Here is a 57,671-nt window from a genome sequence, read left to right on the forward strand (position 1 = left end):
ACGCTGTTCACCAGTCGCGACACCTCGCGGATCTCGATGCGGTCGAGATCACCGTGCCCGCGCAGCAGTCCCTCGTCGATCGGTGCGTCCGGGTCCAGCCAGCGGTCCCAGTCGGCGGCACTGATGGTCAGCGGCATCCGGTCGTGGATATCGGCAAGCTGCGCGGCCGAGTCGGTCGTGATGATGGTGCAGCTGAGCAGCGGTGGCATGTCCCGCGCCGCGTCCTTCGGCCGCCAGGTGGACCACAGCCCGGCCATGAAGAGCGGCTCACCGTCGGCGGCGTACATGTAGTACGGCGTCTTGGCGGGCTTCTTGGCGCCCTCGACGATTCCGGGCTTCCACTCGTACCAGCCGTCCATCGGGATCAGACAGCGCTTGTTCTTGGCCGAGCCGCGGAACGCCGGCGAGGTGGTGACCGTCTCGGCACGGGCGTTGATCAGCAGCGGTCCCTTCTTCAGGTCGGGACCGCCATCCTCGCCGGTCTTCGACCATGGCGGGATCAGTCCCCAGCGCATCGAGCGGATCCGCCTGCTGGACTCGTCCTCGGGTTCGTCCTGGGGTTCGTCCTGGGGCGAGCGAAGCGACGGGGAAGTATGGCCGTGGCGCTTGACCACGGAGCTGATGGTGGTGGTCGGAGCCACGTTGAAGTTGGGCCCGCCCTGGCCTTCGGCCGTCACGGTGGTTTCGTCCAAGGCCTTGATTTTCTCGGCCAGCAACGCCGGGTCGGTGGTCACCGCAAATCGCCCACACATACCAGGCAGGATAGAGGCCGTGAGCAACTGGCCGGCACCGACGACCACCACCCCCGTGAACGCCACCGTCGAGGTGCCCGGGTCCAAATCGCTGACCAACCGCGCGTTGGTGCTGGCCGCGCTGGCAGGAGCATCGACCATCGCCGGTGCGCTGCGCAGCCGCGATACCGACCTGATGATCGACGCCCTGCGCGCCCTGGGCGTGCGGGTCAGCGGCGCGGGCACCGACCTGACCGTCGAGGGCGCCGTCGCCCCCGCCGCGGACACCCGCATCGACTGTGGGCTGGCAGGCACGGTCCTACGCTTCCTGCCCGCGGTCGCGGCGCAGGGCGGCGAGACGGTCGTCTTCGACGGTGACGAACAGGCCAGGGCCCGCCCGATCGCGCCGCTGTTGGATGCGCTGCGCGGCCTCGGCGTCGACATCGAGGGCGATGGATTGCCGTTCCGGGTGCGCGGCCACGGCGCGGTGTCCGGTGGCGAGGTCCGCATCGACGCATCGGCCTCCTCCCAGTTCGTCTCTGGTCTGCTGTTGTCCGGTGCCGGTTTCACCGACGGGCTGACCGTGGTGCACACCGGCGACTCGGTGCCCTCGGCCCCGCACATCTCGATGACGGTGTCGATGCTGCGCAGCGCCGGGGTGAGCGTCGACGACAGCATCGCCAACCGATGGCGTGTCGAACCGGGCACGGTGGCCGCCATGGACTGGGTGATCGAGCCCGATCTGTCCAACTCCGTGCCGTTCCTGGCCGCGGCCGCCGTCACCGCGGGCACCGTGCGCATCACCCGCTGGCCCGCGGCGAGCATCCAGCCGGCCGGCGATATCCTCGATCTGCTGGCGCGGGTGAATGTGACCGCAGTACATCATGATTCGTACCTTGAAGCGCGCGGCGCCGCGCAGTTCGGCGGTATCGACATCGACTTGCACGATATCGGCGAGCTGGCCCCTGCGGTGGCCGCACTGGCAACCCTGGCCGCCCCGGGATCGGTGTCCACGCTGCGCGGGATCGCCCATCTGCGCGGGCACGAGACCGACCGACTGGCGGCGTTGCGCACCGAGATCACCAACCTGGGCGGTGACTGCATCGAGACCGACGACGGCCTGCGGATCACCGCGGTGCCGATGCACGGCGGGGTGTGGCGGTCCTACGCCGATCACCGGATGGCCACGGCCGGGGCGATCATCGGGTTGCGGGTGCCGGGCGTCGAGGTCGAGGACATCGCCACCACGGCCAAGACCCTGCCCGACTTCCCGGGGATGTGGGCGGCGATGTTGGGCCCGATGTGAAGTCGCGCGAGTACGACGAGTCCGATGTCCGGGTCCGCCCGGGCAAGGGTTCGCGTCCGCGCACCAAGACCCGTCCCGAACACGCCGACGCCGAGGACGCCATGGTCGTCACCGTCGACCGTGGGCGATGGGGTTGCGCGCTCGGTGGCGACCCGCACCGTAACGTCACCGCGATGCGGGCCCGTGAACTCGGCCGGACGCCGATCGTCGTCGGTGACGAGGTCGGCATCGTCGGTGACGTGTCCGGTCGACCGGACACGCTGGCCCGCATCATCCGTCGCGCTGAGCGGCGAACGGTGTTGCGGCGCACGGCCGATGACACCGACCCGACCGAGCGGGTGGTGGTGGCCAATGCCGATCAACTGCTGATCGTGGTGGCGCTGGCCGACCCGCCGCCGCGCACCGGGTTCGTCGACCGCGCCCTGATCGCGGCATTCACCGGCGGACTGATCCCGATCCTGTGTCTGACCAAGTCCGATCTGGCCTCTCCCGTGGAGTTCGCAGCCCAGTTCGCCGATCTGGATCTGCAGGTGGTGACGGCGGGCCGGGACGATCCGCTGGATGTGGTGGCACCGCTGTTGGCGGGCAAGGTGACGGTGCTGCTCGGGCATTCCGGGGTCGGCAAGTCCACGCTGGTGAATCGTCTTGTGCCCGATGCGGACCGGGCCACGGGGTCGGTGACCGGCGTCGGCAAGGGGCGGCACACGTCCACCCAGTCGGTTGCCCTGCCGCTGCGGGAATCGGGATGGGTGATCGACACACCGGGTATCCGGTCGTTCGGCCTTGCCCACATCAAACCCGATGACGTCGTTGCGTCCTTCTCGGATCTCGCTGCGGCCGTGGATGATTGCCCCCGCGGCTGCGGACACCTCGGGCCTCCCGCCGACCCCGAGTGCGCGTTGGACGCGCTGACCGGTCCGGCGGCGGCGCGGGTGGCCGCGGCGCGTCGACTGCTGGTCACCCTTGGCGAAGCGGGGTACTGAACACCACGAGCGTGCGTGAACGCAGAACCGCGAGCGGCGTGTCTTGGTGCAGACACGCACGCTCGCGGTTGTGGGTGAGCTCAGGCGGCGGCTTTGTGCTTGCGACGCCATCCACCGCCGCGAACCGCGGCGATCGCGGACTTCAGACCACGACGCTTGCCGGTGGCCGGATCGATACCGCCGAAACCGTCGAGTTCCTCGAACATCCGCTCGCTACGGGTCTCCGGCGCGTTGTCCCGGGTGTCCTTGAGGTACTTGTCCGGCAGCGACAGCTTGGCGATGGTGCGCCAAGCCTTGCCGTACTGCACCAGGAACGGTCCGGTGGTGTAGGGCAGATCGTACTTCTCGCACAACGCCCGCACCTTGATCGAGATGTCGTAGTAGCGGTTGCTCGGCAGATCGGGGAACAGGTGATGTTCGATCTGGTGGCACAGGTTGCCGCTCATGAAGCGCAGCACCGGGCCGTTGTCGAAGTTCGCGCTGCCCAGCATCTGGCGCAGGTACCACTGGCCGCGGGTCTCGCCGACCATGTCGGTCTTGGTGAACTTCTCGGCGCCGTCGGGGAAATGCCCGCAGAAGATCACCGCGTTGGCCCATACGTTGCGGATGATGTTGGCCAAGAAGTTGGCCCGCATCGTCGACTTGAAGGTCGCACCGGGAGACAGCGAGGTCAGCGCGGGCCACATCACGTAGTCCTTGGCGATCTGATGACCGGCCTTGACCCCGAATTCCTTCATCCGAACCACGGTCGCGGCACGGTCGTCGCGGCCCTTGAAGATCTTGCCGATCTCCAAGTGCTGCAAGCCGACTCCCCACTCGAACAGCGACATCAGGGCCGTGTTGAAGAGCAGGTTGAAGACGTTCATCGGTTGCCACTTGGCATCCCTGGTGACGCGGATGAGGCCGTAGCCCACATCGTCGTCCATGCCGAGGATGTTGGTGTACTTGTGATGCATGAAGTTGTGAGTGAACCGCCAGTGCTTGGACACCCCGCCCATGTCCCACTCCCACGAGGAGGAGTGGATCTCGGGATCGTTCATCCAGTCCCACTGGCCGTGCATGACGTTGTGGCCGATCTCCATGTTCTCGATGATCTTGGCCACGCCGAGGGTCGATGCCCCTGCCCACCAGAAGGATCGCTTGGAGCTGGCTGCCAGCAGCAGCCGGCCTGCGAGATCCAGGCCCCGCTGGAAGGCGATGGTCCGGCGGATATAGCGGGCGTCGTCGGCGCCACGCGAGTCTTCGATGTCTTGGCGGATCGCGTCCAGTTCTGCACCCAGCGCTTCGATATCCGCCTCGGTGAGATGCGCGAATTCCGGTACGTCGGTTACTGCCATGGTCGTTCGGCCCTCCTTCCGGTTACTACGGTAGCGTAACCTACGGCACCGTAGGTTACTAGTCAGTAAAAGCTATGCGTCCAATGTGCAGTTGCCGGATGCCGCGGAGACGCAGGTCTGCACCCGCGAGCCCGGCTCATGCTCCACACCGGTGCGCAGATCGCGGACATGCCCGTCGACCAGGCCGACAACACAGGACTGGCAGATGCCCATCCGACAGCCGAACGGCATCTGGATGCCCGCGCCTTCGCCGGCTTCCATCAACGAGGTGGCGGCATCGGCGGTCACCGTCTTGCCACTGCGCTCGAAGGTGACCGTTCCGCCGGTGCCGTGCGGCGCCGCCCGCGAGACGGCGAACCGCTCCAGGTGCAGATCATCGGCGATCCCGGCCTCGGTCCACACGCGCTCGGCATCGTCGAGCATCGCCTCCGGACCGCATGCCCAGGCCTGCCGGTCCCGCCAATCCGGTACTACCTCGTCGAGGCGGGTCAGATCGAGCCGACCCTGCGTCCGAGTGGTGCGCACCTGCATCCGGTAGCCCGGATGGGCATCGTGCAGCTCCTTGAGCTCACCGGCGAACATGACATCGGCCTCGGTGGGTGCCGAGTGCACGTGCACGATATCGGTGATCTGGTCGTGGCGGACCAGCGTGCGCAGCATCGACATGACCGGGGTGATACCCGAGCCCGCCGTCAGGAACAACACCTTGGCCGGGGCCGGATCCGGCATGACGAAATTGCCCTGCGGGGCGGCCAGCCGCACGATGGTGCCCGGTGCGACACCGCCGACCAGGTGGGTCGACAGGAAGCCCTCGGGCATCGCCTTGACCGTGATGGTGATGGTGCGCGGACCGCGCGAGCCCAGACCCGCCTGCCGGTCGCCGCGCACCGGCGCCGAGGTCAGCGAGTAGGACCGCCAGCGCCACCGACCGTCGACCAGCAGACCGATGCCGATGTACTGCCCCGGCGCATAGTCGAAGGAGAACCCCCACCCCGGCTTGATCACCAGCGTGGCCGAATCCACGGTCTCGCGACGGACCTCGACGACGCGGCCGCGAAGCTCGCGGGCCGACCACAGCGGGTTGGCCAGCTTCAGATAGTCGTCGGGCAGCAACGGGGTGGTGATGCGGCCGGCGATGGTCCGCAGGGCATGCCAGCCGCGATGACGGTCCGCGCCGGCGATCGTCGGGCGGACGGTATCGGCCACTTTGGCCGAGACCTTGATTTCATTCTTGGCCACTGCCTGTTGCTCCTCACGTGCGGCTAACCTACGGTACCGTAAGTTACGCGCCCGTACAGAACTTTGCAGACCGGAAACCGTCGCTGGAGAGCGATCTGCGTCACAGCAGTTCGAGCAGGAACGGCAACTCCTGCGGCGCGTACCAGGCGAGGTCGTGATCCTGGGCATCCCCGACCGCCAGCTCCGCATCCTCGTCACCGAGATCGGCCTCGTCGATCACCTCGATGGCCTTGAGCACCGCCGGCTCGGCCGCGGCATTGTCCACATACGCTGCGATGATGTGGTCGATCGCGACCGGACCGGCCAACCGGACCACGGCATCGTCGAGATCGGGCCGGACCGTCGCACCCTCGACATCGGCGACCAGCACCGCCCGCCGCGGCGGTCCGGCGCCCTCGCCCTGTTCACCGGCCAGCAACCGCATCGAGGCCAGGGCGGCGTCGGCCAGGGCCACTTCGGCCAGCTCGTCGTCGTCACCCTCGGAATAGGCCTCGCGCAGCGCCGGTGTGACCGCGAACGCGGTGCCGCTGCGGGCATGGATCAGCCGGTCGGCGACCAGCTGCGTCAGCATCGACAGGGTCGCCGGAATGTAGACACGCACCTGCCGAGACTAGCGCTCTGAGCCATCCTCCGACGCCGCCGCCGTCTCGGCCTGCTGGTCCGACTCGGCCGGTTCCTCCCCGGCATCGGGATCCTTCTGGACGGCGAGGACGAAATCGTCGCCGTGCTGGGTCACGCCCGCGATCACCGCCGAGTGCACCGCTTCGACCGCGTACTGGCGGCGCACCATCAGCGGATCTTGGCGCAGATCCTTCACCAGTGCGACGGCAAGCCCGATCATCACGACCACGAACGGCAAGGCCGCGATGATAGTGATCGACTGCAGCCCGTTGAGCGCGTCCGAGCCGCCGGCCAGCAGCATCACCGCGGCCACTGCACCGGTCGCGACGCCCCAGAAGATCACGGTCTTACGGCTCGGCTCGATGGTGCCGCGTTCGGACAGTGATCCCATCACGATGGACGCCGCATCGGCACCGGAGACGAAGAAGATCGCCACCAGCACCATGACCACCACACCGGCGATCCCGGCAAATGGGTAATCGCTGAGCAGCCCGAACAGCTGCGCCTCCTGGCTGCCCTCACCGGCGAGGTCGTTACCTGCGCGCTGGGAGTCGATCGCGGCGCCACCGAAGATGCAGAACCACACCAGCGACACCATGCTGGGGACGAGCAGGACACCGGTGACGAACTGCCGGATGGTGCGGCCCCGCGAGATCCGCGCGATGAACATCCCGACGAACGGGGTCCAGGAGATCCACCACGCCCAGTAGAAGATCGTCCACGAGCCGAGCCAGGCGTCGGTCTCGGCGCCCTCGGCTCCGGTGCGGGCGGCCATCATCGCCAGATCCTGGAAATAGCTGCCGATGGAGGTGGGGATCAGGTTCAGGATGAAGATCGTCGGCCCGACGATGAACACGAACAGGGCGAGCGCCAGCGCCAGCACCATGTTGATGTTGGACAACCACTGGATGCCGCGAGCCACACCGGACACCGCCGAGAGCACGAAGGCACAGGTCAGGATCGCGATGATGCCGATCAAGATGGCGTTACCGGTCTCCCCGATACCCGCCACGATCTGCAGACCGCTGCGAATCTGCAGCGCGCCGAGACCGAGCGAGGCGGCCGACCCGAACAACGTCGCGAAGATCGCGAGCATGTCGATGACCTTGCCCAGTCCCCCGTTGGCCCGGTCTCCGATCAACGGCTCGAAGGCCGCGCTGATCAGCTGGAAGCGGCCCTTGCGGTAGACCCCATAGGCGATCGCCAGACCGACGACGGCGTAGATGGCCCAGGGATGCAGGGTCCAGTGGAACAGCGTGGTGGCCATCGCATGTTGCACGGCCTCCGCATTGCCCTCGGGACCGGTCCCCGGCGGCGGGTCCACCAGGTGGGACAGCGGTTCGGCGACGCCGAAGAACATCAATCCGATACCCATGCCGGCGCTGAACATCATCGCCACCCAGGACACCGTGCGGAACTCGGGCTCCTCGTCGTCACGGCCCAACGGGATGTTGCCGAAACGGCCCACCGCGATCCAGAGCACGAAGATGACGAAACCCGAGGCGGTCAGGGTGAACAGCCACCCGGCATTGTGCAGAACCCATCCCAGCGCACCACCGGAAGCCTCCGACAAACCAGCGGTATCGACGAAGCCCCACGCCAGGAAAGCGACCGCGATGATGGCGGTGACGCCGAAAACGATCCAATCGAGGCTGCGCTTGTTGGTCAGGGCGTCCTCGTCGATCGGGACGTCGAGGACCGGGTGGGGAATCACATCGGACTTGGCAAGTTTCGTATCGTGGCTATCGGTATCAGGCATGGTTGATCCATCAGATACCGAGCGGGGCAACTTCGTCAACTCCGCTAACGACCGGCCTCAAGGAGCTCGTCGAGGGATTCGCGCAGCAGCAGCGGCAGCACATCGACATCGCTCATGGCGTCCCGATCGGCGTTGATTCCGAAGTAGAGCATGCCGTTGTACGAGGTCACAGCGATGGCGAGAACTTGGTTGGCCAGCAGCGGCGCGACAGCATAGGTCTCGAGCAGTTTCGCGCCCGCGATGTACATCTGCCGCTGCGCGCCGGGCACATTGGTGATCAGCAAATTGAACTGCCGGGCCGAGAAGCTGGTGGCGACCCGGATGCCCATCGCGTGCAGTGTCGGCGGGGCGAAGCCAGACAGCGTCACGATGGTGCGGGCGTCCACCAGACTGGCGGCGCTGGAATGCGATTCGGTGGCGTGCGCGATCTGCGAGAGCCGCACCACCGCGTTGCCCTCGCCGACCGGCAGATCGACCAGGAACGGCGACACCTCGCTGATCGCCTGACCGGGCCCGTCCGAGTCGATCTCCCCGTCGGGATACACCGAGTTGGGCGCCATGGCACGCACTGTCGAGGTGGCATTCACCGGCTCACCGCGCGAGAGCAACCAATTGCGCAACGCCCCGGTGACCACCGCGAGCACCACGTCGTTGACATCGCAGTCGTACCGGGCGCGCAGATCGCGGTAATCCTCCAACGCGTGCGCGGCGACCGCCAGTCGCCGGTTGCGCGAGACCGTGGTGTTCAGCGGGCTACTCGGCGCCGTGCCGCGCGCGACGGTGCGGGCCACCTCGGCCACCCGGCGGCCGACATCGACAAGGGCCCCGACGTTGGTGATCGTCTCCTGGACCGAGGACCGCAGCGCCGCGGCCTGGGCCGTCGGCCGGGTGATCCACTCCCCCATCGCGCCGACGAGCAGCTGCCCACCGCTGGGCTCCCGGGCCGGTATCCAGATGTCCTCACCGAATTCGGGCGCTTTCGGCGTGCGGTCGGCGATGACGTGGCCGATCTCCAACGCCGACATGCCGTTGACCAGCGCCTGGTGCGATTTGGTGTAGATCGCGATCCGGTTGCGGGCCAACCCCTCGATCAGATACATCTCCCAGAGCGGACGTGAGGCGTCCAGTGGCCGGGAACCGATCCGGGCGATCAGGTCGTGGAGCTGGGCATCGCTGCCCGGCGAAGGTAGTGCCGAGCGCCGGATGTGGTAGGTGATGTCGAAATCGTCATCATCGATCCAGACCGGCCTGGCGAGTCCGAACGGCACCGCCCGCACCTTCTGCCGGTACCGCGGGATCTGGGGTAGCCGCTGCTCCACGGTGGCCAGCAGCGTCTCATAGCCGAGCCCACCGCGTGGCTTGCGCACGATCGACAACGATCCGACATACATCGGCGTGGAACTGTTCTCCAGGCCGAAGAACGCCGCGTCCGATGCCGACAACCTGGTCACCATCGCGACGCGGACCCCCCTTGCTTGATGTCACCGCCACCGTAGCGGCACGGCGCGCATCTGCGCATCGCGGGTATTCGGCCGCGGGTTCGCCGACGGGCGGCCGATTTGCCGCGCGGTGGGGCGCGCACCGCGTGGGATCATCAATATGCCTGTCCCCTCCAGCAATTGCCGTATCCGACCCTGCCCGCTGGAGTACGTGTGACATCCATCCCGCAGCACCGCCCACACCCGGTGGTCACCACGCCGATCATCGACTGTGAGCCGCCGCCGCACGGCGGGCCGCACCATCGTCCGCCCACGATCGGCACGCCACGGCGTCGGACGCCGCGCCAACTCAGTCCGCCCGCGATCACCGGGGAGAGACCCGCGCCGACCGCGGCCGCGGTCTTCACCGACGCGGCGCTGCGCCGGGTGCTGGAGGTGCTCGATCGACGCAGGCCGACCAGCCAGTTGCGCGGCCTGCTGACCCCGACGTTGATCGATACCGTGGGCTCACTGGCACGGTCGCCACAGACCGGCCCGACCGCGATACTGCGACGAATCCGGCTGCGCAGCATCGTCATCGAGACCGACACGGCGGTGACGGCGGCCGAGGTGTTCGCGACCTACACCCGGGGGCGCCGGGTGCGTGCCATCGCGGCACGGGTCGAGATCGTCGCAGGCCGCTGGCAGCTGGTCGCGTTGCAGGTCGGGTGAATGCCTAGCGCTTCTTGCCGCGGCGCGCCGCCTCGCGACGCTCCTTGCGGGTTCCGCCGCCTGCCGGCCTGTTCGTACCGCCGCCGGACCGCTTGACCTCGGCCGAGCCGTCCTCGGCGGGGCCGGTGTAGGTCAGCGGCGGCGCGGAGCCGTCGTTGATTCCCTTGGCCTGCACGCCCGCCGGGCGTTCCTTGGTGGCGACCTGCCCCTGCTGGCCCGCCCCCTGCTGCGCGGCCGCGGCGGCGAACTCGGCCAGCCCGGTGGACATCGGCTGTACCACCGGTGCGGTCTGCGGCGCTGCCTCGACCGCCACGTTGAACAGGAAGCCGACCGACTCCTCCTTGAGACCCTCGAGCATGGCGACGAACATGTCGTATCCCTCGCGCTGGTACTCGACCAGCGGGTCGCGCTGGGCCATCGCGCGCAGCCCGATGCCCTCCTTGAGGTAGTCCATCTCGTAGAGATGTTCACGCCACTTGCGGTCGATCACGTTGAGCAGCACGTTGCGCTCCAGCTGCCGCATCGCACCCTCGCCGCCGATGGCGTCGATCTGCGCCTCCCGCTCGGCGTAGGCCCGCTCGGCATCCTTGATCAGCGCGTCCAGCAGTTCCTCGCGGGTCAGCTCGCCGGGCTCGCCGATGGCATCGGAATCGATCAGGTCGTGGTGGTCGATGCTCACCGGGTACAGCGTCTTGAGCGCCTCCCACAGCTTCTCCAGATCCCAGTCCTCGGAGTAGCCCTCGGCCGTCGCACCGTCGACATAGGCCGTGATGACGTCGACCATCATGTCGTGCGCCTGCTGTTGCAGGTTCTCGCCCTCCAGGATCATCCGGCGCTCGTCGTAGATGACCGTGCGCTGCCGGTTCATCACCTCGTCGTACTTGAGGACGTTCTTGCGGACCTCGAAGTTCTGCTGCTCCACCTGGGTCTGCGCGCTCTTGATCGCGCGGGTGACCATCTTGGCCTCGATCGGCACGTCCTCGGGCAGGTTCAGCCTGGTGAGCAGGGTCTCCAGCGTCGCACCGTTGAAGCGGCGCATCAACTCATCACCCAGCGACAGGTAGAACCGCGACTCGCCCGGATCACCCTGACGACCGGAACGACCGCGCAGCTGGTTGTCGATGCGGCGCGACTCGTGGCGCTCGGTGCCCAGCACGTAGAGGCCACCGGCGGCGCGCACCTCGTCGGCCTCGCCCTTGGCCTCCGCCTTGATGGCGTTGACGGTGGACTCCCAGGCGGCCTCGTACTCCTCGGGTGTCTCCACCGGGTCCAGGCCCTGATCCTTGAGCCGTTTGTCGGCGAGGAACTCGACGTTGCCGCCGAGCACGATGTCGGTACCGCGGCCTGCCATGTTGGTGGCCACGGTGATGGCGCCACGGCGGCCGGCCTCGGCGATGATGTTCGCCTCTTGCTCGTGGTACTTGGCATTGAGGACGTTGTGCGGCACCTTGCGCTTGGTGAACTGCCGCGACAGGTACTCCGAGCGCTCCACGGAGGTGGTGCCGATCAGGACCGGCTGGCCCTTCTCGTAGCGCTCCACCACATCGTCGACGACGGCGATGTACTTGGCCTCTTCGGTCTTGTAGATCAGGTCGGATTGGTCCTCGCGGATCATCGGCCGGTTGGTCGGGATGGAGACGACGCCCAGCTTGTAGATCTCGTGCAGCTCGGAGGCCTCGGTCTGGGCGGTACCGGTCATACCGGAGAGCTTCTTGTAGAGGCGGAAGTAGTTCTGCAGCGTGATGGTGGCCAGGGTCTGGTTCTCGGCCTTGATCTCGACGCGTTCCTTGGCCTCGATGGCCTGGTGCATGCCCTCGTTGTAGCGCCGGCCCACCAGCACGCGGCCGGTGAACTCGTCGACGATGATGACCTCGCCGTCGCGGACGATGTAGTCCTTGTCGCGCAGGAAGAGCTCCTTGGCCTTCAACGCGTTGTTCAGATAGCTGACCAGCGGTGAGTTGGCCGCCTCGTAGAGGTTCTCGATACCCAACTGGTCCTCGACGAACTCGACACCGATCTCGTGCACACCGATGGTGCGCTTGCGCAGGTCGACCTCGTAGTGGACGTCCTTCTCCATCAGCGGGGCCAGCCGGGCGAACTCGGAGTACCAGTTGGAGGCGCCGTCGGCCGGACCCGAGATGATCAGCGGGGTGCGGGCCTCGTCGATCAGGATGGAGTCGACCTCGTCGACGATGGCGAAGTGATGGCCGCGCTGCACCATCTCCTGCACGGAGTGGGCCATGTTGTCGCGCAGGTAGTCGAAGCCGAACTCGTTGTTGGTGCCGTAGGTGATGTCGGCTGCGTAGGCGGCCCGGCGCTGGTCCGGGGTCAGCCCGGACAGGATGACGCCGACCTCCAGGCCCAGGAAGCGGTGGATACGGCCCATCTGTTCGCTATCGCGTTTGGCCAGGTAATCGTTGACCGTGACGATGTGGGTGCCCTTGCCGGTCAGGGCGTTGAGGTAGGCGGGCATCACGCCGGTCAGGGTCTTGCCCTCACCGGTCTTCATCTCGGCGACGTTGCCGAAGTGCAGCGCCGCACCGCCCATCAGCTGGACGATGAACGGTTTCTGACCGAGCACCCGCCAGGCCGCCTCGCGGGCCACCGCGAACGCCTCGGGCAGCAGGTCGTCGACGTCTTCACCACCGTCGATGCGTTTGCGGAACTCGTCGGTCTTGGCCCGCAGTTCGGCGTCGGAGAGCTTCTCGACGTCCTCGGACAGGGTGTCCACATAGTCGGCCACCTTCTTGAGGCGTTTGACCATGCGGCCTTCACCGAGCCGGAGCAACTTATCGAGCACGCTATTTCCCCTGTGGGTTGACGAATCTGGACGGCCCATGGGCCCGTTCCATCGTAGGCGACCGTTCTGGCAGCCCCCTTAAAAGCGTCCCCGGTGTCGGCACGAGTGTCGACCGGTGCCTGCCCGAACATGCAACGAGCCCCCGGCCGGATCGGCCGGGGGCTCGTGCGGACAGCTGGTCAGACCGGTCGGATCAGGCCAGTCGGATCAATCCGTAGTCGTAGGCGTGCCTGCGGTAGACCACCGTCGGCCGGTCCGACTCCTTGTCGTGGAAGAGGAAGAAATCATGGCCGACGAGTTCCATCTCGTAGAGCGCGTCATCGACGCTCATCGGGGTGGACTCGTGGGTCTTGGTGCGCACGATGCGGCCGGGCTCGTGGAAATCGGCAGGATCGATGGAGAACGGGTCCGCGGCCGCGGGCGCCTCCTCGGCCGGCAGCATCGCGGTGGCCTCGTGCAGGGATACCGGCGTCTTGTCGCCGTAGTGGATCTTGCGGCGGTCCTTCGTCCGGCGCAGCCGTGCCTCGAGTTTGTTGGCAGCCGACTCCAGCGCGGCATAGAAGCTGTCGGCACACGCCTCGCCGCGCACCACCGGTCCGCGACCGCGCGCGGTGATCTCGACGTGCTGGCAGTTCTTCCGCTGACGGCGATTGCGTTCGTGATCGAGCTCGACATCGAAAAGGTAGATGGTCTTGTCGAAACGTTCGAGCCGAGCCAGCTTCTCCGCGACGTAGACGCGGAAGTGCTCAGGTACCTCGACATTTCGGCCCTTGACCACGACCTCGGCGTTCATCGCCGGCGCGTCAGGGGTGTCGTTGCGGTCGTCCATGACCATGGTCGAGTGCTCAGATTGCACGGAATTCGTTGACATACTTGACAACTCATTTCTGTCGGCAGTCGCACGCAGAACGCGTGCCGGATTGTCACAAATACGCCGACGAGAATCGAGCATGCCGCGCGCCCGCCGGCGTCAGGTGTCGAGTTACCACCTCCCACCACAGTCGGGCAGTCCCGATACCGCACGGGCGCCCGTTTTCGGGTGCCGCCGTGAGGTGTTCACGGGTTGTTGGCATCGACCGTAGTCCGAGTTCACCTGACTGTGCCACCTATTTCGCAGACCTGTTTTCAGTTCTTCATCTGCGGGCAACGACGACCCGTGAGAATCACGCGCCGGCCAAGGTCAGAACTGCCTGTACAGCAACGCCGGCACCGCGCAATGCCCGCACCGATTCGCGCGCTGTGGCACCGGTGGTGACGACATCGTCGACGAGGATCACCGTGCCGACCACCGGGCGTGTCACTCGGACCCGACCTGCGAGGTTGCGCTGACGTTCGGAACTGGACAGCCCGACGGAGTCCTTGGCGAAGCCCGTCAGGCGCAACGCTCGGGTCACCGTGACGCCGGGGAGGTCGGTGGCCGCGGCCGCGGCCACCCGTGCCACCGGGTCCCCGCCGCGCCGGCGTGCGGACAACGCTCGGGTGGGTGCGGTGACGATGGTCAGCGGGGTCTCGATGAGCCCCCAGCTCAGCAGGCGGCACAGGCCGATGCGCAGGGTCTGACCCAGCGGTGCCACCAGGTCGGCCCGGCCGTGTTCCTTGACCGCGATGATCGCGTTGCGGCGTGCGCCGGCATAGCGACCCAACGCCAGCACCGGCACACCGGGATCGAGGCGGGGCGTGACCACCAGTGGCTGGGCGGCGCGGGCGCGCAGTTCGGCGGCACACGCCGCGCACCAGCGCGTCGACGGCGCACCGCACCCGCCGCATTCCAGCGGCAGCATCAGATCCAGCACACCCACAAGTGTCGGCGCGGGGTCCGACAATCTGGGTCCGACAATCTGGGTCCGACAGCCTGGGATGTCTAGCCGGGCAGTACGGGCACCGCGCCGGTGACCATCAGCGGCCCGACCTCCGACCAGGTCAGATCGTTGTCGGCCGCCGATCCGGACAGCTGCAGGATCCCCCTGCGGTCGGCCACGTAGACCGTGGACGGATTGGCCGCGACCACCGACATCGGCACCGCCAGGTTGCCGTTGGGCCCGTCGGAGTTCACGCCGTCGAGATTCACATAGGACACCGGGTGCGCGTCGTCGGTGCGGGTGACGACGATATCGTCACCGGTCCGCCAGGACAGCGATACCGCGGTGTCACCGAGCCCGAAGCCCAGCCGGCGCGGATACGTCAGCGCGTATCCCCCACCCGGGGTCTGTTCCACCCCGGCCAGGATCACCTGCCCGTTGATCACCATGGCCGCGCGGGTGCCGTCACGGGAGAGCTGCAGTTCGGCGATGGCGCCGGGGAACTTGGTCGCCACGGCGGTGGAATCGACCGGGATGCGCGCGGGCTGGCCGGACGCGGCCTCCTGCAGGACCCGTACGACGTTGACACCGTCGACGACGACCCAGATGGCCTCGTCCAGCGACCAGGTCGGTCGGGTCAACGAACGGCCGTCGAGCGCCTGCGCGGCATCTCCACCGACCGGTCCGATCCACAGCGAGGACGCCATGTCGGGAGCATCGCGGCGCAGCACCACCACCGAGGCCACCTGCTGGCCGCTGCGCGAGAGGGCCGCGGCGGTCTGGTCGCGCAGCTGCCCGAACGGCCCCGGCACCCGCGGCGCGCGTTGGCCGTCGAGGTACACCAGTGACCCGCCGACCAGCGCGTGCAGACCGGCGCCCGCACCATCGGCCGCGCCGGGGTCGCTGGCCGCGACATCGGCGGTGTCCCAGCCCTGGGCGAACCGGTCGTCCAGCGCCGCGCCGTCGGCGTTGATGACGTAGGGACCGTTGATACCGGCCCGCGCCAGCGTCCAGATGATCTGCGCGGCAAGCAGTTGGCGGGTGTGCGGATCGGTGGTGGAGACATTTTCCAGATCGATGCGCGCGCCGCCGTAACCGCGGCCCACCCCGGTCTTGCTGCCGTCGGCCCGGGTGACCGGCCCGCGCAACCGCAGCGGGGCGGCCAGCAGATTGCGCACCGTATGCGCCATCTCGGGTCGCGGCCCGGTGATCATCTTCGACATCAGTTCGGTGGCAAGCTGATCGGAGTCCGACACCGCGACGTAGCGCGGGTCGGGCACCACCGTGTTGCCGGTGGGGTCGGTGAAATACAGCGTATTGCGGCGGTAGGTCTGCTGGAACTGCTGCCAGTCCAGGAAGACCCCGTTGGGCAGCTTGTCGATGCGCCAGCCGCCGGGTGTCTGCACCAGCTCGATGGGTCCGGGATCGGGTAGCGCGCCCTCGGCGGTCTCGAACACCCCGACGTCGGAAAGCGATCCGAGGATATCGGCCGCCATGGTGACCGACACCCGGTCCGGTCGCCGTGTCTCGGTGAACACCACACCGTCGATCAGTAGCGCGCTGCCGGCGTCATCCCAACCGCGCGAGGCGGATTCGGTGAGGAACTGCCGGGCGGCCAGGTGCCGATTGGCGGGATCGGCGGTGGCCTTGAGGAATTCGCGGAGCAGCACATCGGGCTCCATACCGGGCGACGGTGTCGGCAACCGTGGCGGCGCCGGACGGTCGACGGTGCCGATGGCCTGCGGCGCAGACGAACTCGGCACCCCGGCGCAACCCGATGCCAGCAGCGCGGCAGTGATCAGCATGCTCAGGACCGCCAGGACGCGTCTCATACGCCCTCCGATTCGCGATCGCGCCTGCCCCGCTCGGCGGAGCTGTCCTTGGTCCGTGCCGCGACGTTGACCGGTTTGAGCGGCAGCGGGCTCGTGGTCACCTTGTGCCCGCGCACCAGCGGCAGTGTCAGCCGGAAGCAGGCACCGTTGCCTGGCTCGCCCCAGGCCTCCAGTCGGCCCTGGTGCAGCCGAGCGTCCTCGATGCTGATGGCGAGCCCCAGGCCGGTGCCCCCGGAGCGGCGTACCCGCGACGGGTCCGAACGCCAGAAGCGACTGAACACCAGCTTCTCTTCGCCGGGGCGCAGCCCGACCCCGTGATCGCGGACGGTGACGGCGACGGTGTCCTCGTCGGCGGCCATCCGGATCTCCACGGGCTTGCGCTCGGCGTGGTCGATGGCATTGGCGATGAGGTTTCGCAGGATGCGCTCGACCCGGCGGGGATCGACCTCGGCGATGACCCCGTCGGCGGGCATGTCGACGTCCAGCTGCACGGCGGCGTCGGCCGCCAGGTGCCCGACGTTGTCCAATGCGCTCTGCACGGTGGAGCGCAGATCGACTGCCTCGACCGCCAGTTCGGCCACCCCGGCATCGTGGCGGGAGATCTCCAGCAGGTCGGCCAGCAGCGTCTCGAACCGGTCCAATTCGTTGACCATCAGCTCGGTGGACCGCCGCAACGCGGGGTCCAGCTCATCGCTGTGATCGTGGATCAGGTCGGCGGCCATCCGGACCGTCGTGAGCGGGGTGCGCAACTCATGGCTGACGTCGGAGGTGAAGCGGCGCTGCAGATTACCGAACTCTTCGAGCTGGGTGATCTGGCGTGACAGGCTTTCGGCCATATCGTTGAAGGAGACCGCCAGCCGGGCCATGTCGTCCTCACCGCGCACCGGCATCCGCTCGGTCAGATGACCTTCGGCGAACCGCTCGGCGATGCGTGAGGCCGACCGCACCGGCAACACGATCTGCCGGGCGACCAACAGCGCGATGGCGGCCAGTAATCCGAGCAGCACGATGCCGCCGGTGGCCATGGTGCCGCGCACCAGGGCGATGGTCGATTCCTCGTTGCTCAGCGGGAAGATCAGATAGAGCTCGAGGTTGGTGACCGTCGAGCGAGCCGAGGCGCCGGGACTGCCGACGATGAGAGCGGGCCCGGAGAACCCGTCGGTGTGCACACCCGCGTACTGATAGCTGACCTGGCCCGCCTGGACGAAATCCCGCAGTGCGGTGGGAATCTGCTGAACGGGTCCGGCCGCGGTGGCCGCGCGCGGGCCGTCACCGGGGACGACGAGTACCGCGTCGTAGGCGCCGGCGAGCCCGGGTCCCGCATCGGCCTTGCGATCGATCAGGGTGTTTCGGGCCAGCTGCAGGCTGCTGTCCAGCGACCGGGTTTCCTCACCGCTGACGATGCCGCTCACGGTGTCGCGGGCGCGCTCGATCTCCTCGGTCGCCGCCCGCACCTTGACTTCCAGGATGCGGTCGGTGATCTGGCTGGTGAGCACGAAGCCCAGGACCATGATGACGGCCAGGGACAACCCCAGCGTCAACGAGACCACCCGCAGCTGCAGGGACCGGCGCCAGGCGAAACTGACGGCCCGGCCGAGCGCACCCAGCCCGCGCCACACCGGGGACGGCCCCCGAAATCGGCTGCGGACCCGACGCCTGGAGCCGAAGATCACGAATACTGCCGTTCGGTCATCACGGCGGCGGTGCCGTCAATGATCACGACGGCGGTGCCGTCAATGATCACGACGGCGGTGCCGTCAATGATCACGGCGGGCCGGCCTTGTATCCCACCCCTCGAACGGTCAGCACCACCTGCGGATTTTCCGGGTCGGTCTCGACCTTGGCCCGCAGCCGCTGCACATGCACGTTGACGAGTCTGGTGTCGGCGGGATGCCGGTAGCCCCAGACCTGTTCGAGCAGCACATCACGGGTGAACACCTGGCGCGGTTTGCGGGCCAGCGCCACCAACAGGTCGAACTCCAGCGGCGTCAGCGAGATCTGCTCACCGTTGCGGGTGACCTTGTGGGCCGGCACGTCGATGTCGATATCGGCGATCGACAGCATCTCGGCGGGCTCATCGTCGTTGCGGCGCAGGCGCGCCCGCACGCGGGCCACCAGCTCCTTGGGCTTGAACGGCTTCATGACGTAGTCATCGGCGCCGGACTCCAGACCCAGCACCACGTCCACGGTGTCGGTCTTGGCCGTCAGCATCACGATCGGCACGCCCGAGTCCGAGCGCAGCACCCGGCAGACGTCGATACCGTTCATGCCGGGCAGCATCAGATCCAGCAGAACCAGATCGGGACGCAGCTCGCGCACAGCGGTGAGCGCCTGGCTGCCGTCGCCGATGACGGCCGTGTCGAAACCCTCGTTGCGCAGGACGATGGTGAGCATCTCGGCCAGTGACGGGTCGTCGTCGACGACCAGGATCCGTTGCCTCATGGTGACCATGGTGTCACCACAAGGCGACAAAACCGGGGTGCCACGCGGGGTGCTGCGCGGTGAACCTCAGGCCGTCGACATGCCCGCCGCCAGTGCCGCCGCGTCGACGTCGGGTCCCACGACCACCCACCGCCCGCCCCAGTCCGCGGCGGCCAACTGGGCGTACACCGCGCCGGTGCGCCGTTGCAGACCGCCGTCGCGCTCGTAGGCGTCACGCGCACGGTCGGTCTCCTTCGCCGCCCGGCTGACGGCACGCTCGGCGGCCAGCTCTACCGGAACATCGAGCAGCACTTGATAATCCGGGGCGGGCAGGGCGAAGCGCCCGTATTCCAGGTCGCCGACCCACTCGACCACGTCACCGTCGCCACCCTGATGGAGCCGGGCGGCACTGTAGGCGGCGTTGGAGGCGACATAGCGGTCAAGGATCAGCACATCGCGTTCGGCGAGCAGTCCCTGGATGTCGGCGGCCGCCCCCGAGCGGTCCAGCGCGAACAACATCGCCATCGCATAAACCGATTCGGCGAGATCACCATGTCCGCCGTGCAGTGCCTCGGCGGCCAGATCGGCATGGATCGACACGCCGTAGCGCGGGAACGCCAGGGTGGTCACGGACTTGCCTTCGGCCTCGAACGCCGCGCGCAGACCCTCGGTCAACGTCCGCTTGCCTGCCCCGTCGAGGCCCTCGATCACGATGAGCACGCGGCGAGCGTAGCCGACGCGCTACCCGCCGAACACCCATCCGAGGATCGTCAGCCCCACCATCGCGAACAACAGCAATGCGGGCACGACGGTGGTGAGCCAGGTCGCGCCGAGCACCGCGACCACCAGCCCGCAGGCGCCCGCCAGGGTGAGGAAGATCAACCGCAACGCCACGATGACGTGGCGGGCCGCCGCCGCCCGCAAGACCGCCGACGGGACCATCCGAAGTGTCCAGCACACCGCCGCAATCGGCGCCGCGGCCAGGATTGCGGTGAAAACCCTTGCCAGAACCGTCGATTGACCTTGGTCGTGCAGCGTGAAGATGGCGACCATCGCCGCGGCCAGCAGGACCGTGGACGCCGTCGCCATCCGCAGCACGCGGGTGATGGCCAGCGCGATGTTGCCCAGCGCCGTCTGCGCCAGTCCGGGATCACACCGCATGGCCTGCAGCAGACCACGCAACGCGGCGGTGTTGGTGCCCCACCGCAACCGGCTGACCGCCAGATTGTGGATGGCCAGCCCATGCCCGGGATCGATCCGTAGCGCCTGGAGGTAGTCCGGTTCGGCGGCGGCCAATCCGGTCACCTTCTGTTGTAGGTCACCACGCAGCACCCAGGCATCCGCCGAGGCCGGGGACAGCCGCAGCGCCTGGTCGACGACGGCCAACGCTTCGGCGTGCCGACCGGCCTCCCGCAGCAGGCTGGCATAGGCGTATTGGGCCAGCGGCGAATCGGGGTAAGCGGCGGCGGTCTGCCACGCCAGCGTCAGCGCCTCCTGCACCCGGCCCTGACCGTAGAGCGTCAACGCCTGTGTCCCCCTGGTGGCGATATCGTCAGCCACTGATCCCCCACGGTGTCGCCGATTCCGGTGTCCGCACGACCTTAGAACTGGCCACAGTTGGGTCTGGTCGGCACCCCGTTGAAGCGGTCGGCAATCCACTGCATCGCGGGCTCACCGTCGACGAGCATCGGCAGCGCGTGGTTGACGACGGCCTTGTTGAGGAAAGGCGGTTGCTCGTTGGTGCGGAACTCGACATCGGCCCCCTTGGCACACCAGTCCTTGCCGAGTTGGACCGATGGCGCATACGGCACCAGCGGATCGAACCGGTTGTGGTTGATCATCACGGGCGCATCGGGTTTCAGCGTGCCCAGCTTCTGCAGGTCGAGCAGCCCGCGGAACTGGGGGTCGGTCAGCAGGACGTCGATCGGGCCGTTGAAGTAGGGCTGCAGATGCCGGAACATGAACTTGGTCAGCGTCTCGGGGACGCACTGGTCTCTGGTCTTGTCCACGAAGTCCATCCCGCGCGGGGTGAGCAGTCCGCGAATCTTGCCCGCCACCTCCGGGTAGGTCTGGAACACGCTGTTGAGCGCGTAGCCGATCACCCCCACCAGCGCGCTGCCATCGGCGAACGGGATCAGCGCGGCCAGGTCGGCCGGTGGCGCTCCGGCATAGGTGCCCACGATGTCGAGTTCGGGGGCGTAGGCCGAGGCGAGTTCGGCAGCCGAGGCCGCCGCGCCGCCACCCTGGGAGTAACCCCAGAACGCCACGGGACCGTCAGGGGGCAGCGAGGTGTCGGGCAGTGCCTGCGCCGCGCGCGCCGCGTCGAGCATCGCCTGTCCCTGGGACAGCCGGTTGACGTAGGTGTGGGTGACCCCGATGGTGCCGAGGCCCTCGTAATCGGTCATCACGATGGCGAAGCCACGCGCGACCATGGTCGCCACGAACATCTCCTCGTAGTTGAAGGTCAAGTCCAGATACGGCGACCAGTGAATGCCCTGGTTGAACCCGCGCGACGGTGCGCACTGGTCCCCCTGGCCCTGGGTGCCGGGGCCGTAGACGATCAGCGGCCGCGGACCCCGGCCGGGCCACGGCGCCCACGGCTCGAAATAGGTACCGGTCACCACATCCGGGTTGCCGCGCCCGTCGGTGCTGCGGTACATGATGCGGGTGCCATTGGCCATGATGTGGCCGAGCTGGCCTGACGGCTCGAGCACCAGCCGGGACGGTTCGGTGCGCACGAGCGCACCCGGCGGCACATCCGGCAACGGATTCGGTGGCGTGTAGAAGGCGGTGTATTCGTCTTCGTTGTAATACGGATACCAGTCGTCGGCATGAGCCAATCCGCTTGTCAGACAACCGATGACAAATCCGAAAGACATCACGACGAACAGCGCCCCGGCCCGAATCACTACCGGACAGTAACAAAGAGGTCGCCGATTGAACACGGATTCGTTACGTTTCGTCCGACGGCCAAGGTGTAACGCCGACCGGCGCGCGCGACGGCCGCGGATCACCCCGGACAGCAGGACGCCGCGACGGCACATGCGGCCGTCGCGGCGTCTACTGCTACTCAGTTGGGTCGAGCGATCAGTACCGGTAGTGCTCCGGCTTGTACGGACCCTCGACGTCGACGCCGATGTACTCGGCCTGATCCTTGCTGAGCTTGGTCAGCGTGCCGCCGAGTGCCTCGACGTGGATCTTGGCGACCTTCTCGTCGAGGTGCTTGGCCAGGCGGTAGACCTCGTTGTCGTACTCGTCGTTCTTGGTCCACAGCTCGATCTGCGCGATGACCTGGTTGGAGAAGCTGTTGCTCATCACGAACGAAGGGTGCCCGGTGGCGTTGCCCAGGTTGAGCAGGCGGCCCTCGCTCAGCACGATGATCGACTTGCCCGACTCACCGAAGGTCCACTCGTCCACCTGCGGCTTGATGTTGATGCGGGTGGCACCCGAGCGCTCCAGGGCGGCCATGTCGATCTCGTTGTCGAAGTGGCCGATGTTGCCGAGGATCGAGTGATCCTTCATCGCCTTCATGTGGTCGAGGGTGATGATGTCCTTGTTACCGGTCGAGGTGATGACGATGTCGGCATCGCCGATCGCCTGCTCGACGGTCACCACGTCATAACCGTCCATCAGCGCCTGCAGGGCGTTGATCGGGTCGATCTCGGTGACCTGGACGCGGGCGCCCTGACCGGCCAGCGACTCCGCGCAGCCCTTGCCGACATCGCCGTAACCGCAGATCAGCACCTTCTTGCCGCCGATGAGGGCGTCGGTGCCGCGGTTGATGCCGTCGACCAGCGAGTGGCGGGTGCCGTACTTGTTGTCGAACTTGCTCTTGGTGACCGAGTCGTTGACGTTGATGGCCGGGAAGGCCAGTTCACCTGCGGCGGCGAACTGGTACAGCCGCAGCACGCCGGTGGTGGTCTCCTCGGTGACACCCTGGACCGACTCGGCGATCTTGGTCCACTTGTCCTTCTCGGTCTCGAAGCGCTCACGCAGCACCCCGAGGAAGACCTTCCATTCGGCCGAGTCGTCCTCTTCGGCGGGCGGGACGACGCCGGCCTTCTCGTACTGTGCGCCGCGCAGCACCATCATGGTGGCGTCGCCACCATCGTCGAGGATCATGTTGGCCGGCTCGTTGGGCCAGGTGAGCATCTGCTCGGCGGCCCACCAGTACTCCTCCAGCGTCTCGCCCTTCCAGGCGAAGACCGGGGTGCCCTTGGGCTCTTCGACGGTGCCGTGCGGGCCGACGACGATCGCGGCGGCGGCATGGTCCTGGGTGGAGAAGATGTTGCAGCTCGCCCATCGCACTTCGGCACCGAGCGCAACCAGCGTCTCGATCAGCACGGCGGTCTGCACGGTCATGTGCAGCGAACCCGAGATGCGCGCGCCCTTGAGCGGCTGCACGTCGTGGTACTCGCGGCGCAGTTCCATCAGACCGGGCATCTCGTGCTCGGCCAGACGGATCTCCTTGCGGCCGAATTCGGCGAGCGAAAGGTCGGCGACCTTGTAGTCGATGCCGTTGCGGACATCGGCGGTCAACGCAGTCATAAGTGGTCAGAGCCCCTTTTGTGTCGTTCGTCATCACTGGAGGCAGGCCTGCACGATACGGCGCGGGCCATGCCGAAACCCGTAGCCTGCGGGCTCGCGGGACAGGGCCAACGCATCATCGATGGCGCTCTGCCAGCTACGGGGTATCGCCTTACACCGTAGCCGAAAACGCCGCTGGCCAACCCCGTCCCCCGTCGGCGGATATGCCGACGGTCTCCGACGCGGTTTCGGCGCATCCGCGCCGGGGTACCAAGCGGCTCGCGTTCAGCACAGAGCGGGAGGTCGACCATGCGTGCTCACCCGGCCTCCCACGACGACGGCACCGTACGCCGGTCGCTGATATCGCTGGCCGTGCTGAACTTCTTCCTCGCCGACGCCCGCGACGGCCTCGGCCCGTTCCTCGACGCCTTTCTCGCCACCCGCGGCTGGTCGTCGGTGGCGCTCGGCGCGATCGCCACCACGGGCGGATTGATCGGGCTGGTGGTCACACCGCTGTTCGGGGCGCTGGTCGACGGATCCCGGCGCAAACGCGCGCTGGTCGCCGGTCCGGTGATCGTGGTGACGGCGGTCGCGTTGCTGACCCTGATCGCCCCGACCGGACCGATCGTGTGGGTGGGCCAGGTCGGCACGGCGGTCGTCGGCGCCGTCATCGGTCCGGCGATGATGGGCCTGACCTTGGGGTTGGTCGGCGAACGGGTCTTCGGCAGCCAGGTCGCCCGCAACGAATTCTGGAACCACGTCGGCAACGTGGCGTCGTTGACCGCGGTCTTCGTCCTGGTCTCGCTCTACGGGGATCGGGCGATCATCGGGCTGATGCTGGTGACCGCCGCCGGAGCTGTGTTGGCCGCGTTCTGCGTGTCGGCGTCCGATATCGACCATGACACCGCGCGCGGCCTCGCCGATGGCGATGGCGATGGCGATGGCGATGGCGATGGCGATACCGCCGGGGAACGTCCGTCGGGCCTGCGAACTCTTGTCGCGACACCCGGGCTGGTGGTGCTGGCGCTGGTGCTGTTGATGTTCCACTTCGGCAATGCGCCGATGAGCCGGTTGATCGCCCAGGACTTCGCCATCGAACTGGACACCCCGTTTCGCACCACGGCCATCATCACCGGGGTTGCCCAGGTGTCGATGATCGCCGCCGCGGTCGCGGCACCGGCGGCGATCCGGCGTTTCGGGTTGTCCACGGTGCTGCTCATCGGCCTGTGCGCGCTGCCGGTCCGCGGACTGATCGCCGGCACCGTTCCCGGTTTCTGGACGATCTTCCCGGTGCAGATGCTCGACGGGGTCGGCGCCGGCCTGGTCGGCATCGTCACCCCGGTCGCCGTGGAGCGACTGTTGGCGGGCACCGGGCGTTTCAACGTCGGTTTCGCCGCGGTGATGACGGTCCAGGGTGTGGGGGCATCGCTGAGCAATGTGATCGCCGGCGCCGTGGTGTCCGCGCGCGGCTACCACGCCTCACACCTGTTGAGCGGGTTGATCGCGGTGACCGCGATCGCGCTGTTCCTGCGTTACCGCAGACTCATCGTGCGGCCGGACCGCGAGAGCCTCGACGGTGTCACTGCGGTCCCGGGTCGATGACGCCGTAGCGCTCGGCGAACGGGGACATCAGGCGGGCCAGATCGCGAGCGACATCATGATCGGCCTCCGGCGGCATCGACACGTAGCTCATCGCCAGCCTGACGATCGCGCGGGCGAGCACCCCGGCATCCTCGTCGGTGGCCTTGATCCAGCTGTTCTGGAAGGTGGAGGTCAGCCGCTGCGAGCAGCGGCTGATGATGGGCCCGCTGTCGGTCGTGATGATCTGCAGCAGGTCGGGTTTGGCCTCGCCATTGAGCAAGGAGATGACCAGCGGATCGGACGCGGACTCGACGAAGAAGGCCCGGAAGCCCTCCAGGAACGCCTCGTACACCTGCCCGATGTTGTTCGCGATGGCCGCGTCGACGGCGTTGACCAGGCGGTCGGCCAGCCGCAGGGCGTACCCCTGCGCCAAGCCCTGCCGTGAGCCGAACTCGTTGTAGATGGTCTGTCTGCTGATGCCCGCGGCCCGCGCCACATCGGTGAGCGTGATCGAGGACCAGTCGCGCACCAGCAGCATCTCGCGCATGCCGTCGAGGATCGAATCGCGCAGCAGCACCCGCGATGCCTCCGCATACGGCACGCGGGTGGCGCCGGACCGCGGTGCGTTCATGACCGCGACCCTATAACTTTCGCGCCGATTCGTTGCGACCGTCACGGCCGGGCGATCTCCACCATGTCGAAATCGGACTTGGCCGCACCGCAGTCGGGGCAACTCCAGTCCTCGGGGATGTCCTCCCAGCGGGTGCCCGGCGCGATGCCGTCCTCGGGCCAGCCCTTGGCCTCGTCGTACTCGAATCCGCATTGCACGCAGACGAACAGTTTGTAGTCCATGTCATTCCTTCCGTCGTGTCGATGGTCCCAGTCGGTCTCAGATTGCTTCGAAATCGAGCTTCTCGCGGACCGCACAGTCCGGGCAGGTCCAGTCGTCGGGTACTGCGTCCCAGTTGGTGCCTGCCGGAAAGCCTTCGCGCGGGGCGCCTTTGGACTCGTCGTAGACGAAATCACAGCCGGGGCAACGGTAGGCGGCCACGCTCAGGCCCCCCGCTCGTCGCCGGCCCCGTACTTGGCGAGCACCTTGTCCCGCATCCGCGGATGGATGTTGGCCCGGGTGATGTCACCGTCGTAATGGGCCAGCACCCGGTGATCCATCACCTTGCGCCACAGCGGCGGGAAGTAGGTCAGCCCGATCATCGAGGCGTACCCGCTGGGCAGGTTCGGCGCGCCGTCCATGCTGCGCAGCGTCTGGTAGCGCCGGGTGGGGTTGGCGTGGTGATCGCTGTGCCGCTGCAGGTGATAGAGGAACAGGTTGGTCACGATGTGATCGGAGTTCCAGCTGTGCGACGGGGCGCACCGTTCGTAGCGGCCGGACTCCAGCTTCTGCCGCAGCAGACCGTAGTGCTCCAGGTAGTTGACGGTCTCCAGCAGGGCGAAGCCGTAGATCGCCGAGATCAGGATGTACGGGATCAACCCGAGACCGAAGATCGCCAGCAGGGCGCCATAGAACACCACCGACATCGCCCAGGCGTTGAGCACATCGTTCGACCAATGCCAGGTCGACTTCCCGGCGCGCTCCAGCCGTTTGGCCTCCAACTCCCAGGACGACTTGAGGCTGCCCCACACGCTGCGCGGCAGGAACTCCCAGAAGGTCTCTCCGAACCGCGCCGAGGCCGGATCCTCCGGGGTCGCGACGCGCACGTGGTGACCGCGGTTGTGCTCGATGTAGAAATGCCCATATCCGGTCTGCGCCAGGGTGATCTTGGACAGCCAGCGCTCCAGCGAGTCCTTCTTGTGGCCCATCTCGTGCGCGGTGTTGATACCGACGCCGCCGAGCACACCCACCGAGAGGGCGAGCCCGATCTTCGCCGGCCAGCCGAGGCCACCGTCGAAGCCGAGCCAGCTCAGGTCCGTCGAGGTGAACAGGTACGCCCCGAAGATGACGCTGGCGTACTGGCAGGGAATGTAGGCATAGGTGCAGTACCGGTAGTACTTGTCGTTCTCGAGGCGTTCCATGACGTCATCGGGCGGGTTCTGCCCGTCCGGGCCGAAGAAGCGGTCCAGGATCGGCAACAGTCCGTAGACCAGCAGCGGGCCGACCCAGAACGGGACCTGCGCCGCACCATGCCAGCCGATGTTGTTGAAGGCCCAGACCAGCGGCAGCATCACGAACAGTGCCGTCGGCGCAATCAACCCCATCAGCCACAGGTACCGCTTGCGGTCACGCCATTCGGTCGCGGGAACATCCACGGCCCCGTGGTCGATCTGCGATGTCATCTGCCCTACCCCTCTGTGAGGACTGTCACGTGCAGACTTGACTATAGATCGTTGTTTGTCTGATGTCTAGACAAATTGCATCGATTTGTACACAGCGGTAGGGCTGCGGAGCCACGATCGGCAGGCAGCCGCCGTTTCGGGCATGCCGATGACGACTCACACCTATGGTTTGGTCACCGATGGATTGGTCACCGATGGATTGATCGCCGGCGGGTCGATCACCGACCCCCGGACGGGACAGACGCGCTGACGCGTCAGATGCCGACGGTCACCCGGAACAACCGGGCCGGCTCGTCGGCGGACAGCCGCACCGGGCCGTCGTCGGCGGCGACCCAGGCCGAGGCGCCGCGGGACAGCGTGACGGCCTTGGCGTTGTCGTTGGAGTCGTCGGCGCCCTTGTCCTCGTGGGCCTCGGCGTGCACGCGCACGGTGCCGTCGATGCACAACAGGATCTGCGGGCCCTCGTGATCGGCAGGCACGTCGACCTCGACGCCCAACCGGTCACCGTCCAACTGCAACACCGAGACCGCGAACTCGGTGGCCGGGGTGTCATAGACCAGTTCCACGCCACCGTGCTCGAGCCGCGGCAGGATCGGCGCATCGTCGGTGGGCGTGAAATCCAGTACCCGGAGCAGTTCGGGCACGTCGACGTGCTTGGGTGTCAGACCGCCGCGTAATACGTTGTCGGAGTTGGCCATCACCTCGAACCCGATACCGTGCAGGTAGGCGTGAAGGTTACCGGCGGGAAGATAGATCGCTTCCCCCTCGGCCAACGTGATCCGGTTCAGCAGCATCGCCGCCAGCACCCCGGCGTCACCGGGATACCGCTCACCGAGTTCCAGGATCGTCTTGGCCTCGGCATGAAAGTCGGTCGCACCGGAACGCAGGTAGTTGATGGCCCCGTCGAGCACCGAGGGTACGAGCACGTCGAGATCGGGCTGCGGGAACGTGATCCAGGTGGTGAACAGTGCGCGCAGACCGTCGGCGTCGGACTGGTCGGTGAGCAGGGTGATGAAGGGATCCAGCGCGGGCACCTCAAGGGCGCGCATGAATTCGGCGGTCCTGGCGGCCGGGCGGAAGCCGGCCAGCGCCTCGAACGTCCCCAGCGCGATGATGAGCTCGGGCTTGTGGCTGCGGTCGCGGTAATTACGGGTCGGCGCGTTGACCGGGATGCCCAGGTGATTCTCCAGCTCGAAGCCCTGGACGGCCTGCTGGGCGCTCGGATGCGCCTGCAACGAGAGTGGCTCGTCGGCGGCGAGCACCTTGGCCAAGAACGGCAGTGCGTCACCGAACCGCGCCCGGGCACGGCTGCCGAGCTGACCCTCCGGGTCTGCGGTGATCATCTCCAACAGCGAACGCTCACCGGCGGCCGTCGCACAGTGCGCGGGATCACCAGGATGGGCACCCAGCCACAGCTCGGCCTCGGGATTCGCTGTCGGACTTGGTCTTCCGGTGAACTCGGCGATCGCGGTCCGCGATCCCCAGGCATACTTCCGGATGGCTCCACGGAGCAGGTTCACGCTGTCAACCTCGCGCCAATCGCAGGTACACGGCCGTCATCTCCAACCGCACCGCCACCATCGCCAGTTGCTGCTCGGGACGGCTGCCGACGCCCGACGGCGCGGCGTCGGGCACATCGTCGGCGCTGACGACGTCGAGATCGGGGTAGCCCTCGGTCCGGGCGACCACGGCCGGACGCTGCGCATCGGAGGTCAGCACGAGCGTGCGCACCCGCGACGGCAGCGGACCGTCGAGCTCCTCGTCGTGGAACAGCGCCGTCTCGTAGTCCACGGGGGCGGCGTTGAGGCGGGCCAGCGCGCCGAGGGCATCGGTCAACCCGACCGCGGCGACCACCTGACTCGCCACCTTCAGCAACACCGCCGCACTGTGCTGGGCCAGGGCCACCGTCGCCGCACTGTCACCGGCCAACACGACCTCACGTCCGGTCAGCCGCTCGGCCAACGTCTTGGCCGGGTTGGTGAACAGCTCGCGGCCGGCGCTGTTACGCAACGCCTCGGCGTCGAGTTCGTCGGCGAGGGCGTCGATGTCGACCCGCAACCCGCGGTCGAGCACCGCCAGGATCGCCACTCCGGCAGCCAGATAACGGGTCGACGAGAATTCTTCGGGCACCGCCAGCCGCGGCGCCAGCACGGCGGCCCGGCCCGCGGTCGCCTCGCGCAGTGGGCCCTCGTACGGGGCCACCAGCACCACCCGCGCACCCCGTCGCACACCTGTGGCCGCGGCCGAAACCAGCGCCGGGTCACCGGCGTCGGCGCGGCGAGTGCGGCCGCGAGCATCGTGCCCGCCGCACGTGCCGGGCCGCCGTCGGCCACCCAGATCAGGGTGCGCGCAAGACCGTCGGCACGCACCTGCTCGAGTGCGCCCTCGCCCACCGCGGCCGCCATGGCGCGCACCTGCGCGCCGGCCATCGCGGCCGCCCGCAACAATCCGTCCCGGTCGGCAGCCAGCAGTCCCTCGACATCGTCGAGGTCAATGGTGGCGGCCCGGGCGGTCATGGCGCGGGCTCACTGGCCTGCAGCCGACCACCGTCGTCGGTCTGCGCCGAAATCAGCGCAGCCACCTCATCCACCACCTCGGCCACCTCGTCGGTGGTGCGCGCCTCCACGTTGAGCCGCAACAACGGCTCGGTGTTGGAGGTGCGCAGGTTGAACCAGCGCCCCGCACCGAGATCCACCGTCACCCCGTCCAGATGATCGAGGGATTGAGTGCGGCTTCCGAACGCGGTCAGGACGGCGTCGACCGTGGCCGGAGCGTCGGTGACGGTGAAGTTGATCTCCCCGGAGGCCTCGTAGCGCTGATAGTCGGCCATCAGCTCCGAGAGCGGACGTTGCTGCTCCCCGAGCGCGGCCAGCACGTGCAGCGCGGCGAGCATGCCCGAATCGGCACCCCAGAAGTCACGGAAGTAGTAGTGCGCGGAATGCTCGCCGCCGAAGATGGCGCCGGTCTCGGCCATCAGCGCCTTGATGTAGGAGTGGCCGACGCGCGAACGCACCGCCGTCCCACCGCGTTCGATGATCAGTTCGGGCACCGCGCGCGAAGTGATGAGATTGTGGATGACCGTGGCGCCGATCTCGCGGCCCAGTTCCCGGCCGGCCACCAACGCGGTGACCGCCGAGGGCGACACCGGCCTGCCCAGCTCGTCGACGACGAAACAGCGATCGGCATCACCGTCGAACGCCAACCCGATATCGGCGCGGGTGTCCAGCACATGCTTCTGCAGGTCCACCAGGTTGGCCGGGTCCAGCGGATTGGCCTCGTGGTTGGGAAACGTTCCGTCGAGCTCGAAATACAGCGGCAGCACGGTGATCCCGGGGATCGACTCGAGCACGGCCGGGGTCGTGTGCCCGCCCATGCCGTTGCCCGCGTCGACGGCCACCCGCAGCGGACGCAGCTCGGCGAGATCCACCAGTGAGCGCAAGAAGTCGCCGTACTCGGCCAGCACGTCGCGGTCAGTGATGGTTCCGGTGGCGCCGTCGTGGGCGGGTACACCGTCGATCACCTCTTGGGCGACGGTGGCCAAGCCGGTTTCGCGGCCCACCGGCTTCGCCCCCGCACGGCACAACTTGATGCCGTTATAGGCGGCCGGATTGTGACTGGCGGTGAACATCGCACCGGGACAGTCCAGCAGGCCGGAAGCGAAGTAGAGCTGATCGGTCGAAGCCAGCCCGATCCGGACCACGTCGAGGCCCTGGGCGATCACCCCCTCGGCGAACGCGTCCGACAGCGCGGGCGAACTGGCGCGCATATCGTGCCCGATCACCACCGTGTCCACCGAGCGATTGCCCTCGTCGCGGACCAGCCGGGCGAACGCGCCGCCGACATCGCGGACGAATCCCTCGTCGATCTGTTCTCCGACCAGACCTCGCACGTCGTAGGCCTTGATGACGGCGTGGACAGCCTCAGCGGGCCGAGACATGGCTCTCCTCGCTCTCTCGGTCGACGGGGGAATCTCTGAAGGGACAGCTCTGCAAGCCAGCCTAGTGGCTCGCCCTGCGTGCCGCGGCGGGTCCCGCCTCAGTGACCGCGGCACGGACCCCTCCAGCCGACCCTGACCGGGCTATTCCGACGGCGGATCCGGCAGAACCCGCAGATGGCCGCGTCGACGACCGTTGGGTTCGGGCCGACGGACCGGCGGCGCCATCAACGCGCCTCCGGGCATACCGGTCGTGGGATCGGAGAATCCGGCGGTGACACCGTTGACCGTGGAGGCCACTCCCTCGCGTCCCTCACGGACAGCATCGGCGAGCGCGACGAGATCATCCTCGTCGGGGTTGGCCGGCAGCGGACCGGCGTGGCGCACGAGTTCCCACCCACGCGGGGCGGTGATCCGTCCGGCATGCACGACGCACAGGTCCCAGGAATGTGGCTCGGAGACGGTGGCCAACGGCCCGACGACCGCTGTCGAGTCCGAATAGACGAAGGTCAGCGTCGCCACGGCGTAGTGCGGGCACCCGGGCCTGCAGCAGCGACGGGGAACGTTCACGCCCCGAAGATTATCGTGTGGGCCCGCCGCGGGGGTCCGGACACGCGCGCGACCGCGCGGGAGATCTCCAACCGTTATCGCTTGATGATCAACCGTTACCATCTGTCCCGTGGCGCAGCACAACCATCGGGGATCACGCCGCGGGCGTGGAATGCGCGGTCCGTTGTTGCCGCCGACCGTCCCCGGCTGGCGTAGCCGCGCCGAGCGATTCGACATGGCGGTCCTGGAAGCCTACGAACCGATCGAACGCCGGTGGCACAGTCGGGTCGCGACGTTGGACGTCGCGGTGGACGAGATTCCCCGCATCGCACCGAAGGATCCCGAGAGCGTGCAGTGGCCGCCCGAGGTCGTCGCCGACGGGCCGATCGCCCTTGCCAGACTGATCCCGGCGGGGGTGGATGTCCGCGGCAACTCCACGCGGGCACGAATTGTGTTGTTCCGCAAGCCAATCGAGCGTCGCGCCAAAGACACCGACGAACTCGCCGACTTGCTTCACGAAGTTCTGGTGGCGCAGGTGGCCACCTATCTGGGAGTGGATCCCGACGTCATCGACGCACCGGCCGACGACGCCTGACGCCGAGCGTCAGATGATGCCGCGCTTGAGGCGCCGACGCTCGCGCTCGGACAGTCCGCCCCAGATGCCGAATCGCTCGTCGTTGGCCAGGGCGTACTCCAGGCAGCGGTCGCGAACCTCGCAGCCCTGGCAGATGCGCTTGGCTTCGCGCGTCGAGCCGCCCTTCTCGGGGAAGAACGCCTCGGGATCAGTTTGCGCGCAGAGGCCGCGCTCCTGCCACTGATCATCATCGTCGTCGGACGGCGCGGCGAGCTCGGCGCGGTCAGACACCAGGCTCAGCTGCGGACGCGCGATGACATCGTTGGATTCCGGACCGGCAGCGGTGTGCGGTGCGCTGCCCACTGAACCGAGCATCCGGTTGTCGAACCGGAGCACGCGGTCGAGATCGACCTGCTCAAAAGACATGTTCCGCCTCCTCACCTACTTGATTGTTCCCCACGGGTGGAGCCCCTGCCGGATCGTGAAAACGCAAACCCCACCAGCACTACCCCAGCTATCACTATTGTGATGTCCGGCCACCCCATTCGAACAGATGATCGAATGTCGGTCTGCGCCACCGCAACCGGCGGCGAACCAGGAATGACACTGATGTGATTAGACACTTGTTAGCTGTCTCGGTCAAGCGGAATGGCTAGTTTTCATACCATCTCGTGACGTAGATCCGGCGTGTCCATGCTCCGGCGTGTTCGCCACACCCCGGGTGGCGACGACGCGACGGGCCCACTGGCCTAGGGTTTGAAGTCGTGAAGGTCACCGTTCTGGTCGGCGGCGTGGGCGGCGCCCGGTTCCTGCTCGGGGTCCAGCATCTGTTGCGGCTGGGCCAGTTTGCCGACCCCTCCGGCACGCCGGTACACGAGGTGACAGCCGTGGTCAACGTCGGTGACGATGCCTGGATGTTCGGCGTCCGCATCTGCCCGGACCTTGATACGTGCATGTACACCCTCGGCGGCGGCATCGACCCCGAGCGCGGCTGGGGGCACCGCGACGAAACCTGGCACGCCAAGGAGGAACTGGCGGCCTATGGCGTGCAGCCCGATTGGTTCGGGCTCGGCGACCGCGATCTGGCCACCCATCTGGTGCGCACCCAGATGCTGCGGGCGGGCTACCCGCTCTCGCAGGTCACCGAGGCGCTGTGCGCACGATGGCAACCCGGCGCGACGTTGCTGCCGGCCAGCGACGACCGCAGCGAGACCCATGTGGTGATCACCGATCCCGACGGGGAGCGCAAGGCCATCCACTTCCAGGAGTGGTGGGTGCGCTACCGCGCCAAGGTGCAGACACACAGTTTCGCGTTCGTGGGTTCGGACAAGGCAACGGCCGCACCGGGTGTGGTCGAGGCGATCACCGGCGCCGACGTGGTGTTGGTCGCGCCGTCGAACCCGGTGGTCAGCATCGGTTCCATCCTCACCGTCGGCGGGATCCGTGCCGCGCTGCGCTCCACGCCGGCGCCGGTCATCGGCTACTCCCCGATCATCGCCGGAAAGCCCCTGCGCGGCATGGCCGACGAGTGCCTATCGGTGATCGGCGTCGAATCATCCTCGGAAGCCGTGGGACGGCACTACGGCGCACGCAGCGGCGTCGGCATCCTGGACGGCTGGTTGATCGACCAGGGCGACAGCGCCCAGATCGACGGCGTCACCGTCACCCAGGCCCCGTTGCTCATGTCCGAACCCGCCGTGACCGCCGAGATGGTGCGCGCCGGGCTGAATCTGGCGGGGCTGACGCTGTGAGTGCCGAGCACGGCAGTGCGGGTGCCCTAGAGATCATCCCCGTCACCGGTCTCGGTGAGTTCCGGCCCGGTGATGATGTGGCCGCGGCCGTGGCCGGCGCCGCACCGTGGTTGCGTGATGACGATGTGCTCGTCATCACCAGCAAGGTGTTGTCCAAGGCCGAGGGGCGTATCGTCGCTGCACCCACCGACCCCGAACAACGGGATGCGTTGCGCCGCAAGCTCATCGACGACGAGGCCGTGCGCGTGCTAGCCCGCAAGGGCAAGACGTTGATCACCGAGAACGCCATCGGGCTGATCCAGGCCGCCGCCGGGGTGGACGGCTCGAATGTCGACGCCGCCGAATTAGCCCTGCTACCGGTGGATCCCGACGCCAGCGCCGTTGCCCTGCGCGACGGTCTGGCGACGCACCTCGGCGTGCGGGTGGGTGTCGTCGTCACCGACACCATGGGACGTGCCTGGCGCAACGGACAGACCGATGTGGCCATCGGGGCCGCCGGACTGACGGTGCTGCACGGCTATGCCGGCGCCCACGATGTACACGGCAACGAGTTGGTGGTGACCGAGATCGCGGTGGCCGACGAACTCGCCGCCGCGGCAGATCTGGTCAAGGGCAAGCTCACCGGGATCCCGGCGGCGGTGGTCCGCGGGCTGACCGTGCACGACGACGGCTCCAACGGCCGCACCCTGGTGCGCAGTGGGCAGGACGACCTGTTCTGGCTCGGCACCGCCGAGGCCATCGAACTCGGCCGCCACCAGGCGCAGTTGTTGCGTCGGTCGGTACGCACCTTCGACACCGCAGAGGTGCCGCCCACGCTCATCGAGGCCGCCGTCGCCGAGGCGCTGACGGCACCCGCACCCCACCACACCCGACCGGTGCGGTTCGTGTGGGTACGCGACCACCCGACGCGCACCCGGCTGCTGGAGGCGATGCGGGCGCGCTGGGAAGCCGACCTCATCGACGACGGCCGCTCCCCCGAGGACGCCGCACGCCGCGCAGAACGGGGCCGGTTACTCTACGACGCACCCGAACTGGTCATCCCGTTCATGGTGCCCGACGGGGCGCACAGTTACCCCGACGCACATCGCAGGGCCGCCGAACACACGATGTTCACGGTCGCCGCGGGGGCGGCGGTCCAGGCGCTGCTGGTGGCGTTGGCGGTACGCGAGATCGGCAGCTGTTGGGTCGGCTCGACGATCTTCGCCCCCGATATCGCCCGACGCGAGCTCTCCACGCCGCAGGACTGGGAACCGTTGGGGGCCATCGCCATCGGCTATCCGGCCGAGCCGCAGCCGGCACGCGAGCCGGCGCCGACCGACGGCCTGCTCGTCGAGCGATGAGACTGCACGCCTCGGTGGTCGACGCCCTGACCGGTTGGCAGCCAACCGATTCCGCTCAGGATGCGCTGCGCCACGCGGTGCTGGCGTTCGTGCTGGCCCGGCCCGACGCCTGCCGGCGATCGTGCGTCCCCGGGCACATCACCGCCTCGGCGCTGGTGCTCGATCACAGCGGCACCCAGGCTCTGCTGACGCTGCACCCCAGGGTGGGCCGATGGCTGCAACTGGGTGGGCACTGCGAGGACGGTGATCCCGATATCGTGGCCGCCGCACTGCGCGAGGCGACCGAGGAATCGGGTATCGACGGCCTGCACATCGACTCGGAACTCGTTGCGATACATGTGCATCCGCTCACGTGCTCGCTCGGTGAGCCCACCCGACATCTGGATCTGCAGTTCGTCGTGCGCGCTCCGGCAGGCGCCGAGATCACCCGCAGCGACGAGTCACTGGATCTGCGCTGGTGGCCGCTGGAGGCCATGCCGCCGGGCGACCCGTCACTGGACGCGCTGGCCAGGGCCGCGCGATACCGGGTCGCCGAGACCACGGGGCACGACGCCGAAACGGCGGACGCCCCGAAGAACCCGTAGTGCGCCTGCGCGCTCAGACGTCGGTCGAGTAGCGGATACCGCCGTCGGGGATCGTCACACCGGGCCACACCCGGGCACCGCGCAACAGTTCACACCGTGCCCCGATATCGGCACCGTCACCGATGACACCGTCGCGGATCAGGGCGCGCGGTCCGACGCGGGCGCCGAAACCGATGATCGAGCGTTCGATCACGGCACCGGCCTCGACCCGCACACCGTCGAAGATCACCGCGCCGTCCAGCCGTGCGCCGGCGCCGATCTCGGCGCCCCGGCCGATGACGGTGCCACCGATGAGCAACGCCCCCGGCGCCACCGCAGCGCCGTCGTGGACGAGGAATTCACCGCGCTGGCCCTGCAGCGCGGGTGACGGCGCGATGCCGCGCACCAGATCCGCCGAGCCACGCACGAAGTCGTCGGGGGTGCCCATATCGCGCCAGTAACTGGCGTCCACATAGCCACACACCTTGCGGTCCTCGGCCAACAGGGTCGGGAACACCTCGCGCTCGACCGAGAGCATCCTGCCTTTGGGAATCTCGTCGATCACGCTGCGGCGGAACACATAACAGCCGGCGTTGATCTGATCGGTCGGCGGATCCTGGGTCTTCTCCAGAAAGGCTGTCACCCGCTGGTTCTCGTCGGTGGGCACACAACCGAATGCGCGCGGATCGCTGACGCGCACCAGGTGCAATGTCACATCGGCTTCGTGCGCGGCATGACAGTTCAGCAGCGCCCCCAGATCGGCACCGGAGAGCACATCGCCGTTGAACACCAGCGCGGTGTCATGGCGCAGCTTGTCCGCGACGTTGGCGATGCCTCCGCCGGTGCCCAGCGCCTCCTCCTCGACGACGTACTCGATCTCAAGACCCAGCTTCGATCCGTCGCCGAAGGCGGCCTCGAACACCTCGGCCTTGTACGAGGTACCGAGCACCACGTGGCGGATGCCGGACGCGGCGATGCGGGAGAGCAGGTGGGTCAGAAACGGCAGACCGGCCGTCGGCAGCATGGGCTTGGGCGCGGACAGGGTCAGCGGCCGCAACCGGGTGCCCTGGCCACCGACCAGGATGACGGCATCGACCTCCGCGGGATTGACCATTGCTCAGTGCCGTCCTTTCGCCTGCTTACGTCGAGAATTCCGGACCACCAGGCCGGCTCGGGTCGCCAGCGCACCCTTGATGGTCCACCGTAGCGGGGCCTGCCACCACCGCGGATGCCGATCGGCGAGGAAAGTGTAGGTGCTGCGATGGTGTGCGGCCAGATTGCGCGCGGGGTCCCGACCGGTGGAATGTCCCTTGTCGTGCAGGATCTCGGCCGTCGGGACGTAGACGTTCTGGTATCCGGCCAGCGCCAGCCGATCCCCCAGGTCCACATCCTCCATGTACATGAAGTACCGCTCGTCGAACCCGTTGATCCCGTCGAATGCGCTGCGGCGCAACAACAGACACGCACCGGAGAGCCATCCGACGGTCCGTTCGCTGGGTTCCAGCCGCTCCTGGCGATAGGCCGCCGTCCACGGGTTCGACTTCCACACCGGCCCGACCACGGCGTGCATACCGCCGCGGATGAGGCTCGGCAGATGTCGCGCCGACGGGTAGACCGTGCCGTCGGGGTCACGGATGAGAGGGCCGAGGGCACCGGCATCGGGCCAGCGTTCGGTGGCGGCGAACAATTCGTCGATGCTACCCGGTCCCCACTGCACATCCGGATTGGCCACGATGAACCAGTCACCGTCGGTGACGTACTTCTGCACCGCGCGGTTGACGGCGGTGCCGTAGCCCAGGTTGCCGCCGGTGCGCAGCAACACCGCGTTCGGATAGCGCTGCTCGGCCTCTTCGGGTGCGCCGTCGGTGGACCCGTTGTCGGCCATGATGACGGTGACGGGGCGTTCGGTGGCATGTGCGAGCGAGGCCAGGAAGCGGTCGAGATGCGGTCCCGGTGAATATGTCACCGTCACCACGGTGAGTTCGTCAGCCACGCTGCCCAGCCAGTTCATCACGCACGCTCGTAGATAACCGGTTCTATCCCAGCGCCGTCAAGGCGGCGGTCAGGGCGTCCTGCCAGGACCGCATCGGTGTGTGGGCAGCGTCATACCGGGCCGTCGACAGCGCCGAGTAGCCGGGCCGCGGTGCGGGACGGGGGTGTTTGTCGGTGGTCACCGGCCGAACCCGGTCCGGGTCGGCGCCGATACCGGCGAACACCGCCCGGGCCAATTCGTACCGGCTGACCGGACCGGTGTTCGCGATATGCCACACCGGCCGGGGATCCGGATCGTCGGCCAGCACCAGCAGCGCCTCGACCAGGTCGGCCACGTAGGTCGGCGAACCGGTCTGGTCGGCCACCACCTCGACGGTGTCGCGCTCGGCGGCCAGTCTGCGCATGGTGCCCACGAAATCGGTACCGGATCCGGTGTACACCCAGGCCGTGCGCACCACCTGCGCCGACGGCAGCGCGGCATGCACCTCGTGCTCGCCGGCGAGCTTGCTGCGGCCGTAGACACTGACCGGAGCGGGCGGATCGTCGACCTCGAACGGCCGCGGTTGCCCGCGCGTCGCGGCCCCGCCGAACACATAGTCGGTGGAGATGTGGATCAGCCGCGCCCCGGCGGCAGCGCAGGCCCGCGCGACATGGCCGGCGCCCGCAGCGTTGACGGCGTGGGCACGCGACTCGTCGGCCTCGGCGATGTCGACGGCCGTGAGAGCCGCGCAGTTGACGACGACATCGCCGGCGACCAGCAGATCACGCCCGGCGGCCGGGTCGGTGATATCCCACTGGGCGGAGGTCAGGGCAAGCAGATCACGGCCCTGGCCGGTGAGCACACCGGCCAGGCACCGTCCGACCTGTCCACCCGCACCGGTGATGACGATCCGGGCGGTCACCTCGCGCTATTTGGCGAGGACGCCGGCGGCCACCTTGGGCTGCCAATCGGTGGTCAGCAACGCGCCGTAGTTGGCCTCCCGGTCGTTGCGGTTACCGGTGTCCAGGTCACGCACCGCGTGGATGAACGCCGGCCCGGCCCAGCCGACCGCGGCCGCGGCACCGAGCACGTCGACGATCTGCTTGGCCTGCTCCTGCTGGCTCACGCCGTCGCCGGGGATATCGCTGGTGGAGGCGCCCATCTCGGTCAGCCAGATCTTCTTGCCGCCGTCGCCGTTGGCGACCATCACATCATGCATACGCAGCACATCGGACCAGCCGTTGTTGCTGTCGGCAGCCATTCCACCGGGGAAGACGTAGGGGTGCGCGGCGGCGGCGTCGAAGGAACCCTTGGCGCCGGCGTCATACATCTGCTGCAGGAATCCGGGGGGCGAATCGGGACCGGCGAGCGGGCTCAGGCCGGCGGCCACCACGGTGGCTCCCGGGTTGGCGCGCTTGATGGCCGGGTAGGCGGCCTTGAGCATGTCGGTGTAGCGGACGGCCTTGTTGTCGGCGAACCCCATGAACAGCGGCAGGTTGGGCTCGTTCCAGATCTCCCAGGCGTTGATGCGACCGGCGTACCGGCTGGCGGCGGCCGCGGCGAAGTCGCCGAATTCGCCGTAGTCCTTCGGCGGCGCCGACGGGAACAACTTCTGGGCGCCATCGGTCCTGGCCCAGAACGGGGTGTTGGAGATCAGGCCGAGGATCCGCAGTCCGTTGGCGCTGGCGGCGTTGACCAGGTTGTCGAAGTAGCCCCAGTTGTACTGACCGGGGCCGATTCCGACGATCCCCCAGTCCAGCGGCAGCCGCACCCAGGTCGCCGTGGTTTTGCCGACCGCGGCGATCTCGCGGGCCGAATCCGCCGGGTTACCGGTGGCCCAGGTGTAGCCCTGGGCGAATCCGTACCCGTCGGCCGGGGCCACCACCGCGCCGGCCGTGGCCGGATTCACCCCGACCATCGACGCGACCAGAGCGACCATTACCGCCGCACGGCCGAAGACCCTGCCCATTGTTTTCCGCATACCGGTCAATTTACCGGACCTCCTGTGCACTCTTGGACCGAACGCCCTGCCCAGGAGGGTGAACGCCGATGTCGGCCGTAATCGGTTCGTACACAATCTTTCGTTCGCTGAGTGGTTCTCGTTACCGGCCGAGGTGAGCGCGGGACGCGGTACGGACCGGTTGGCACGCCGACGCGCCTGGACGGACATCGAAGCGGCGGACAGTAGCCTGGGCAGATGCAGAATCGGCTGACCAGGACCGTTGGCGTGGCTGCCGCGGTCGCGGTCGTGTTGTCCACCGGGGTCGCCTGGAGCACGGTCCGCTCGTTCGAGGACGGTATCCACCACGTGAACTCGGCGGCCCTCGGCGGCGGCGGCGAGGACGGCGCCATCGACATCCTGCTCGTCGGCGTCGACAGCCGCACCGATGCGCACGGAAATCCGCTCTCGCCCGAGGAACTGGCGACCCTGCGCGTCGGCGACGATGTCGCCACCAACACCGACACCATCATCTTGATCCGCATCCCGAACAACGGGAGGTCGGCCACCGCGATCTCCATCCCCCGCGACACCTACGTCGAACTGCCCGACAACGAGGGCAAGATGAAGATCAACGGGGTCTACGGCGACGCCCGGCTGGCGACGATGAAGCAGCTCATCGAGGTCGAGGGCATGGACCCGGTCGAGGGTGAGAAGGAAGGCACCGAGGCCGGGCGGGAGGCGCTGATCAAGACTGTCGCGCACCTCACCGGCGTCACCGTGGACCACTACGCCGAGATCGGGTTGCTGGGTTTCAGCTTGATCACCGATGCCCTCGGCGGGGTGAATGTCTGTCTGAAGAATCCGGTCTACGAACCGCTCTCGGGTGCCGATTTCCCGGCGGGCTGGCAGAAGTTGGACGGTCCGCAGGCATTGAGCTTCGTGCGACAGCGCCACGATCTGCCGCGCGGCGATCTGGATCGGGTGACCCGCCAGCAGGTGGTGATGGCGTCCCTGGCCCATGAGGTCATCTCCGGCAAGACCCTGTCCAGCCCGGCAACCCTGAACCGGTTGCAGACCGCGGTGCAGCGTTCGGTCGTGCTGTCCGATGGTTGGGACATCATGGATTTCATCAAGCAGCTCCAGGATGTCGCGGCGGGCTCGGTCGCCTTCGCCACCATTCCGATCCTGCGCGAGGACGGCTGGAGTGACGACGGTATGCAGTCCGTCGTCCGCGTCGACCAGGACCAGGTCAAGCAGTGGGTGGACGGCCTGCTCAACGAGCAGGAGGAGGGCAACACCGAGAAGGTCGCGTACTCACCCGAGAAAACCACCGTCGACGTGGTCAACGACACCGATATCAACGGGCTGGCCGCCGCAGTCTCCCAGGTGCTGACCAGCGGCGGATTCACCGCGGGCAACGTGGGCAACCACGACGGCGAGCGCGTCGCCAACAGCATGGTCAGGGCGCCCAGCGTCGATGATCTCGGTGCGCAGGCCGTCTCGCAGAAGTTGGGCAACCTGACCGTCGTCGAAGATCCCTCAATGGCGCCCGGCACCGTGCAGGTCGTGCTGTCCGACGATTACTCCGGCCCGGGCTCCGGGCTGGAGGGCACAGGCGCGTCGGCCGATCCCGCGGGCAGCGACTGGTACCAGGGCTATCAGGGCGATGACCTGGTTTCCACCAGCGAGACCGCTCCCCCGCCGCCGTCGCCGATCATCACCGCAGGCTCGGATGACCCCCAATGTGTGAACTGAGGTGACCGACACCGTCAGCGCCGCCCTGCTCGATCCGTTGCTCAAGCGCGACCCGGTGGGCCCGCGGATCACCTACTACGACGACGCCTCCGGCGAGCGCATCGAACTGTCCGCGGTGACGCTGGCCAACTGGGCCGCCAAGACCGCCAACCTGCTGCGCGACGAGCTCGGCGCCGGCCCCGGCAGCCGGATCGCGGTGCTGCTGCCCGCGCATTGGCAGACCGCCGCGGTGCTGCTGGGCATCTGGTGGATCGGCGCCGAGGCGGTGCTGGGGGCCGATGTCGGGGACGCCGAGATCGCGTTGTGCACCGCCGACCGGCTCGACGAGGCCGACGCGATCGTCGGGACCGGAGAAGTGGTGGCGTTCTCGCTCGATCCGTTCGGTAAGCCGGTCGCGGACCTGCCGATCGGCGTCACCGACTATGCGACCTCGGTGCGGGTGCACGGCGACCAGATCGTGCCCGAGCGCGCGCCGGGGCCGGCACTGGCCGGTCGCAGCCCGGCGCAGGTGGTGGCCGCTGCCACCGCAGCCGCCGCCCGAGCGGGTCTGACCGACCGGGACCGGGTGCTCTCGACCGCATCCTGGAACACCCCGGGCGACGTCGAGGAGCACCTGCTGGCGGTGCTGACCGCCGGATCGTCGCTGGTGCTGGTGGTCCACCCCGACGCCGACCGCCTCGATCGCCGGCGCGAGATGGAGAAGGTGACCCGGGGCTGACCCGCCGTGCGAGGCAGGTCGCGAAGTGCCCCGAGCGTCAATATTTGCGCGTGATGGGTCTTTTACACCCGCTATGAGTACCCTGTGACACGTGGAACGCAATGGCCTGAAGTTCGCTGCATATCGCCATATCGGGCATCGTCGGGTGCAGGGCTATACGGAGACCGCTGCCATCGGGTTGCTGCAAGCCGTCGACGAGTATCAGCGTGCGGCAGGCATCGGTGGTCCGATCGCCGAGATCGGCGTGCATCACGGGCAGCTCTTCATCGCCATGAAGCTGCTCCAGCAGCCCGGCGAAGCGGCCATCGCGATCGACCTGTTCGAGGATCAGGACGCCAATATCGACAAATCCGGCCAGGGTGATCGGGACCGATTCCTGGCACACCTGGATTCGTGGACCGATCGGGACGGCCTGATCATCCACCAGGGTGACTCCACCCAGATCTCCCCCGGGGAGATCGCCGAGATGTCCGGGGTGCGGTTGTTCTCCGTCGACGGCGGGCACACCCAGGAGATCGTGCTCAGCGATATGCGACTGGCCGAGAAGAGCCTGACCGAGGGTGGCGTCGTGATCGCCGACGATGTCTTCAACCAGCAGTGGCCGGGTGTCTGCGTGGGCACCGTGCACTACCTGGAGAAGGGCGGCGCCCTGGTGCCCTTCTACATCGGTTACAACAAGGTGCTGTTCACCCAGCCCGAACACGCCACGCGTTACCGGCAGGCCCTGGACGCCGCCTACAGCGGCAGAACCATGACCGCCGTGTTCGAGTCGTCGTTCGTCGGCCATCCGGTCAGCGTCCTGGTGCCGGTGCCCAAGCACCCGGTGCACATCGCGCGGCGCAACGAGACGCTGCGCAGCACCTACCGCAAGATCACCAAGGGGCGCTAGACGCGAATGGCCGGTTATCACACGCCCTTTCGAGGAAGGCGTGCAATAACCGGCCGGTCGGCGCCGACTCAGGCCGGCGGGGTCACTTCAACAGCTGCCTGCTCATCACGACGCGCTGGATCTGGTTGGTGCCCTCGTAGATCTGGGTGATCTTGGCATCGCGCATGAATCGCTCGACGGGGAAGTCGACGGTGTAGCCGTACCCGCCGAACAGCTGCACGGCGTTGGTGGTGACCTCCATGGCGACATCGGAGGCGAAGCACTTCGAGGCCGAGGCCAGGAACTGCAGGTTGGGCTCCATCCGCTCGGCGCGGGCGGCGGCGGTGTAGACCATCAGCCGGGCGGCCTCGATCTTCATCGCCATATCGGCCAACATGAACTGGGTGTTCTGGAAGTCCGCGATCGACTTCCCGAACTGCTTGCGCTCCTTGGTGTAGGCGATCGAGGCGTCCAGCGCGCCCTGGGCGATGCCGACGGCCTGCGCACCGATGGTGGGCCTGGTGTGATCCAGGGTGGCCAGCGCGGTCTTGAAGCCCGTGCCCGGCTCGCCGATGATCCGGTCGCCGGGGATACGGCAGTTCTCGAAGTACAGCTCGGTGGTGGGCGATCCCTTGATGCCCATCTTGTGTTCCTTGGGCCCGGCGCTGAACCCCTCGTCGTCTTTGTGCACGATGAACGCCGAGATGCCGTTGGCGCCCTTGTCGGGGTCGGTGACGGCCATGACGGTGTACCAGGTGGACTTGCCGCCGTTGGAGATCCAGCACTTGGTGCCGTTGAGGATCCAGTCGTCACCGTCGGCGACGGCCTTGGTGCGCATGGCGCCGGCATCGCTACCGGCCTCGCGCTCGCTCAAGGCGTAGGAGGCCGTCGCCTCGCCCGCGGCGATCGAGGGAAGAACCTTGGCCTTGAGCTCCTCGGACCCGCGCATCAGCAGGCCGGTGGTGCCCAGCTTGTTACAGATCGGGATCAGCGAGGACGACGCACAGACCCGCGCGACCTCCTCGATGACGATGCACGCCGCGACCGCGTCGGCGCCCTGGCCGCCGTACTCCTCGGGGATGAAGACGGCCGAGAAGCCGGAGGAATCCAGCGCTGCCAAGGCCTCGTCGGTGTAGCGCGCCTTGGCGTCCACATCGGCGGCGTGCGGCTCGATTTCCTTCTCGCACAGGTCGCGCAGCACGGTGCGCAACTCGTTGTGCTCGTCGGAGAGCTGGAACAGGTCAAAGGACGGGTTGGCAACCATGGGGATCTCCTCGCTACTCGCCAGTAACCTTAGCCGGTTAATAGCGATTCACTCAATTGCCGAGTAGGCGATTGCGCAACGCGGCGTCTTTCTCCAGCACCATCTGCTCCAGACCCGCCTGGAAATCCTCGATCCGGGAGCGCAACGCGGGATCGGAGGCACCCAGGATCCGCACCGCCAGCAGGCCCGCGTTGCGGGCACCGCCGATCGACACCGTCGCCACCGGCACCCCGGCCGGCATCTGCACGATCGACAGCAGCGAGTCCAGGCCGTCCAGTCGCGCCAGCGGCACCGGCACACCGATGACCGGCAGCGGCGTCGCGGCGGCGACCATGCCTGGCAGGTGCGCCGCCCCGCCCGCACCGGCGATGATGATCTCGATACCGCGCCCGGCGGCGCTCTGCGCGTACTCCAGCATCCGGCCCGGGGTGCGGTGGGCGGACACGACACCGATCTCGAACGGGATGTCGAACTCGGCCAGCGCGGTCACCGCGGCCTCCATCACCGACCAGTCGCTGTCGCTGCCCATGATGACCCCGACGCGGGGCCGCAGTTTCTCGGTCAACTCAGTGTCCATCCCATCCGTCGGTCCACTCGGCATGCGACAGCCAGTGCGCCGCACGCTGCGCCCGTTCCCGCAGTGCCGCAACATATTCCGCATTGTCCGGCGAGGCGTGACCTGGCCCTGCCCAGCTGCCTCCCACGATGTTGACGTGCCCGATCTTGCGGCCCGGCCGCTCCCCCTTGCCGTACAGGTGGATCTTGGCATCGGGCATCCGGCCACAGAGGTGGTGAACGCGCTCGTCCATCGACATCGAAGGCGTCTGGGCCGCGCCCAGGACATTGCCCATCACCGTCACCGGCGCCAGCGCCGAGGTGTCACCGAGCGGGTAGTCCAGCACCGCGCGCAGGTGCTGCTCGAACTGGCCGGTGCGGGCACCGTCCATGCTCCAGTGCCCCGAGTTGTGCGGGCGCATCGCGAGCTCGTTCACCAGGATTTGGCCGGCCTCGGTCTCGAAGAGCTCGACGGCCAACACACCGACGACACCGAGCTCCTCGGCCAACCGCAGCCCCAGCGCCTCGGCTCCGGCGGCGAGCTCGGGCGCCAACCCGGGTGCCGGGGCGATGACCTCGACGCAGATCCCGTTGCGCTGGACGGTCTGCACCACCGGCCACGCCGCGCCCTGCCCGAACGGCGAGCGCGCCACCAGCGCCGAGAGCTCCCGGCGCCAGGCGACCCGCTCCTCCAGCATCACCTCGACACCGTCGGCCAGGTACCCGGCGACGGCCTCGCGGGCATGGGCCAGATCACGCGCCAGCACCACCCCACGACCGTCGTAGCCGCCGCGGACGGTCTTGATGACGACCGGGGCGCCGGTCCGCGCGGCGAACGCGTCGACATCGTCGACGTTGTGCACTGCGGCGTAGGCCGGGATCGGCGCACCGAGGGCCTCCAGCTTGCGGCGCATCACCAGCTTGTCCTGGGCGTGGATCAGCGCCTGCGGCGGCGGGTGCACCGTCACCCCCTCGGCGACCAGCTGCTCGAGGTGTTCGGTCGGCACGTGCTCGTGGTCGAAGGTCAACGCCGCCACACCCTGGGCCGCGCGGCGCAGGGCGTCCAGGTCGGTGTGGGCGCCCAGCACCACCTCCGGTGTGACCTGAGCGGCAGGGTCGCCGGGATCGGCGGCCAGCACGCGCAGGGATTGCCCCAGCGCGATGGCGGCCTGGTGGGTCATCCTGGCCAGTTGACCGCCGCCGATCATCACGACGGTGGGCGCTCGGGAGACAGAGGGCGTTCGGGACACGGCTACCTATGTTGTCATGCCGGGCGCAGGGGCCGAGCGGACCGCCGGTACCAGGACTGACCTGCAGCGGTTCACGTTGGCCGGGTTACTTGCGTAGACTTCATCCCCGTGTCCTTTGCTGATGCCACGATCGCGCGGCTGCCCCGCGCCTTCCGGCCCTTCGCCGAGCGGCACCATGAGCTCATCAAGTTCGCCCTGGTCGGCGCGACGACGTTCATCATCGACTCGGCGATCTTCTACACACTGAAGCTCACCGTCCTGGAGCCCAAGCCGGTGACGGCGAAGATCATCGCGGGCATCGTCGCGGTGATCGCGTCCTATGTCCTCAATCGCGAGTGGAGCTTCAAGGACCGCGGCGGCCGGGAGCGCCATCACGAGGCACTGCTGTTCTTCGGCGTCAGTGGCGTCGGGGTGCTGCTGGCCATGGCACCGCTGTACTTCTCCAGCTATGTGCTGGGTCTACGGGTGCCCGAGGTGTCGCTGACGGTGGAGAACATCGCCGACTTCATCTCGGCGTACGTCATCGGCAATCTGCTGCAGATGGCCTTCCGGTTCTGGGCATTCCGGCGCTGGGTGTTCCCCGACGAATTCGCCCGCAACCCGGAGAAGGCGCTGGAGTCCACCCTGACCGCCGGCGGTATCGCCGAGGCCTTCGAGGACCATGTCGAGGCCGGTCACAACGGTTCGGTCACCCCACTGCACCGCGGGCTCGCGGGACCGGATCAGCTGGGCGATTCCTCGGAATCGAGGGTGTCGAAGACCTCGTGATAGAGCAGGGAATGCACCTGCTCCACGCGCGGGATATCGGAGAATTCCAGCGGGTCCTGTGACGCGGATTCGATGATCAGCGTGCCGGTGCGCAGCATCCGGTCGAGCAGCCCGTGGGTGAACTCCACGCTGTTGATCCGCGCCAGCGGGATATCGATACCGCTGCGGGTCAGCAGGCCGTGGCGGAACATGACGCGGCGGTCGGTGATCACGAAATGTGTTGTCCACCACGTCAGGAACGGCCACACCGACAGCCAGCCGACCAGAATCAACCAGATGGCGGCGAGGACGGCGAAAATGATCCGCTTGGCGTTGTCGTCCCAGTCGGTCTGATTCACCCAGCCGGCGGCGAAGGCCGCGGCGGCACTGGCCAGCAACAGCACCGAGATCGCCCCGAGCAGCCGCTTCCAGTGCGGGTGCCGGTGCAGAACGACGTGTTCATCCCTGGCCAGGACGTTTTCTGGATAGCCCACGACAGTGGACTCTACTCAAACACCTCACCGGACAACGGGCGCAAATGCACAATATCGGCCGCAGCGACCACCTCGGTGCCCGCCCCGGTGTCGATACACAATCGACCCTGCTCGTCGACGCCCGTCGCGGTGCCCGCGATCTCGCGGCCGCCCGGCAGCAGTGCGCGCACGGATCGTCCCAGGGTTGCCGAGCGCGTCCGATAGTCGGCCAGCAGCGCGGCACCGCCGCCGGCCTGCCATGCCGTGATCCGAGAGCCCAACTGCTGCAGCAGGATGCGTGCGATCTCGGTCCGGTCGGTGGGACCCCCGAGAATCTGGATCGAGGTGGCATTGGCCTGGCCGAGCTCATCGGGGCTGACGGCCACGTTCAACCCGATCCCCAACACCACCACCGGCTGCGGCGAGGCGACCTCGGCCAGGATGCCCGCGATCTTTGCTCCCCCGACCTGGACGTCGTTGGGCCACTTCAAACCCGCGGTGATACCGATGGCAGCCATCGTGTCCACCACCGCGACGCCCGCCAGCAGCGGCACCAGGCCCCATTGCTGTTCGGGGACTCCGGCGGTGGAGATGCCCACCGACACGATGACCAGCCCGCGGGGCACCGCCTCCCAGACGCGTCCGCCACGGCCGCGACCGGCGGCCTGATGCTCGGCAAGTAGCACCGCACCGGCGATCGGTTCGGTGGCGGCACGGGCGATCAGGTCGGCGTTGGTGGACCCGGTCTCGTCGACGACGTCGAGACGCTGCCAGGGTGCGGCCAGGCCTGCCCGTAGCGCCGCGGCGTCGAGGGCGATTCGTTCAGCAGTCATTGCGCACCGGTTGATCGGCGAATCTCGTTGCCATCCAGTTCAACTGGCTCACCAGGTCAACCTCCGCGTGCCCCTTGTCCGGCTCGAACTGGACCGTCACCGTGCCACCCAAGGCACATGCGCGTTTGATCGCGTCGGCGGTCCATGCTGCGTCGACCAATGTATCGGCACCGCCGTACCAGACCGACATCGGCGCCGACAGCGCCCGCTGCGGCAACGCCCAGGCGCGCAACAACTGGCGCAACCGATCGGCGGCCACCCCGTTGCGCGGTGCCACGTCCTCGGGCCGCAGCTGCTCGGCGGCCGCACCGCGCTGGTAGATCTCGGGCGCCTGGCATGCTGTCAGCACCGACCAGTTCTCGGTGGCCGCCCCGCCCCGGAAATCGTCGCGGTTCAGATCGGTATGCACGCGGGCCAGCGCCTCGACGATGACGGGCATCGCCAACAGCTGATCTGAGGTCAGGGTGCCCGCCAGCGCCTTGTCGACGAACCCGCTGACATCGGCGGCCGGAGCGGCCGCCACCGCCCCGAGCAGGTGCAGTTCGGGTGCGTACACGCCCGCCTGCTCGTCGGCCGCCCAGGTGGCGGCTCCGCCCTGGGAGTGTCCGAAAGCCATCCAGGTTCCCGAGACGTCGGCGAAGGTGTGCCGCAACGCGCGGACACTGTCGATCATGTTCAGCCCGGCGGTCTTGGCATCGAGATAGGGATGAATCCCCTTGGCGCCCAACCCCTGGTAGTCGGGCACCGCGACGGCGTAGCCGCGATCGATGAACGGCGTCACGAACGCCAGCGCGCCCAACATGGTGTCCGAGAGCGATGGCGCGCACGGCTCGTCGATACCGACGGTGCCGTGCCCGATCGCGACCACCCGCCAACCGCCCGGCGGCGGGTCGCCCAGCGGCGTGAACACCGACCCGGACACCACGGTGGGTGCCCCGGAATCGCCGGAGGTGGACCGGTACAGCACGCGGGCGGCGTGCATGTTGCGGGCCTCCACGCGGCGGGTCACACCGGGCATGGTCGTGGCCGACACCAACGATCCCGGTCCGCCGACGTTCAGATCCGCCGACGGGATGGGGGTGGGCGGACCGCCAGGGCCGGGAAGGGTGTTGACGACCGCGAGTCCGATCGGCACGGCGAACGGCGCCAACGCCGCGTACACGGCCAGCTGGGCGATCAGGGCGACAGTGAGGGCGATGATGCCGAAGAGCCGGCGTGGTCGGCTGGATCTGACCTCGGACGGCACGAACTCCACGCTACCGCAGCGCCGGTGCCGTTCCTGGTGGCCGTCAGTAGGCGCCGGTACCGCCGAGCACGGTGCGCACGGTCTTGACCGCGATCAGCAGATCGCTGCTGATGGACCAGTTCTCGACGTAGGACAGATCCAATCGCACGGAGTCGTCCCAGGACAGATCCGCCCGACCGCTGACCTGCCAGAGCCCGGTGATGCCCGGCAGCACGAGCAACCGACGCCGCACCTGGTCGGTGTAGGCATCGGCCTCACTGGGCAGCGGCGGCCGCGGCCCGACGACACTCATTTCCTTCTTCAGCACGTTGATGAACTGCGGCAGCTCGTCGATGCTGTACCGACGCAGGATCCTGCCGACGGAGGTGACGCGCGGATCCTGGCGGATCTTGAATAACACCCCGCCGTCCATCTCGTTGAGCTCGGCGAGGCCGGCCACCATCTTGTCCGCGTCCACCACCATGGTGCGCAGCTTGATCATCTGGAACGGCTTGCCGTCCAGTCCGATCCGCTCGGACAGGTAGAAGATCGGTCCACGGCTGGTCAGCTTGATGGCAATGGCACTCACCAGCAGCAGCGGGAACGCCGCCAGCAGCACGCTGACCGAGACGAAGATGTCGAAGGCACGCTTCTGCAGCTTCTTGGTTCCGCTGTACTGCGGCTTCTCGACGTGGATGAGCGGGAGGCCGGCGACCGGGCGCATGGTCAGCCGCGGTCCGGCCACGTCGACCATCCCCGGCGATACGACCAGGTCGACGCCCAGGCGGTCCAGATCCCAGGACAGCTCGCGGACACCATCGGGGCCGAGGTGTTCGGTCGTGGTGAGCGCCACGGTATCGGCATTGACCTTGGCGATGGCCTCTTCGACCTGATGCTCGTCACCGAGGATGGGCAGCGGCCCGACACCGGGGACATCGAGGGTGCCGCCACCGGAGCGGCCGGTGAGGCAGACACCGACCACCGAGTAGCCGTAACCCCAGGACCGTTCCAGGGACTGCACCAGGCTGCGCACCGCCGCGGCATTACCGACGGCGACGACCGAGGTGATGCACTGCCCGCGCTTGCGGTACCAGGACAGCACCCGCCGGCACGCGCTGCGGCCGACGAACAGGAACACCAGACCGAGCGGAAACGCCAGCGCCAGGTATCCGCGTGCATATTCCGGCCGGAAGATCATCAGGGTGACAGCCACCACGCTGATGGTGGACAACGTGGCCGACAGGACCCGGCGGTACTCCTCCATGCCGGCGCCGACGATCCGGGGCGAGCGGGTGCGGTACGCGGCCAGCAAACCCAACCAGATGAGACCGAAGATGACCGAGAGCAATCCGAAGTACTTGGTGAGCGGGTCGAAGTCGGTGACCGGCCGACCCAGCCGAACCATCTGCGCGCACGCCATCGCCGTCCCGACCACCACGATGTCGGTGATGAGCAGCGCACGACCGTACCGCCGCTGCCACAGCAACCCATCGTGATCTCGAACGGGCGCCGGGTCCGTCAGGGTCACCGGCGCTTCCGTCTCTCTCACCAACGTCACTTGCGCGTCCACCTTCGTTTGCTGCACCACTCACTGCGTGCTGGATAAGACTATCGCTTTGTTTCCTGATACTTGCAACATTTTGGCCCAAATTTCTGGCCACCGGCTGACGCGAGCGCAAATTCGCTCGCCCAAACGATCTTGATTTGCCCGCGGCCGCCACTCCCCCGTGCTGACCAAAAATGACGCTCGCGACTATTTGACCAGGCAGTTAGCGTAAACCGCCCGTGTTAATAAGACGTACTGAAGACTTTTCGTCTGGGTAGCCGAAGCGTTACATCGGCACCGAGATCGGTCGAACCCTGGTCACGGACCCGGAAAGCCATTGCTGAAAATGCGATCCCGCGCACACTTGCGACAACCCCCGCTTAGCCGCGTGGCAATCGGGCTCCGGCAACCCCGCCGGTTCCGCCCCCCTCGCGGCACCCGGCGGCGGCGCAACGCCGGCGTGTCCGCGGCCGGCGACGCAGCTCACGCGCCGTCACCGGGCTGCGCGCACCAGGACAGCGGACGGACGATGTGGCCGGTCGAGCGTCCGCACAGTGCGCAAACACGCTCCTGGACACGCTGTGGGACGGCGAGTGGCCGGCTCGGCGGCGGGTGGACCGGCAGCGAATGGGATCAGGCGCACCCGGAGGCCGCCGGCTGCCCGGCAAGGCGCTCGCTGAGCCAGCCGAGCTGATCGGCGACGTCGAGATCGCCATGCCCCTTGTCGGGCTGGAAATCGGCGACCACGTTGCCACCCAGTGCACACGCCTGCGCAATCGCGGCCTCGGTCCACGGCGGATCGATGTATTCGTCCCTGCCCCCGTAGACGACCGACAGCGGGACCGCCAGCCGCTGCTGCGGCAGCGCCCATGCCTTCAGGTACCCGCGCAACCGATCGGCGGCCGCCGGTGAGGTGGGCGACAGGTCATCGGGTTTGAGCTGATCGATGAATCCCTCGCGATCATGCACCGCCGCGCCGGAACAGGCGATCAGGGTGTCCCATTGGGCCGCCGCCACGCCGTGGCGGTAGTCGTCGCGATCGATGTCCGGGTGCAGGCGGGCCAGCGACTCGATGATCAGGATCAGCGCCGCGCCCTGCTCCTTGGTCAGCGTCGCGTCGACGGCCTTGTCGACCAACCCGGCGACATCGGCCACCGGCGCCAGTGCCAGCACGCCGCTGGGCAGCATGTCCGGGGCGTAGGTACCGGCCTGCTCGCCGACCGCCCAGACGGCGCCGCCGCCCTGGGAGCCGCCGAGAGCGGCCCAACGGTCCGACACGTCATCGAAGGTGTGACGCAACGCGCGCACCGAGTCGATCATGTTCAGACCCGCCGTCCGGGAATCCAGGTAGGGGTGCACCCCGGGCGCACCCAGGCCCTGGAAATCGGCGAACGCGACCGCGAAACCGAGATCGGTGAGTTTGACCACCCAATCGGTCATCCCGAGCAGCGTCGCCGACAGCGAGGGCGCGCACGGCTCGTCGATACCGACGGTGCCGTGCCCGAACGCGACGACGGGCCAGCCGCCCGCCGGCGGGCTCCCGCGCGGGATGAAGACCGACCCCGACACCTCGGTGGGTACCCCAGTGTCTCCGTCGGTGGATCGGTACACGACGCGCGCGGCGCTGATCTGCGAGCCCTGCGGGCTGCGACTGAACTCCGGCATCGTCATCGCGCTGATCAGTGATCCCGGACCGGTCCCGGACAGATCGGCTCCCGGAATCGGCTCCGCTCGGGCGGCGGCCGCGGGCGGGTCGGACAGGCCCAGCTGTTGGCGGACGGTCGGCGATACGGCGACGGTCACACCGGCGACGAGAACCAGCACGGCCGCCAGTGCACCGCCGATCAGCAGATTGCGACGCATCAACGCTTCCGGAACCGCTTGACGAGGTCCAGCCCCGGACGTTCGACGGTGTAGTAGGTGATCGTCGCCACGACGATCGTCACGATGGCCACCACTGCCACGTTACGCAGCATCCCGCCCCACGAGTCGCCGGCGGCCAGACCGTAGCGGCCAAGCAGCAACAGGATCGGGTAGTGCCACAGGTAGACCGACAGCGAGATCAGCCCGACGAAGTAGAACGGTTTGGCGTCGAGGAACCTGGCCAACCGCGAATCCCTGCCGCGCGCCAACGGGAACACCACGATCGCGATGAACACCGCGGAGACGAAACCGATTCCGGCGGTGGCGAATACGGTGCCTGCGAAGGTCAGCGCCAGGGCACCGACAAACGACACCATCAGCAGCGGGAAGCACAGCAGATAGATCCGCTTGGCCGCCGGTGCCGAGAACACGCCCTGCTCGATCGCCACATAGATGATGGCCGCGAACATGCCGTAGGCGAACAGGTCGGCATTGGTCAAGAAACAGCGCATGAACACCGCGGCCCAGGTTGGTCCCCAGTTCTGCATCGTCACGGTGTCGGCGCCGGTCGCGGCGAACACCATCGGCGCGAACAGCCGCCCCACCACACCGATCGTCAGCAGGATGACCGGTGCGAGACAGGCCAGCACCAGCGGCATGACGTCGGTGCGCCTGCGCAGTGTGAACAACAGCAGACCAAGCAGCGGCAACGACGCGTAGAACGCGATCTCCAGGGTCAGCGACCAGGACGGACTGATCCCGGTCTGCACATAGTCCGGGAAATAGGTCTGGGTGAGCGTCAGGTTGGCCAGCAGTTCCCACGGGTCGGTGATCATCCCGGTGCCCGCGTCGGTGCCGTGCGGCTGGATCGCCGAGTTCTCGACGTAGGCCACCTGCAGCAGGTAATTACAGATCAGGAAGATCACCAGATAGCCGGGGAACACCCGGAAGATCCGGTGCAGCGCGTACTGCTTGGTGTCGGGCATCGCGGCCGCCGACCGGTCTTTGGTGAGCCGCCGGATATAGGGCAGGAAGAGCAGGAAACCGCTGAGGACGAAGAACAGGATGAGCGCCAGGCCGAGCACGCCCAGGAACGCCTTGTCGTGGGTGACCGGCGAGTAGGCCAACGCCACATGGCCGACGACGACTGCGAGGCAACCCAGACCGCGTATGCCGTCCAGCCCGATGATCCGGGTCTGGGTCGGTGAGCTGGCGACCACCTGGGACTCGATGGCCGGCGCAGGCGCCTCACCGCGTGCCGCGTTGGTATCTGTCATGAGCGTTCTCCGGTCGAGCGACGTTCGAGGTTCGGTTCCTGCATCGGCCAGGGCCCGTCAGACACTCTTGAGTATCGACGGACCGCCCTCGACGTTGCATGTGCTGTCGGCGGGTGCGTCGGCGAACCGCTTGATGATCCAGTCCAACGCGACGATGGGATCGAAATCGCCGTGTCCGCGGCCACCAGCGATGAACGATGCCACGGTGTCGCCCATATTGCAGGCTCTTTGCACGGCCTCGGAGGTCCAGGCCACCGGCACCACATCGTCGGCGTCGCCGTGCACCACGAACATCGGGGCCGCGGCCGGCGCCTTGGGCAGGCCGCTCATCTGCTGCAGGTATCCGCGCAACCGGTCGACGGCCTCCGGGGTCGCGGGCCGCAGATCCTCCGGCGGGATCTTCTCGGCCACCTCCAGCCGTTCCTCGGTGGCGTCGACCGAGCAACCCGCCAGCAGATCCCATTTCTCGGCGACCAGACCGCGCCGGTAGTCGTCGAGATTCAGATCGGGGTGCGCGTTCTGTAGCGAGGACAGGATCAGCACCATCGCGATGCGCTGCTGGGCCGAGAGCGTGCCTGCGGCGGCCATGTCGGCGAGGCCGGTGATATCGGCGGCCGGGGACACGCTGACCGATCCGAGCAGCCGGGTGTCGCGGGCGCCGTAGGTGTTGAACACCTCGTTGGCCGCCCAGGACGCCTGCCCGCCCTGGGACACCCCGAAGGCCACCCAGCGATCCGACATGTCCGGGACCAGATGCTTGGCCGCGCTCGCCGCGTCGACCATGTTGTATCCGGCGGTCGTGGCATCCAGGTACGGGTGGTAGCTGTTGGTGTTGCCCAGCCCCTGGTAGTCGGGAACGACCATCACGTAACCGAGGGTGACCAGCGCCCGGATGGCATCGACGGAACCCAGCAGCGTCGGCGACAGCGAGGGGCCGCATTCGGAGAGCACGCCGGTGGTGCCGTGCCCGAACACGATGGTCGGCCAGCCGCCCTCGGGCGGAGTGCCGTCCGGGACGAACACACTGCCGGTGACCACCTGCGGACTGCCGTCGACCCCGGAGGTCGAGTTGTAGGAGATGCGCGCGGCGATCGAGGTGATCCGCAGCAGTCGGCGATCCACGGTCGGCAGCCGGGTCGCGCTGACCAGCGCGCCCGGCCCGTCCGCGGAATAGTCTGCGGGCAGCTGGATCTCGGTCGCCTGGGGCCCCGGCGGTGGGGTCTGGGGTCCCGCGCACCCCGCGACCACCAACGCGACCGCCAGCACCGAGCTCGCCAGCATCTTCTTGGGCACCAACTCAGAAACTCCTCGGACTCAAGTGGACATCGTGCCGTTGACGACGTCGACCAGTTGGCCGCGGGTCAGCACGTTGTCGCGAGCGATACCGACGGCCAGCACGAGCACCGCGCTGAGCGCGAAACCGACCCCAGCGGCGATGATCAGGGTGTTGGTGACATCGGGTTGCACCTTGTGGGCGGCCGCGGCGGCGTCGACGGGCACGAGTTGGGCGACCGGACCGGTGTACTGGATGGCGTCGGTGGGTTCGGCCTGGATCCACTCCAGCTCCCCGGAGAGCTTGGCCAGATTGACCGCCAGCGCATTGACGGCCGTGACGGTCTGATCGGGGTCGGCACCGGAGACGGTCACCCGCAGCAGCACCGAGCTGGGCATGCCGAATCGGTTGATGCCGTAGGGCTCCCAGGTGGCGGTGGTGCTGGCGGCCAGTTGCTCGGCGGTCATCGGCAGGCCGGTCTCGTCGATGGCGCGCTGGCTGATCACCCGCGACTGGGCCAGCGAGGAGTACGTGGCCATGCGGGCGTTGGCACCGAGCCCGCCCGCGTAGGCGGAGTAGGTCCCGGGATCGCCTGCGACCTGGGCGAACAGCAGCGCCGACGCGGTGTAGCCCTTATCGAAGGTCAGTTTCTGCACAACATAGGCCGCGCCGGGGGCCAGCAGCGTGGCGAGCAGGATGATGACCCAGCCCCTGGCCAGGATCGTCAGATAGTCCCGAGCCCGCGGGACGTCGACCGGCGCCCTCAATTTCGGCTCAGGCAATCATTCGGTGGCGGATCGGCCCCGTCGAGTCGATCCATCAACCAGGGCAGCGTGAAACCACTGTCCAGGTCGGCGTGCCCTTTGCCGACGCCCTTCTCTATCTGGATATAGCTGCCCATGGCACAGGCGCGGTCGAGGGCCTGCTCGAACCAGGCCTGGTTGACCAGCATGTCCTGGGTGCCGTAGCCGACCACCATCGGCGTCAGGTTGGGCGCCTGGGGCACCGCGATCTCGGCGAGCCGGTCACGCAACCACACCACGTCCTCGTAGGTGGCCGGTTTGAGGTCTTCGTTGGTCATCAGGGCGCGCACCCTGGCGATATCGTCGAAGTTGGGCGGGATGCAGTCCAGCAGGGCATCCCAGTTCTGCGCGGTGACACCGCGACGGTAATTGTCGAGGTTCATCTCGGGGTGGAACCACTTCAGCGACTGCAGCGCGAACACCAGGGTGACCCGCTGGTCGGGGGTCAGCGTCTCGTTCCACGCCGCGTCGGCGAGACCGGCCATATCGGCTGCCGGTGCCATCGCCACCGTGCCGAGCAGATCCAGGCCGCGGCCGTAGGTGGGCGCCTGTTCGGCCGCCGCCCAGACAGCAAGCCCACCCGCGGAGTGGCCGTAGGCCAGCCAGCGGCCGGTGGTCGGAGCGCCGATGCGCTGGGCGGCGCGCACCGAGTCGATGACGTTGTACCCGTAGGTCTTGGCGTTGAGGAACGGGTGCTGATAGCCCTCGACGCCGGCGCCCTGGAAGTCCGAGACGGTCACCAGGAATCCGGCCCGCACGAAGACCGACATGGTCCAGGCGTTCAGCGGCAGGCTGCTGTACAGACTGCTGGCGCATTTGTTGAGCACACCCTTGGTGCCCTGCCCGAACGCCAGGATGGGCCAGCCGCCCTTGGGCGGGTCGCCCGGCGGGATCGCCACCGCGCCGGATACCTCGGTGGGCTGGCCGTCGACGCCGGAGGTGGACCGGTACACCACCCGCATGTACGTGGCGTCGTCCTGGTTGAGCAACTCGCTACCCGACATGGGTTCCACCGAGATCAGCGAGCCCGGCCCGTCATCGGTCATATCGGGTGGTGGCAGCCGGGGTTTACCGTCGAACGGCGGGGTGAAGGTCTTGATCGCCGGCGGGGCCGCAGCCTCCGGCGGGGGTGCCGGTTCCGCCGGCGCGCAGGACGTGACCAGCACGACCAGGGCGCACAGCGCAGCCGCGCCGCGGAACGGGCTCGGCGCCACTCCT

Annotated in this window: 53 protein-coding genes and 1 pseudogene (2 of these 54 only partly in view); 12 read left to right on the forward strand and 42 right to left on the reverse strand. The window is 67.8% G+C overall.

Annotated features, from left to right (window positions below):
• Positions 1 to 752, reverse strand: the 5' portion of a protein-coding gene (locus G154_RS24975; protein ID WP_023985443.1) for an SOS response-associated peptidase. The gene continues 58 nt to the left of window position 1, outside the view; the window shows 752 of its 810 coding nt (coding positions 1-752); the start codon lies at positions 750 to 752; the stop codon falls past the left edge of the window.
• Between the two features lie 10 nt (positions 753 to 762).
• Between G154_RS24975 and aroA the strand changes: the two genes are divergently transcribed.
• Both aroA and rsgA read left to right on the forward strand, forming a co-directional pair.
• A complete protein-coding gene (aroA, locus tag G154_RS24980) occupies positions 763 to 2,037 on the forward strand; it encodes a 3-phosphoshikimate 1-carboxyvinyltransferase (RefSeq protein WP_110807136.1) in 1,275 nt (424 codons plus the stop codon).
• Entirely contained in the window at positions 2,034 to 3,020 is a 987-nt protein-coding gene (gene rsgA, locus G154_RS24985) for a ribosome small subunit-dependent GTPase A (RefSeq protein WP_023985441.1), read from the forward strand. The genes aroA and rsgA overlap by 4 nt, the downstream gene beginning before the upstream one ends.
• Positions 3,021 to 3,100: 80 nt before the next feature.
• Here the strand turns inward: rsgA and G154_RS24990 are convergent, their stop codons facing one another.
• The 5 genes from G154_RS24990 to G154_RS25010 all read right to left on the reverse strand — a co-directional run bounded on the left by G154_RS24990 (position 3,101) and on the right by G154_RS25010 (position 9,430).
• Positions 3,101 to 4,357 carry a fatty acid desaturase gene (locus G154_RS24990; protein WP_019514689.1) on the reverse strand — a complete coding sequence of 419 codons (1,257 nt, stop codon included), beginning with the start codon at positions 4,355 to 4,357 and terminating at the stop codon, positions 3,101 to 3,103.
• Between the two features lie 72 nt (positions 4,358 to 4,429).
• Positions 4,430 to 5,596 (reverse strand): ferredoxin reductase, encoded by a 1,167-nt coding sequence (locus tag G154_RS24995; protein WP_019514690.1) that lies wholly within the window; start codon positions 5,594 to 5,596, stop codon positions 4,430 to 4,432.
• Between the two features lie 100 nt (positions 5,597 to 5,696).
• Entirely contained in the window at positions 5,697 to 6,197 is a 501-nt protein-coding gene (locus tag G154_RS25000) for a hypothetical protein (RefSeq protein WP_019514691.1), read from the reverse strand.
• Between the two features lie 9 nt (positions 6,198 to 6,206).
• A complete protein-coding gene (locus G154_RS25005; protein WP_019514692.1) occupies positions 6,207 to 7,976 on the reverse strand; it encodes a BCCT family transporter in 1,770 nt (589 codons plus the stop codon).
• A 44-nt stretch (positions 7,977 to 8,020) separates the two neighbouring features.
• On the reverse strand, positions 8,021 to 9,430 hold the full coding sequence (locus G154_RS25010) for a wax ester/triacylglycerol synthase family O-acyltransferase (protein WP_019514693.1): 1,410 nt from the start codon (positions 9,428 to 9,430) through the stop codon (positions 8,021 to 8,023).
• A 198-nt stretch (positions 9,431 to 9,628) separates the two neighbouring features.
• Here G154_RS25010 and G154_RS25015 point away from each other — a divergent pair, with 198 nt between their 5' ends.
• Entirely contained in the window at positions 9,629 to 10,126 is a 498-nt protein-coding gene (locus G154_RS25015) for an Rv3235 family protein (protein WP_019514694.1), read from the forward strand.
• Between the two features lie 4 nt (positions 10,127 to 10,130).
• On the opposite strand, the gene secA is transcribed toward G154_RS25015, so the two are convergent.
• The 10 genes from secA to ahcY form a co-directional block, all read right to left on the reverse strand.
• Complete coding sequence (secA, locus tag G154_RS25020; protein ID WP_019514695.1) at positions 10,131 to 12,926, reverse strand: preprotein translocase subunit SecA; 2,796 nt, start codon at positions 12,924 to 12,926, stop codon at positions 10,131 to 10,133.
• Positions 12,927 to 13,119: 193 nt separating this feature from the next.
• Complete coding sequence (gene raiA / locus G154_RS25025) at positions 13,120 to 13,755, reverse strand: ribosome-associated translation inhibitor RaiA (RefSeq protein ID WP_192817341.1); 636 nt, start codon at positions 13,753 to 13,755, stop codon at positions 13,120 to 13,122.
• A gap of 334 nt (positions 13,756 to 14,089) precedes the next feature.
• Positions 14,090 to 14,719, reverse strand: coding sequence for a ComF family protein (locus G154_RS25030; RefSeq protein WP_023985438.1), 630 nt, complete (start codon positions 14,717 to 14,719; stop codon positions 14,090 to 14,092).
• Between the two features lie 68 nt (positions 14,720 to 14,787).
• A complete protein-coding gene (gene lpqB, locus G154_RS25035) occupies positions 14,788 to 16,530 on the reverse strand; it encodes an MtrAB system accessory lipoprotein LpqB (RefSeq protein ID WP_237742531.1) in 1,743 nt (580 codons plus the stop codon).
• A gap of 23 nt (positions 16,531 to 16,553) precedes the next feature.
• A complete protein-coding gene (gene mtrB / locus G154_RS25040; protein ID WP_023985437.1) occupies positions 16,554 to 18,230 on the reverse strand; it encodes an MtrAB system histidine kinase MtrB in 1,677 nt (558 codons plus the stop codon).
• Between the two features lie 91 nt (positions 18,231 to 18,321).
• Positions 18,322 to 19,008, reverse strand: coding sequence for a two-component system response regulator MtrA (gene mtrA / locus G154_RS25045; protein ID WP_019514701.1), 687 nt, complete (start codon positions 19,006 to 19,008; stop codon positions 18,322 to 18,324).
• Between the two features lie 57 nt (positions 19,009 to 19,065).
• Positions 19,066 to 19,698: a dTMP kinase gene (locus G154_RS25050; protein WP_019514702.1), complete on the reverse strand. Its 633-nt coding sequence runs from the start codon at positions 19,696 to 19,698 to the stop codon at positions 19,066 to 19,068.
• A gap of 21 nt (positions 19,699 to 19,719) precedes the next feature.
• The gene (locus G154_RS25055; RefSeq protein ID WP_019514703.1) at positions 19,720 to 20,538 is read right to left on the reverse strand and encodes a tetratricopeptide repeat protein; all 819 of its coding nucleotides are present in this window, start codon (positions 20,536 to 20,538) and stop codon (positions 19,720 to 19,722) included.
• Between the two features lie 41 nt (positions 20,539 to 20,579).
• On the reverse strand, positions 20,580 to 21,857 hold the full coding sequence (locus G154_RS25060) for a lipase family protein (protein ID WP_045546592.1): 1,278 nt from the start codon (positions 21,855 to 21,857) through the stop codon (positions 20,580 to 20,582).
• Between the two features lie 208 nt (positions 21,858 to 22,065).
• Complete coding sequence (ahcY, locus tag G154_RS25065; protein WP_019514705.1) at positions 22,066 to 23,526, reverse strand: adenosylhomocysteinase; 1,461 nt, start codon at positions 23,524 to 23,526, stop codon at positions 22,066 to 22,068.
• A 288-nt stretch (positions 23,527 to 23,814) separates the two neighbouring features.
• On the opposite strand from ahcY, the gene G154_RS25070 reads away from it, so the two are divergent.
• The gene (locus tag G154_RS25070; protein ID WP_019514706.1) at positions 23,815 to 25,107 is read left to right on the forward strand and encodes an MFS transporter; all 1,293 of its coding nucleotides are present in this window, start codon (positions 23,815 to 23,817) and stop codon (positions 25,105 to 25,107) included.
• Here G154_RS25070 and G154_RS25075 read toward each other — a convergent pair.
• The 8 genes and pseudogenes from G154_RS25075 to G154_RS25110 form a co-directional block, all read right to left on the reverse strand.
• Complete coding sequence (locus tag G154_RS25075) at positions 25,085 to 25,717, reverse strand: TetR family transcriptional regulator (RefSeq protein WP_019514707.1); 633 nt, start codon at positions 25,715 to 25,717, stop codon at positions 25,085 to 25,087. The two genes, G154_RS25070 and G154_RS25075, sit on opposite strands and share 23 nt — an antisense overlap.
• 41 nt (positions 25,718 to 25,758) lie before the next feature.
• Complete coding sequence (locus G154_RS25080) at positions 25,759 to 25,938, reverse strand: rubredoxin (RefSeq protein WP_019514708.1); 180 nt, start codon at positions 25,936 to 25,938, stop codon at positions 25,759 to 25,761.
• A gap of 37 nt (positions 25,939 to 25,975) precedes the next feature.
• Positions 25,976 to 26,137: a rubredoxin gene (locus G154_RS25085; RefSeq protein WP_019514709.1), complete on the reverse strand. Its 162-nt coding sequence runs from the start codon at positions 26,135 to 26,137 to the stop codon at positions 25,976 to 25,978.
• Between the two features lie 2 nt (positions 26,138 to 26,139).
• Complete coding sequence (locus tag G154_RS25090; protein WP_019514710.1) at positions 26,140 to 27,378, reverse strand: alkane 1-monooxygenase; 1,239 nt, start codon at positions 27,376 to 27,378, stop codon at positions 26,140 to 26,142.
• 254 nt (positions 27,379 to 27,632) lie between these two features.
• Positions 27,633 to 28,898 carry a mannose-6-phosphate isomerase, class I gene (gene manA / locus G154_RS25095; RefSeq protein ID WP_019514712.1) on the reverse strand — a complete coding sequence of 422 codons (1,266 nt, stop codon included), beginning with the start codon at positions 28,896 to 28,898 and terminating at the stop codon, positions 27,633 to 27,635.
• A gap of 4 nt (positions 28,899 to 28,902) precedes the next feature.
• A pseudogene (locus tag G154_RS25100) lies at positions 28,903 to 29,894 on the reverse strand (TobH protein).
• Positions 29,891 to 31,315, reverse strand: a complete 1,425-nt coding sequence (locus tag G154_RS25105) for a phosphomannomutase/phosphoglucomutase (RefSeq protein WP_019514714.1) — start codon at positions 31,313 to 31,315, stop codon at positions 29,891 to 29,893. The pseudogene G154_RS25100 and the gene G154_RS25105 overlap by 4 nt, the downstream one beginning before the upstream one ends.
• 141 nt (positions 31,316 to 31,456) lie before the next feature.
• Positions 31,457 to 31,882, reverse strand: a complete 426-nt coding sequence (locus G154_RS25110) for a DUF3499 domain-containing protein (protein WP_023985435.1) — start codon at positions 31,880 to 31,882, stop codon at positions 31,457 to 31,459.
• Between the two features lie 151 nt (positions 31,883 to 32,033).
• Here G154_RS25110 and G154_RS25115 point away from each other — a divergent pair, with 151 nt between their 5' ends.
• The gene (locus tag G154_RS25115; protein ID WP_019514716.1) at positions 32,034 to 32,456 is read left to right on the forward strand and encodes a metallopeptidase family protein; all 423 of its coding nucleotides are present in this window, start codon (positions 32,034 to 32,036) and stop codon (positions 32,454 to 32,456) included.
• A gap of 9 nt (positions 32,457 to 32,465) precedes the next feature.
• On the opposite strand, the gene G154_RS25120 is transcribed toward G154_RS25115, so the two are convergent.
• Positions 32,466 to 32,735 carry a WhiB family transcriptional regulator gene (locus G154_RS25120; RefSeq protein ID WP_162269052.1) on the reverse strand — a complete coding sequence of 90 codons (270 nt, stop codon included), beginning with the start codon at positions 32,733 to 32,735 and terminating at the stop codon, positions 32,466 to 32,468.
• 464 nt (positions 32,736 to 33,199) lie between these two features.
• On the opposite strand from G154_RS25120, the gene cofD reads away from it, so the two are divergent.
• The 3 genes from cofD to G154_RS25135 are packed head-to-tail and all read left to right on the forward strand — an operon-like array spanning position 33,200 to position 36,110.
• Positions 33,200 to 34,186: a 2-phospho-L-lactate transferase gene (gene cofD / locus G154_RS25125; protein WP_019514718.1), complete on the forward strand. Its 987-nt coding sequence runs from the start codon at positions 33,200 to 33,202 to the stop codon at positions 34,184 to 34,186.
• Positions 34,183 to 35,526, forward strand: a complete 1,344-nt coding sequence (locus tag G154_RS25130; RefSeq protein WP_019514719.1) for a coenzyme F420-0:L-glutamate ligase — start codon at positions 34,183 to 34,185, stop codon at positions 35,524 to 35,526. The genes cofD and G154_RS25130 overlap by 4 nt, the downstream gene beginning before the upstream one ends.
• Entirely contained in the window at positions 35,523 to 36,110 is a 588-nt protein-coding gene (locus G154_RS25135; protein ID WP_019514720.1) for an NUDIX hydrolase, read from the forward strand. Before G154_RS25130 ends, G154_RS25135 begins: the two co-directional genes overlap by 4 nt.
• A gap of 13 nt (positions 36,111 to 36,123) precedes the next feature.
• On the opposite strand, the gene G154_RS25140 is transcribed toward G154_RS25135, so the two are convergent.
• From G154_RS25140 to G154_RS25155, 4 genes are read right to left on the reverse strand one after another with little or no spacing between them, the layout of a single operon-like run.
• The gene (locus G154_RS25140; RefSeq protein ID WP_019514721.1) at positions 36,124 to 37,203 is read right to left on the reverse strand and encodes a sugar phosphate nucleotidyltransferase; all 1,080 of its coding nucleotides are present in this window, start codon (positions 37,201 to 37,203) and stop codon (positions 36,124 to 36,126) included.
• 3 nt (positions 37,204 to 37,206) lie between these two features.
• Positions 37,207 to 38,082: a glycosyltransferase family 2 protein gene (locus G154_RS25145; RefSeq protein WP_023985434.1), complete on the reverse strand. Its 876-nt coding sequence runs from the start codon at positions 38,080 to 38,082 to the stop codon at positions 37,207 to 37,209.
• Positions 38,083 to 38,125: 43 nt separating this feature from the next.
• Complete coding sequence (gene rfbD, locus G154_RS25150; protein ID WP_019514723.1) at positions 38,126 to 38,983, reverse strand: dTDP-4-dehydrorhamnose reductase; 858 nt, start codon at positions 38,981 to 38,983, stop codon at positions 38,126 to 38,128.
• A 6-nt stretch (positions 38,984 to 38,989) separates the two neighbouring features.
• Positions 38,990 to 40,042, reverse strand: coding sequence for a cellulase family glycosylhydrolase (locus tag G154_RS25155; protein WP_045546586.1), 1,053 nt, complete (start codon positions 40,040 to 40,042; stop codon positions 38,990 to 38,992).
• A 216-nt stretch (positions 40,043 to 40,258) separates the two neighbouring features.
• On the opposite strand from G154_RS25155, the gene G154_RS25160 reads away from it, so the two are divergent.
• From G154_RS25160 to G154_RS25170, 3 genes are all read left to right on the forward strand, one after another.
• Positions 40,259 to 41,758 (forward strand): LCP family protein, encoded by a 1,500-nt coding sequence (locus G154_RS25160; RefSeq protein WP_019514725.1) that lies wholly within the window; start codon positions 40,259 to 40,261, stop codon positions 41,756 to 41,758.
• Position 41,759: 1 nt separating this feature from the next.
• Positions 41,760 to 42,476: a TIGR03089 family protein gene (locus tag G154_RS25165; protein ID WP_019514726.1), complete on the forward strand. Its 717-nt coding sequence runs from the start codon at positions 41,760 to 41,762 to the stop codon at positions 42,474 to 42,476.
• Between the two features lie 91 nt (positions 42,477 to 42,567).
• Positions 42,568 to 43,365 (forward strand): class I SAM-dependent methyltransferase, encoded by a 798-nt coding sequence (locus tag G154_RS25170; protein WP_019514727.1) that lies wholly within the window; start codon positions 42,568 to 42,570, stop codon positions 43,363 to 43,365.
• A gap of 82 nt (positions 43,366 to 43,447) precedes the next feature.
• On the opposite strand, the gene G154_RS25175 is transcribed toward G154_RS25170, so the two are convergent.
• The 3 genes from G154_RS25175 to G154_RS25185 are packed head-to-tail and all read right to left on the reverse strand — an operon-like array spanning position 43,448 to position 46,371.
• Positions 43,448 to 44,608: an acyl-CoA dehydrogenase gene (locus tag G154_RS25175; RefSeq protein WP_019514728.1), complete on the reverse strand. Its 1,161-nt coding sequence runs from the start codon at positions 44,606 to 44,608 to the stop codon at positions 43,448 to 43,450.
• Positions 44,609 to 44,660: 52 nt separating this feature from the next.
• Positions 44,661 to 45,185 carry a 5-(carboxyamino)imidazole ribonucleotide mutase gene (gene purE / locus G154_RS25180; protein WP_019514729.1) on the reverse strand — a complete coding sequence of 175 codons (525 nt, stop codon included), beginning with the start codon at positions 45,183 to 45,185 and terminating at the stop codon, positions 44,661 to 44,663.
• Positions 45,175 to 46,371: a 5-(carboxyamino)imidazole ribonucleotide synthase gene (locus tag G154_RS25185; RefSeq protein WP_019514730.1), complete on the reverse strand. Its 1,197-nt coding sequence runs from the start codon at positions 46,369 to 46,371 to the stop codon at positions 45,175 to 45,177. The genes purE and G154_RS25185 overlap by 11 nt, the downstream gene beginning before the upstream one ends.
• A 150-nt stretch (positions 46,372 to 46,521) precedes the next feature.
• Between G154_RS25185 and G154_RS25190 the strand changes: the two genes are divergently transcribed.
• Complete coding sequence (locus tag G154_RS25190; protein WP_019514731.1) at positions 46,522 to 47,181, forward strand: GtrA family protein; 660 nt, start codon at positions 46,522 to 46,524, stop codon at positions 47,179 to 47,181.
• Here the strand turns inward: G154_RS25190 and G154_RS25195 are convergent.
• From G154_RS25195 to G154_RS25240, 10 genes are all read right to left on the reverse strand, one after another.
• Complete coding sequence (locus tag G154_RS25195; protein WP_019514732.1) at positions 47,136 to 47,654, reverse strand: PH domain-containing protein; 519 nt, start codon at positions 47,652 to 47,654, stop codon at positions 47,136 to 47,138. The genes G154_RS25190 and G154_RS25195 overlap by 46 nt on opposite strands.
• Before the next feature lie 11 nt (positions 47,655 to 47,665).
• The gene (locus G154_RS25200) at positions 47,666 to 48,466 is read right to left on the reverse strand and encodes a biotin--[acetyl-CoA-carboxylase] ligase (RefSeq protein WP_019514733.1); all 801 of its coding nucleotides are present in this window, start codon (positions 48,464 to 48,466) and stop codon (positions 47,666 to 47,668) included.
• Entirely contained in the window at positions 48,456 to 49,712 is a 1,257-nt protein-coding gene (locus tag G154_RS25205) for a lipase family protein (RefSeq protein WP_237742530.1), read from the reverse strand. The genes G154_RS25200 and G154_RS25205 overlap by 11 nt, the downstream gene beginning before the upstream one ends.
• Before the next feature lie 43 nt (positions 49,713 to 49,755).
• Entirely contained in the window at positions 49,756 to 51,219 is a 1,464-nt protein-coding gene (locus G154_RS25210; protein WP_019514735.1) for a sugar transferase, read from the reverse strand.
• 651 nt (positions 51,220 to 51,870) lie between these two features.
• Positions 51,871 to 53,100 (reverse strand): lipase family protein, encoded by a 1,230-nt coding sequence (locus tag G154_RS25215; protein WP_019514736.1) that lies wholly within the window; start codon positions 53,098 to 53,100, stop codon positions 51,871 to 51,873.
• Positions 53,100 to 54,377, reverse strand: coding sequence for an acyltransferase (locus G154_RS25220; RefSeq protein ID WP_019514737.1), 1,278 nt, complete (start codon positions 54,375 to 54,377; stop codon positions 53,100 to 53,102). Before G154_RS25220 ends, G154_RS25215 begins: the two co-directional genes overlap by 1 nt.
• Positions 54,378 to 54,434: 57 nt before the next feature.
• Positions 54,435 to 55,670 (reverse strand): lipase family protein, encoded by a 1,236-nt coding sequence (locus G154_RS25225; protein ID WP_019514738.1) that lies wholly within the window; start codon positions 55,668 to 55,670, stop codon positions 54,435 to 54,437.
• A gap of 21 nt (positions 55,671 to 55,691) precedes the next feature.
• Positions 55,692 to 56,417, reverse strand: coding sequence for a YveK family protein (locus G154_RS25230; protein ID WP_019514739.1), 726 nt, complete (start codon positions 56,415 to 56,417; stop codon positions 55,692 to 55,694).
• On the reverse strand, positions 56,414 to 57,667 hold the full coding sequence (locus G154_RS25235) for a lipase family protein (RefSeq protein ID WP_019514740.1): 1,254 nt from the start codon (positions 57,665 to 57,667) through the stop codon (positions 56,414 to 56,416). The genes G154_RS25230 and G154_RS25235 overlap by 4 nt, the downstream gene beginning before the upstream one ends.
• A 2-nt stretch (positions 57,668 to 57,669) precedes the next feature.
• A protein-coding gene (locus G154_RS25240) for a P-loop NTPase (protein WP_330218776.1) crosses the window boundary here: on the reverse strand, positions 57,670 to 57,671 show a 2-nt sliver of it. Its footprint extends 1,753 nt past the window's final position; a 2-nt sliver of its 1,755-nt coding sequence is all that appears in the window; its start codon lies beyond the right edge, outside the window; the stop codon is cut by the window's right edge — 2 of its three bases fall inside, at positions 57,670 to 57,671.

The sequence above is a fragment of the Mycobacterium sp. VKM Ac-1816D genome (assembly GCF_000416385.1).
Classification (GTDB): domain Bacteria; phylum Actinomycetota; class Actinomycetes; order Mycobacteriales; family Mycobacteriaceae; genus Mycobacterium; species Mycobacterium neoaurum_A.

Bases quoted from the DNA above. Each gene is read 5' to 3' on its own strand.
- G154_RS25005 (WP_019514692.1), bottom strand. From the start codon at position 7,976: ATGCCTGATACCGATAGCCACGATACGAAACTTGCCAAGTCCGATGTG.
- G154_RS25200 (WP_019514733.1), bottom strand. From the start codon at position 48,466: ATGACTGCTGAACGAATCGCCCTCGACGCCGCGGCGCTACGGGCAGGC.
- G154_RS25090 (WP_019514710.1), bottom strand. From the start codon at position 27,378: ATGACATCGCAGATCGACCACGGGGCCGTGGATGTTCCCGCGACCGAA.
- G154_RS25075 (WP_019514707.1), bottom strand. From the start codon at position 25,717: ATGAACGCACCGCGGTCCGGCGCCACCCGCGTGCCGTATGCGGAGGCA.
- G154_RS25160 (WP_019514725.1), top strand. From the start codon at position 40,259: ATGCAGAATCGGCTGACCAGGACCGTTGGCGTGGCTGCCGCGGTCGCG.
- G154_RS25105 (WP_019514714.1), bottom strand. From the start codon at position 31,315: ATGTCTCGGCCCGCTGAGGCTGTCCACGCCGTCATCAAGGCCTACGAC.
- G154_RS25070 (WP_019514706.1), top strand. From the start codon at position 23,815: ATGCGTGCTCACCCGGCCTCCCACGACGACGGCACCGTACGCCGGTCG.
- G154_RS24990 (WP_019514689.1), bottom strand. From the start codon at position 4,357: ATGGCAGTAACCGACGTACCGGAATTCGCGCATCTCACCGAGGCGGAT.
- G154_RS25010 (WP_019514693.1), bottom strand. From the start codon at position 9,430: ATGGTGACCAGGTTGTCGGCATCGGACGCGGCGTTCTTCGGCCTGGAG.
- G154_RS25220 (WP_019514737.1), bottom strand. From the start codon at position 54,377: ATGACAGATACCAACGCGGCACGCGGTGAGGCGCCTGCGCCGGCCATC.
- raiA (WP_192817341.1), bottom strand. From the start codon at position 13,755: ATGGACGACCGCAACGACACCCCTGACGCGCCGGCGATGAACGCCGAG.
- G154_RS25215 (WP_019514736.1), bottom strand. From the start codon at position 53,100: ATGCGTCGCAATCTGCTGATCGGCGGTGCACTGGCGGCCGTGCTGGTT.
- mtrA (WP_019514701.1), bottom strand. From the start codon at position 19,008: ATGGTCACCATGAGGCAACGGATCCTGGTCGTCGACGACGACCCGTCA.
- G154_RS25185 (WP_019514730.1), bottom strand. From the start codon at position 46,371: ATGATCGGCGGCGGTCAACTGGCCAGGATGACCCACCAGGCCGCCATC.
- G154_RS25155 (WP_045546586.1), bottom strand. From the start codon at position 40,042: ATGCGGAAAACAATGGGCAGGGTCTTCGGCCGTGCGGCGGTAATGGTC.
- G154_RS25140 (WP_019514721.1), bottom strand. From the start codon at position 37,203: ATGGTCAATCCCGCGGAGGTCGATGCCGTCATCCTGGTCGGTGGCCAG.
- G154_RS25135 (WP_019514720.1), top strand. From the start codon at position 35,523: ATGAGACTGCACGCCTCGGTGGTCGACGCCCTGACCGGTTGGCAGCCA.
- purE (WP_019514729.1), bottom strand. From the start codon at position 45,185: ATGGACACTGAGTTGACCGAGAAACTGCGGCCCCGCGTCGGGGTCATC.
- G154_RS25060 (WP_045546592.1), bottom strand. From the start codon at position 21,857: ATGTCTTTCGGATTTGTCATCGGTTGTCTGACAAGCGGATTGGCTCAT.
- G154_RS25175 (WP_019514728.1), bottom strand. From the start codon at position 44,608: ATGGTTGCCAACCCGTCCTTTGACCTGTTCCAGCTCTCCGACGAGCAC.
- ahcY (WP_019514705.1), bottom strand. From the start codon at position 23,526: ATGACTGCGTTGACCGCCGATGTCCGCAACGGCATCGACTACAAGGTC.
- lpqB (WP_237742531.1), bottom strand. From the start codon at position 16,530: ATGCTGATCACTGCCGCGCTGCTGGCATCGGGTTGCGCCGGGGTGCCG.
- G154_RS25115 (WP_019514716.1), top strand. From the start codon at position 32,034: ATGCGCGGTCCGTTGTTGCCGCCGACCGTCCCCGGCTGGCGTAGCCGC.
- G154_RS25080 (WP_019514708.1), bottom strand. From the start codon at position 25,938: ATGGACTACAAACTGTTCGTCTGCGTGCAATGCGGATTCGAGTACGAC.